The sequence below is a fragment of the Streptomyces sp. 4N509B genome, assembly GCF_052245655.1.
Lineage (GTDB): Bacteria > Actinomycetota > Actinomycetes > Streptomycetales > Streptomycetaceae > Streptomyces.
Genome location: NZ_JBQQBZ010000009.1, coordinates 112,961 through 170,631 on the forward strand (window position 1 = coordinate 112,961; position 57,671 = coordinate 170,631).

At 73.2% G+C, this 57,671-nt stretch carries 44 protein-coding genes, 2 tRNA genes and 1 pseudogene (1 of these 47 cut by a window edge); 36 read left to right on the forward strand and 11 right to left on the reverse strand.

Annotated elements, in window-relative coordinates; all coding sequences use genetic code 11:
- Positions 1-65 precede the first annotated feature (65 nt).
- Positions 66-905 carry a mechanosensitive ion channel family protein gene (locus tag ACTWP5_RS12040; RefSeq protein ID WP_443220853.1) on the forward strand — a complete coding sequence of 280 codons (840 nt, stop codon included), beginning with the start codon at positions 66-68 and terminating at the stop codon, positions 903-905.
- A 75-nt stretch (positions 906-980) separates the two neighbouring features.
- The gene (locus tag ACTWP5_RS12045; protein WP_443220854.1) at positions 981-1,211 is read left to right on the forward strand and encodes a hypothetical protein; all 231 of its coding nucleotides are present in this window, start codon (positions 981-983) and stop codon (positions 1,209-1,211) included.
- Between the two features lie 199 nt (positions 1,212-1,410).
- Here ACTWP5_RS12045 and pepN (ACTWP5_RS12050) read toward each other — a convergent pair whose 3' ends face one another.
- The 4 genes from pepN (ACTWP5_RS12050) to pepN (ACTWP5_RS12065) form a co-directional block, all read right to left on the reverse strand.
- Positions 1,411-4,020 (reverse strand): aminopeptidase N, encoded by a 2,610-nt coding sequence (pepN, locus tag ACTWP5_RS12050; RefSeq protein ID WP_443220855.1) that lies wholly within the window; start codon positions 4,018-4,020, stop codon positions 1,411-1,413.
- Between the two features lie 272 nt (positions 4,021-4,292).
- Positions 4,293-7,592 (reverse strand): S8 family serine peptidase, encoded by a 3,300-nt coding sequence (locus tag ACTWP5_RS12055; RefSeq protein WP_443220856.1) that lies wholly within the window; start codon positions 7,590-7,592, stop codon positions 4,293-4,295.
- A gap of 191 nt (positions 7,593-7,783) precedes the next feature.
- Complete coding sequence (locus tag ACTWP5_RS12060) at positions 7,784-8,851, reverse strand: hypothetical protein (RefSeq protein WP_443220857.1); 1,068 nt, start codon at positions 8,849-8,851, stop codon at positions 7,784-7,786.
- Positions 8,852-9,043: 192 nt separating this feature from the next.
- A complete protein-coding gene (pepN, locus tag ACTWP5_RS12065; RefSeq protein WP_443220858.1) occupies positions 9,044-11,659 on the reverse strand; it encodes an aminopeptidase N in 2,616 nt (871 codons plus the stop codon).
- Positions 11,660-11,805: 146 nt separating this feature from the next.
- On the opposite strand from pepN (ACTWP5_RS12065), the gene ACTWP5_RS12070 reads away from it, so the two are divergent.
- Positions 11,806-12,456, forward strand: a complete 651-nt coding sequence (locus ACTWP5_RS12070) for a mycothiol-dependent nitroreductase Rv2466c family protein (protein ID WP_443220859.1) — start codon at positions 11,806-11,808, stop codon at positions 12,454-12,456.
- Between the two features lie 120 nt (positions 12,457-12,576).
- On the opposite strand, the gene ACTWP5_RS12075 is transcribed toward ACTWP5_RS12070, so the two are convergent.
- On the reverse strand, positions 12,577-13,215 hold the full coding sequence (locus ACTWP5_RS12075; RefSeq protein WP_443220860.1) for a superoxide dismutase: 639 nt from the start codon (positions 13,213-13,215) through the stop codon (positions 12,577-12,579).
- 236 nt (positions 13,216-13,451) lie between these two features.
- Here ACTWP5_RS12075 and ACTWP5_RS12080 point away from each other — a divergent pair, with 236 nt between their 5' ends.
- From ACTWP5_RS12080 to ACTWP5_RS12090, 3 genes are read left to right on the forward strand one after another with little or no spacing between them, the layout of a single operon-like run.
- Complete coding sequence (locus tag ACTWP5_RS12080; protein ID WP_443220861.1) at positions 13,452-14,072, forward strand: biotin transporter BioY; 621 nt, start codon at positions 13,452-13,454, stop codon at positions 14,070-14,072.
- A gap of 36 nt (positions 14,073-14,108) precedes the next feature.
- Positions 14,109-14,588, forward strand: coding sequence for a ribose-5-phosphate isomerase (locus ACTWP5_RS12085; protein ID WP_443220862.1), 480 nt, complete (start codon positions 14,109-14,111; stop codon positions 14,586-14,588).
- 14 nt (positions 14,589-14,602) lie between these two features.
- On the forward strand, positions 14,603-15,463 hold the full coding sequence (locus tag ACTWP5_RS12090; RefSeq protein WP_443220863.1) for an Fpg/Nei family DNA glycosylase: 861 nt from the start codon (positions 14,603-14,605) through the stop codon (positions 15,461-15,463).
- Positions 15,464-15,644: 181 nt separating this feature from the next.
- Here ACTWP5_RS12090 and ACTWP5_RS12095 read toward each other — a convergent pair whose 3' ends face one another.
- Positions 15,645-16,913 carry a GNAT family N-acetyltransferase gene (locus ACTWP5_RS12095; protein WP_443220864.1) on the reverse strand — a complete coding sequence of 423 codons (1,269 nt, stop codon included), beginning with the start codon at positions 16,911-16,913 and terminating at the stop codon, positions 15,645-15,647.
- Positions 16,914-17,049: 136 nt separating this feature from the next.
- Here ACTWP5_RS12095 and ACTWP5_RS12100 point away from each other — a divergent pair, with 136 nt between their 5' ends.
- Entirely contained in the window at positions 17,050-18,201 is a 1,152-nt protein-coding gene (locus tag ACTWP5_RS12100) for a PP2C family protein-serine/threonine phosphatase (protein ID WP_443220865.1), read from the forward strand.
- 176 nt (positions 18,202-18,377) lie between these two features.
- The gene (locus ACTWP5_RS12105) at positions 18,378-19,193 is read left to right on the forward strand and encodes a M23 family metallopeptidase (protein ID WP_443220866.1); all 816 of its coding nucleotides are present in this window, start codon (positions 18,378-18,380) and stop codon (positions 19,191-19,193) included.
- Here the strand turns inward: ACTWP5_RS12105 and ACTWP5_RS12110 are convergent.
- The gene (locus ACTWP5_RS12110) at positions 19,180-20,307 is read right to left on the reverse strand and encodes an acyltransferase family protein (protein ID WP_443220867.1); all 1,128 of its coding nucleotides are present in this window, start codon (positions 20,305-20,307) and stop codon (positions 19,180-19,182) included. The two genes, ACTWP5_RS12105 and ACTWP5_RS12110, sit on opposite strands and share 14 nt — an antisense overlap.
- A 312-nt stretch (positions 20,308-20,619) precedes the next feature.
- On the opposite strand from ACTWP5_RS12110, the gene ACTWP5_RS12115 reads away from it, so the two are divergent.
- Entirely contained in the window at positions 20,620-20,835 is a 216-nt protein-coding gene (locus tag ACTWP5_RS12115) for a hypothetical protein (protein ID WP_443220868.1), read from the forward strand.
- 63 nt (positions 20,836-20,898) lie between these two features.
- Here ACTWP5_RS12115 and ACTWP5_RS12120 read toward each other — a convergent pair.
- Positions 20,899-20,969, reverse strand: a tRNA-Gly gene (locus ACTWP5_RS12120).
- A 146-nt stretch (positions 20,970-21,115) separates the two neighbouring features.
- On the opposite strand from ACTWP5_RS12120, the gene ACTWP5_RS12125 reads away from it, so the two are divergent.
- The 5 genes from ACTWP5_RS12125 to clpX all read left to right on the forward strand — a co-directional run bounded on the left by ACTWP5_RS12125 (position 21,116) and on the right by clpX (position 25,775).
- Positions 21,116-21,192: transfer RNA gene (locus ACTWP5_RS12125), tRNA-Pro, on the forward strand.
- A gap of 97 nt (positions 21,193-21,289) precedes the next feature.
- Positions 21,290-22,771 (forward strand): trigger factor, encoded by a 1,482-nt coding sequence (tig, locus tag ACTWP5_RS12130; RefSeq protein ID WP_443220869.1) that lies wholly within the window; start codon positions 21,290-21,292, stop codon positions 22,769-22,771.
- A gap of 204 nt (positions 22,772-22,975) precedes the next feature.
- Positions 22,976-23,578 (forward strand): ATP-dependent Clp protease proteolytic subunit, encoded by a 603-nt coding sequence (locus ACTWP5_RS12135; protein ID WP_443220915.1) that lies wholly within the window; start codon positions 22,976-22,978, stop codon positions 23,576-23,578.
- A gap of 50 nt (positions 23,579-23,628) precedes the next feature.
- On the forward strand, positions 23,629-24,276 hold the full coding sequence (locus ACTWP5_RS12140) for an ATP-dependent Clp protease proteolytic subunit (RefSeq protein WP_443220870.1): 648 nt from the start codon (positions 23,629-23,631) through the stop codon (positions 24,274-24,276).
- A gap of 191 nt (positions 24,277-24,467) precedes the next feature.
- Positions 24,468-25,775, forward strand: a complete 1,308-nt coding sequence (clpX, locus tag ACTWP5_RS12145) for an ATP-dependent Clp protease ATP-binding subunit ClpX (protein ID WP_443220916.1) — start codon at positions 24,468-24,470, stop codon at positions 25,773-25,775.
- A gap of 138 nt (positions 25,776-25,913) precedes the next feature.
- Here clpX and ACTWP5_RS12150 read toward each other — a convergent pair whose 3' ends face one another.
- The gene (locus tag ACTWP5_RS12150) at positions 25,914-27,107 is read right to left on the reverse strand and encodes a hypothetical protein (RefSeq protein ID WP_443220871.1); all 1,194 of its coding nucleotides are present in this window, start codon (positions 27,105-27,107) and stop codon (positions 25,914-25,916) included.
- Positions 27,108-27,288: 181 nt separating this feature from the next.
- On the opposite strand from ACTWP5_RS12150, the gene ACTWP5_RS12155 reads away from it, so the two are divergent.
- The 11 genes from ACTWP5_RS12155 to ACTWP5_RS12205 all read left to right on the forward strand — a co-directional run bounded on the left by ACTWP5_RS12155 (position 27,289) and on the right by ACTWP5_RS12205 (position 43,026).
- Entirely contained in the window at positions 27,289-29,928 is a 2,640-nt protein-coding gene (locus tag ACTWP5_RS12155; protein ID WP_443220872.1) for a valine--tRNA ligase, read from the forward strand.
- A gap of 123 nt (positions 29,929-30,051) precedes the next feature.
- On the forward strand, positions 30,052-31,656 hold the full coding sequence (gene folC / locus ACTWP5_RS12160) for a bifunctional tetrahydrofolate synthase/dihydrofolate synthase (RefSeq protein ID WP_443220873.1): 1,605 nt from the start codon (positions 30,052-30,054) through the stop codon (positions 31,654-31,656).
- Positions 31,656-31,976: a DUF4233 domain-containing protein gene (locus ACTWP5_RS12165; RefSeq protein ID WP_443220874.1), complete on the forward strand. Its 321-nt coding sequence runs from the start codon at positions 31,656-31,658 to the stop codon at positions 31,974-31,976. The genes folC and ACTWP5_RS12165 overlap by 1 nt, the downstream gene beginning before the upstream one ends.
- A 91-nt stretch (positions 31,977-32,067) precedes the next feature.
- Positions 32,068-32,490, forward strand: coding sequence for a nucleoside-diphosphate kinase (ndk, locus tag ACTWP5_RS12170; RefSeq protein WP_443220875.1), 423 nt, complete (start codon positions 32,068-32,070; stop codon positions 32,488-32,490).
- A gap of 348 nt (positions 32,491-32,838) precedes the next feature.
- Entirely contained in the window at positions 32,839-33,858 is a 1,020-nt protein-coding gene (locus ACTWP5_RS12175; RefSeq protein WP_443220876.1) for a rod shape-determining protein, read from the forward strand.
- Between the two features lie 85 nt (positions 33,859-33,943).
- Positions 33,944-35,104 (forward strand): rod shape-determining protein MreC, encoded by a 1,161-nt coding sequence (gene mreC / locus ACTWP5_RS12180; RefSeq protein WP_443220877.1) that lies wholly within the window; start codon positions 33,944-33,946, stop codon positions 35,102-35,104.
- Between the two features lie 3 nt (positions 35,105-35,107).
- Positions 35,108-35,824: a rod shape-determining protein MreD gene (gene mreD, locus ACTWP5_RS12185; RefSeq protein WP_443220878.1), complete on the forward strand. Its 717-nt coding sequence runs from the start codon at positions 35,108-35,110 to the stop codon at positions 35,822-35,824.
- A 31-nt stretch (positions 35,825-35,855) separates the two neighbouring features.
- Positions 35,856-37,991, forward strand: coding sequence for a penicillin-binding protein 2 (gene mrdA, locus ACTWP5_RS12190; protein WP_443220879.1), 2,136 nt, complete (start codon positions 35,856-35,858; stop codon positions 37,989-37,991).
- Positions 37,992-38,013: 22 nt separating this feature from the next.
- On the forward strand, positions 38,014-39,207 hold the full coding sequence (locus ACTWP5_RS12195; protein ID WP_443220880.1) for an FtsW/RodA/SpoVE family cell cycle protein: 1,194 nt from the start codon (positions 38,014-38,016) through the stop codon (positions 39,205-39,207).
- A 78-nt stretch (positions 39,208-39,285) separates the two neighbouring features.
- Entirely contained in the window at positions 39,286-41,043 is a 1,758-nt protein-coding gene (locus ACTWP5_RS12200) for a CYTH and CHAD domain-containing protein (protein WP_443220881.1), read from the forward strand.
- A gap of 54 nt (positions 41,044-41,097) precedes the next feature.
- The gene (locus ACTWP5_RS12205; protein WP_443220882.1) at positions 41,098-43,026 is read left to right on the forward strand and encodes a TIGR03960 family B12-binding radical SAM protein; all 1,929 of its coding nucleotides are present in this window, start codon (positions 41,098-41,100) and stop codon (positions 43,024-43,026) included.
- Here ACTWP5_RS12205 and ACTWP5_RS12210 read toward each other — a convergent pair.
- A complete protein-coding gene (locus tag ACTWP5_RS12210) occupies positions 43,013-43,474 on the reverse strand; it encodes a winged helix-turn-helix transcriptional regulator (RefSeq protein WP_443220883.1) in 462 nt (153 codons plus the stop codon). The two genes, ACTWP5_RS12205 and ACTWP5_RS12210, sit on opposite strands and share 14 nt — an antisense overlap.
- Before the next feature lie 71 nt (positions 43,475-43,545).
- Here ACTWP5_RS12210 and ACTWP5_RS12215 point away from each other — a divergent pair, with 71 nt between their 5' ends.
- The 8 genes from ACTWP5_RS12215 (at position 43,546) to ACTWP5_RS12250 (ending at position 53,093) form a co-directional block, all read left to right on the forward strand.
- Entirely contained in the window at positions 43,546-44,382 is an 837-nt protein-coding gene (locus ACTWP5_RS12215; protein WP_443220884.1) for an NAD(P)H-binding protein, read from the forward strand.
- A 70-nt stretch (positions 44,383-44,452) separates the two neighbouring features.
- Positions 44,453-45,016 (forward strand): GNAT family N-acetyltransferase, encoded by a 564-nt coding sequence (locus ACTWP5_RS12220; protein WP_443220885.1) that lies wholly within the window; start codon positions 44,453-44,455, stop codon positions 45,014-45,016.
- Between the two features lie 114 nt (positions 45,017-45,130).
- Entirely contained in the window at positions 45,131-45,889 is a 759-nt protein-coding gene (locus ACTWP5_RS12225) for a TIGR03936 family radical SAM-associated protein (protein WP_443220886.1), read from the forward strand.
- Between the two features lie 201 nt (positions 45,890-46,090).
- Complete coding sequence (locus ACTWP5_RS12230; RefSeq protein WP_443220887.1) at positions 46,091-49,888, forward strand: Rne/Rng family ribonuclease; 3,798 nt, start codon at positions 46,091-46,093, stop codon at positions 49,886-49,888.
- Between the two features lie 238 nt (positions 49,889-50,126).
- Complete coding sequence (gene rplU / locus ACTWP5_RS12235; protein ID WP_443220888.1) at positions 50,127-50,450, forward strand: 50S ribosomal protein L21; 324 nt, start codon at positions 50,127-50,129, stop codon at positions 50,448-50,450.
- Between the two features lie 22 nt (positions 50,451-50,472).
- The gene (rpmA, locus tag ACTWP5_RS12240) at positions 50,473-50,733 is read left to right on the forward strand and encodes a 50S ribosomal protein L27 (protein ID WP_443220889.1); all 261 of its coding nucleotides are present in this window, start codon (positions 50,473-50,475) and stop codon (positions 50,731-50,733) included.
- A 79-nt stretch (positions 50,734-50,812) separates the two neighbouring features.
- Positions 50,813-52,270 carry a GTPase ObgE gene (gene obgE / locus ACTWP5_RS12245; RefSeq protein WP_443220890.1) on the forward strand — a complete coding sequence of 486 codons (1,458 nt, stop codon included), beginning with the start codon at positions 50,813-50,815 and terminating at the stop codon, positions 52,268-52,270.
- 148 nt (positions 52,271-52,418) lie between these two features.
- Complete coding sequence (locus tag ACTWP5_RS12250; protein ID WP_443220917.1) at positions 52,419-53,093, forward strand: alpha/beta hydrolase family protein; 675 nt, start codon at positions 52,419-52,421, stop codon at positions 53,091-53,093.
- A gap of 280 nt (positions 53,094-53,373) precedes the next feature.
- Here ACTWP5_RS12250 and ACTWP5_RS12255 read toward each other — a convergent pair whose 3' ends face one another.
- Positions 53,374-55,440, reverse strand: a complete 2,067-nt coding sequence (locus ACTWP5_RS12255) for a hypothetical protein (protein WP_443220891.1) — start codon at positions 55,438-55,440, stop codon at positions 53,374-53,376.
- A 312-nt stretch (positions 55,441-55,752) separates the two neighbouring features.
- Between ACTWP5_RS12255 and proB the strand changes: the two genes are divergently transcribed.
- From proB to ACTWP5_RS12270, 3 genes and pseudogenes are all read left to right on the forward strand, one after another.
- Positions 55,753-56,874, forward strand: a complete 1,122-nt coding sequence (gene proB / locus ACTWP5_RS12260) for a glutamate 5-kinase (protein ID WP_443220892.1) — start codon at positions 55,753-55,755, stop codon at positions 56,872-56,874.
- A gap of 169 nt (positions 56,875-57,043) precedes the next feature.
- On the forward strand, positions 57,044-57,469 hold the full coding sequence (locus tag ACTWP5_RS12265; RefSeq protein ID WP_443220893.1) for a hypothetical protein: 426 nt from the start codon (positions 57,044-57,046) through the stop codon (positions 57,467-57,469).
- Positions 57,470-57,655: 186 nt separating this feature from the next.
- Positions 57,656-57,671: pseudogene (locus ACTWP5_RS12270) on the forward strand (glutamate-5-semialdehyde dehydrogenase); it runs 1,018 nt beyond the window's last position.

The following is a 57,671-nucleotide window of genomic DNA, read 5'->3' on the forward strand; positions in this document are numbered from 1 at the left end:
CAGCCTTCCCGTCCTCCCCACGACACCTCGGCAACCCCACACACCTCGCGGGCTACCGTGGACGCGTGACCACCACCTGGGAGACGGCGCTCACCGCCAGCGGGCGCATCCTGCTGATCCTGGCCATAGCCCTGCTCGTGCGCTTCCTGCTGCGCCGGGCCATCACCAGGCTCGTCACCCGTCTCGGCCGTGAGTCGGAGCGGCGCAGGCAGCGCGCGGAGACGATCGGCTCGGTGCTGCGCAGCGCCTCCTCCGTCGCGCTGCTGGGCACGGCGGGGATGATGGCCCTCTCCGAGGTCGGGGTCCAGCTCGGTCCGCTCGTCGCCAGCGCCGGCATCGTGGGCGTGGCCCTCGGCTTCGGGGCGCGCAACGTCGTGATGGACATCCTCAGCGGCATGTTCATGTTGCTGGAGGACCAGTACGGCGTGGGCGACCGTATCGACGTGGGGGAGGCCACCGGCACGGTCCTGGAGATCGGGATGCGGGTGACCACGCTCCGCGGCGACAACGGCGAGGTGTGGTACGTCCGCAACGGCGAGATCAAGCGCGTCGGGAACCTCAGCCAGGGCTGGGCCACGGCCTCCCTCGACGTGGAGGTCGCGCCCGACACCGACCTCGCCCGGGTGCGGAAGACGATCACGGTGAGCGCGCTGGAGCTCTCCCGGACCTCTCCCTTCGACGAGCTGCTGTGGGAGCCGTTGGAGAGCCCGGTGGAGGTGCTCGGGCTGGACGCCGTGTCCTCGGACGCGATGGTGGTCAAGGTCGTCGCCAAGACCCAGCCGGGCAAGGCGCTCGTCGTCGAGCGCGAGCTGCGGTGGCGCGTGAAGCTGGCGCTGGAGGCCGCGGGGATCGAACCGCCGCTCCCGACCCGGGGCGCCGAGGTGTCCGGACCCGGCGCCCGCTAGGGTGTGGGGCGACGGCTGACCAGCCGGTCGGCCGATGCGCACACCAGAGCGAAGAGCGAAACGCGAGGGCTTGAGATGGGCGAGAAGAACAGGCGGCGGGCGGTGCGCGCGGCGGGCGTCACGGCCGGTGCGGTTCTGGTGACGCTGCTGTCGTCCCCGGCGGCCCACGCGCTGCGCCGTGACGACGGCGACGACCCGGGCAGCGGCCTGAGCATCGCCGAGACGCTCGGCCTGTTCGTGCTGACGCCGCTGCTGCTCTTCGCCGTGATCGCCGGCCTGGTGGTCCTGGCGGACCGCCGCCGCTGACGGCCGTCCCCGCCGCCCGGACGCGCCGCGGGCCCGACGGCGCTCGCGGCCCGGCCCTCTCACGGGCCACCCCACGGGGCCGCTCCGGCTGCTTCCCGACGTCTGACCGGCCTGTGAGCGATCGCTGACCAGCTCCTGGCCGGCCGCTGACCGCCCCCCGACGTGAGGGCGTCGTCGTCCGCCGACGGCGGGAGCCGCGCTACGCGGCGGTGTCCGCCGCCGCGTCCGCCGCCTGGGCCTTGAGGGCCCGCTCGACACCCGCGCGGGACTCCGTGACCAGCCGCCGCAGCGCCGGCGTCGGCTCGGCCGCCGTCAGCCACGCGTCGGTGGCCTCAAGCGTCGCCGCCTCGACCTGCACCACCGGGTAGAGCCCGACCGCGATCTGCTGCGCCATCTCGTGGCTCCGCGCGTCCCACACGCCCTTCAGCACCTCGAAGTACCGCTCGGTGTAGGGGGCGAGCAGCTCGCGCTGGTCGGTCTGGACGAAGCCCGCGATGACCGACTCCTGGACGGCGTTCGGCAGCTCCTCGCCCGGCTTCGGCGCGACGACGGCCTCCCACGCCGCCGCCTTCGCCTCCGGCGTGGGCCGGGCCGCGCGGGCGCTCGCGGCGTGCCGCTCGCCGGCCGCCGTGGGGTCGCGCTCCAGCTCCGCGGCGATGGCCTCCTCGCCGGCCCTGCCCGTGGCGGCCAGGCGGTGCAGCAGCGCCCAGCGCAGCTCCGTGTCGACCGCCAGGCCCTCCAGGGTCTCGCCGCCGTCGAGCAGCCCCGCCAGCAGGTCCAGCTGCGCGTCGGTGCGGGCGGTCGCGGCCAGGGCGCGGGCCCAGGCCAGCTGGTGGTCGCTACCGGGGGCCGCCGAACGGAGGTGCTCCAGGCACGCCTCGGACCACCGGGCCAGGCCCGTCTCGCGCCACGCCGGGTCGGCGTAGAGGTCGAGGGCCAGCTTCACCTGCCGGTGGAGGGACTGCACCACGCCGATGTCGGACTCCCTGCCGATGCCGGAGAGCACCAGCTGGAGGTAGTCGCGGGTGGCCAGCTCGCCGTCGCGGGTCATGTCCCAGGCCGAGGCCCAGCACAGGGCGCGCGGCAGCGACTGCGTGAAGTCGCCCAGGTGACGGGTGACGACGGCCAGGGACTCGGCGTCGAGACGGACCTTGGCGTAGGACAGGTCGTCGTCGTTGAGGAGGATCACCGCGGGGCGGGGCAGGCCCGCGAGCCCCGGCACCTCCGTCAGCTCGCCGTCGACGTCGAGCTCGACGCGCTCGGTGCGGGTCAGCGCGCCGTCCTTGAGCTCGTAGAGGCCGACCGCCACGCGGTGGGGCCGCAGCGTCGGCTCGCCCGTCGCGCCGGCCGGCAGCTCCGGCGCCTCCTGCCGGATCGCGAAGGAGGCGATGGTGCCGTCCTCGGCGGTGGTGATCTCCGGGCGTAGCACGTTGATGCCGGCGGTCTCCAGCCACGCCTGGGACCACGCCTTCAGGTCCCGGCCGCTGGTCTCCTCCAGGGCCGTCAGCAGGTCGGTCAGGCGGGTGTTGCCCCAGGCGTGGCGCTTGAAGTACGCCTGCACGCCGCTGAAGAACGCGTCCTGGCCGACGTACGCCACGAGCTGCTTGAGCACGCTGGCGCCCTTGGCGTAGGTGATGCCGTCGAAGTTGACGAGCACGTCGTCGAGGTCGCGGATCTCCGCCATGATCGGGTGGGTGGAGGGCAGCTGGTCCTGGCGGTACGCCCAGGTCTTCATCTGGTTGGCGAAGCTGGTCCACGCGTGCGGCCAGCGGCTGCCGGGGGAGTGGGCCTGGCAGGCGATGGAGGTGTACGTGGCGAACGACTCGTTCAGCCACAGGTCGTTCCACCACTCCATGGTGACGAGGTCGCCGAACCACATGTGGGCCAGCTCGTGCAGGATCGTCTCCGCCCGCATCTCGTAGGCGGCGTCGGTCACCTTGGAGCGGAAGACGTACTGGTCGCGGATGGTGACCGCGCCCGCGTTCTCCATGGCGCCGGCGTTGAACTCGGGGACGAAGAGCTGGTCGTACTTGGCGAACGGGTACGGGTGGTCGAACTTCTCCTGGAACCAGTCGAAGCCCTGCCGGGTCACCTCGAAGAGGGCGTCGGCGTCGAGGTGCTCCGCGAGCGAGGGCCGGCAGTACAGGCCCAGCGGCACGCTGCGGCCCTCGCCCTCCCAGCTGCTGGTGACCGCGTGGTACGGGCCGACGATCAGGGCCGTGACGTACGTGGACAGCCGCGGCGTCGGCGCGAAGCGCCACACGGCCGCGCCGGCCTCGGCGGCCTCGGCGGCGGGCTCGGGCTCGGGCGTCGGGGAGTTCGAGACGACCGTCCAGCTCTCCGGGGCGGTGACGGTGAACCGGAAGGTGGCCTTCAGGTCCGGCTGCTCGAAGCAGGCGAACACGCGGCGGGCGTCGGGGACCTCGAACTGGGTGTAGAGGTACGCCTGCTGGTCCACCGGGTCGACGAAGCGGTGCAGTCCCTCGCCCGTGGTGGTGTACGCGCAGTCGGCGACGACGCGCAGCTCGTTGGCGCCCTCGGCGAGGCGGGGCAGGGCGATGCGGGAGTCGGCGAAGACCTCGGCGGGGTCCAGGGCCTCCCCGTTGAGCTCCACGCTCCGCACCGTCGGGGCGATCAGGTCGACGAAGCTCTCACCGGCGGCACGGGCGGTGAAGCGCACGGTGGTGTCGGAGCGGAAGGTGCCGCCCGCTTGCGCCCCGGAGAGGTCCAGGGCGATCTCGTACGCGTCCACGCTCAGCAGTAGCGCCCGCTGCCGCGCCTCGTCCCGGGTCAGATTCGTGCCAGGCACCTTGGTGGTCTCCAATCGTCGTGCTCGTTCGTGGCGACGCGCCGGTGGTCGAGATCGTCGCGACCGACGCGCCGTCGTGGGTCGTGGTGGCTTGTTGTGACTCGTGTGGCTCGTTCTGACTCGTATCGGCTCGTCAGAGATCGTGACCCTCCTGGTGCGGCCATCCTCGCACGCCACGCCCGACGTGGCAGGCCCCTCCCTCCGGCGCGGTGACCGGGGGGAGGGGCCTGGGAAGGGAGGCGGTGAGGCGTTCACCGCGACGGCTCAGTCCGTCAGGGCGCGACGCTCCCGATGACCACGGTGGCGCTCCCGGCCGGGCTGCCGGCCGCGTTCAGCAGCCGCACCGAGCCGAGGAACTCCCGGTCCGCGGCGGCCGCGCCGGTGACCGTGACCTCCGCGCCGACCTCGGCGGACTCGCCGTTGCCGAGGGAGACCGGCTCGTCCGAGACGGTGATCGTGCCGAGGTCGGGGCTCAGGTACGCGTCCTGGTAGTCGAACTCGGTCGCGCCCGAGGGCACCTCGTAGCCGTGGATCTCGACGGTGTACGTGCCGGCCTCGGGGTTCGTCACGACGACGAGCTCCTCGGACGTCGGCGTGGTGGAGGCGCCGACCTCCACCATGTCCTCGCCCGTGCCGTAGTACACGAACAGGTCGAGGTCGGCCGACAGGTCGGCGGCGTTGCCGAGGGAGACGGAGAACTCCGTCGCGCCCGCCGGCACCTCGACGGTCCTGGTGGTGTCGTACGCCCCGTCCTCGATGGAGGCGCGCTCCGAGCGGGCCGAGCCGAGCTGCCCGGCCTCCAGCAGGCCGCCCTCGATGGGCGCGAAGTCGTTGGTGACCTCCCAGCTGACGGGGGACGGCGTGCCGGTCTGGGCCTCCTCGATGGTGGCCGTCTCGGGGTCGAAGGTGACGCCGAGGGCGGACGCCGCGACGGTGTACGGGTTGTCCAGCTCGGGCGAGGTGCGCCGCGACTCGACCTCGATCTCCCACACGCCCGGCAGCGGGTCGGAGTAGGTGCGCAGGTCGGGGCGGCACGCGTTGCCCGGGTTGTAGTTCGGGTAGCAGAGGTTGGACGCGGTGTCCTCGGCCGGGACGCCGTAGGGGTCGATCGCGATCCAGCGGGTCTGGCTCTCGCCGGTGAGCCCGCCCATGGCGACCTCCAGCGTCCTCGTGCCCTCCGGCACCCGCACGAAGTACGAGTCGGAGTCGTTGCGCTGCACCTCGCCGGCGTAGTCGCGGGCGAAGGACGGGTCGGCCAGGTCCTCCGCCACGACGACGGTGTTCAGGATCTGGTGGTCGACGCCGGTGGTGCGGCCGTCGTCCAGCGTCAGGATCACGCTGTGGGCGCCGAGCGAGCGGGGCTTGGCCTCCAGGGTGAGCGTCACCGGCTGGTCGAGCGGCAGCGACACGGAGGAGGAGCCGACGAGCCGGAAGGTGCGGTCGTCGTTGTTGACCAGCTCGACGCGGTGCGGGACGCGGCGGTCGGGGCCCGTGGTGCGGGTGACCGTCACCTCGTAGCGCTCGCGCTCGCCGACGGCCGGGGCGCTCTCGCGGTCGTAGACGCCGGGGCCGGCGCCGGGGGTGACCAGCTCCTGGTCGAGGACGTGGTCGACGGGCGCGGAGACGGCGTAGTCGTGGGCGGCCGCGCCGCCCGCCGCCTGGCGGATCAGGCGCCAGGCGCCCTCGGTGTCGAAGCGGCCCGAGCCCTGCTCGTGCGCCTGCACGCCGGGGATCGGGTCGGCGGAGCTGGTCAGCGCGGTCCGCAGCGTGTCGGGGGACAGGTCGATGTCGCGTGCCTTGGCGGCCGACAGCAGCAGGGCGGCGGCGCCGGCGGCCTGCGGGGAGGACATCGAGGTGCCGTTGAACATGGCGTACCCGGGCGGCAGCTCGTAGCCGGCCTCGGGGACCGGGCTGCCGGCCTGCCACGTCGGGGTGGTGCTGATCGCGGAGCCGGGGGCGACGATGTTCGGCTTGAAGCCGCCGTCGTCGCGCGGGCCGTTGGAGGAGAACGGCAGCAGGGCGTAGCGGCGCTCGACGTGCGAGCCGTAGTTGGCGGCCCAGGTCTCGCGGGAGATCGCGGCGCCGACGCTGACGACGCGTTCGGCGGTGGAGGGGGCGCCGATGGTGTTGGTGCCGGGGCCCTCGTTGCCGGCGGAGATGAACATCTGCACGCCGTAGGTGTCGATCAGCTCGTTGTAGAGCAGGTCGCGGGCGCTCTGGCCGTCGTTGAGCGGGGGCAGGCCGCCGATCGACATGTTGACGACGTCCACGCCGCGGTTGGTGACGAGGTCGATCATGCCCTCGGTCAGCGCGGTGGAGGAGCAGCTGGGGAAGGCGCAGGCGCGGGCGGAGACGATCTTCGCGCCGGGGGCGGCGCCGTTCATCTCGCCGCCGAACATGCCGTTGGCCGCGGTGATGCCGGCCACGTGGGTGCCGTGGGCGTCGGCGACGATGCCGATGTTGACGAAGTCACGGACCTGGCCGACCCAGTCGCCGCCGTAGGGGTCCATGGGCACGTCCTCGCGGATCTCCACGACGAACGGCATGTGCTCGGCGACCGCGGTGGCGGGGTCGTCGGTGCCGAAGTATCCGAGGTCGTGGTTCTCGCGGTAGGGCGACATGGCGGGGTCGTTGGTGAAGTCGCCGTCGTCGGCGACGTCGACGCGGACGGTGCCGGCCCCGGCGTCGTAGAGCAGCGCCCAGCTGTCGTTCGTGTCGCCGTCGCGGTTGACGTCGCCGGCCGCCTCGCCGCCGGCGGTGATCTCCTCGCGGAAGACGGCGAGAAGGTGGTCGCCCGCGGGGGCGGTGTACTGGCGGCCGTTGTACTCGAAGGACTCGCCGGAGCGCTCGGTGACCATCGCGCGCCAGGTGCCGTCGCCGTCCCAGATGGGGTCGGTGGCGGTGACCCAGTCGACGATCTTGCGCTCGCCGGTGGTGGTCTCCTGGAGCGCCGGGTGGTCGATGTCGACGCCGGTGTCGATGACGCCGATGGTGATGCCGCGGCCGTCGGCCCGCGGGTTGTCCTCGACGAACTCCACCGCGCCGGTCTCGTCGGTCGGCATGTACGGGTTGTCCGTCGGCGTGTCCTCGCCAGGGCCCGGGTAGGGCTGGGTGACGGTGGCCCGGTCGCCGGCCTCGGAGGCCGGGACGGGGTCGGGTATCTCTATCTCCTCGCCGAGGTCGATGGCGTGGACGGCGTCGATGCCGGTGGCGGCGGCGATGGCCGCCTCGGCCTTGCCGGTGCGCACGGTGGCGCGCACGTAGCCCACGGAGTCCTCGGTGTACGCCACGGAGGAGCCGGCGACGGAGTCCATCCGCTCGGCCACCGCCTCGGTCTCGCCCGGCTCGGTCGCGAGCATGACGGTCACGAACCGGTCGCCGTCCTCGCGGGCCTCGGCGAGGATCTCGACGTCGTGCGCGCCGAGCTTCTCGTTCTCCGCCAGGGGAACGTCCGCGGCCTGTGCCGGCGCGGCGGCGAGGAGGGAGCCGGCGCCGACGGCCGCCGCGGTGACGGCGAGTGAGGCGGCCAGGCCCGCGGCGAGCGCGGCACGTGGTCGTCGTCTGAGTGACATATGCATCCTTTGACAGCAGGATCGACTGGATCGTCAGGGGTGCTGATGGTGGTATGTGCGATGACGGATGAGGATGACCGGTCATCTTACGGAAGTGACCAGTGGTTGAGGTCAGTTGATCAGCTTTTGTCGCATCCCCATCAATAACGATTGGATTACCGAGGGAACCGGCGGAACCGGTGGCTCGCGTGTCAACGGGGCAGAACCGTGACATCCCTCGCGGGTTCGGTCTCGATCGCCCCGAGCAGCGCGGCGCGCACCACCTCGATCTGCTCGTCCATCGCCTCCCGCAGCGCCCGCGAGGTGAGGTGGACGACCGTGACGCCCGCCCGTTCCATCGCGTGCCGGCGGCCCAGCCGGTCGGGCGCGGCCGCCTCGCCGTTGCCGCCGCGCTCGCCGCCCGCCCCGCCGCCTGTCGCGCCGCCCGCCCCGGGCTCGCGCCGGGCGCCCGGCCACGGCCGCTGCCGTGGCACCCACCCGTCGATCTCGACCGCCACCGCGTGGTCGGGCCAGTACGCGTCCACCGCGCCCAGGCTCGTCCCGTCGGCGAGCCACAGCTCCACGTTCCAGCAGGGATCCGGCAGCACCCCGCGCCCCACCAGCTCGATCAGCCGCTCCTCGGCCACCGCCCGCCCCTCGGTCAGCAGCGTCTCCACGGCCCCGGCCACGTGCGGCCTGGCCAGCAGTCGCGCCCGGGCGAACTCGCCCACCACCGCGTGCGGTTCCGCGTGCCCGCCGCGGACCGCCTCGGCCATCAGCCGCCGCACCGCCAGCCCGTCGGCGAGCCCCACCACCGCGTCGGCCAGCGCGCGCGGCACCGGCGCGACGGGCACGTCCGCCAGCCGCACCGGCCGCGGCAGCTGCTGGGTGCGCACGATGCGGGCGTGGCCACACGACCGCAGCCGCCGGGTGCGCGGCACGAGGACGTCGACGCGGTTCAACGCCGCCAGCGGCGGCACGGCCGTGAAGCCGTGCAGCGCCAACGCGGCCAGCCCGCTCACCATCGCCTCGCCCGGCCGGCCGCCGGTGTAGCGCAGCGCGGCGTGGAGCATCTCCTCCGCGGACGGCGGCCCGGGGTGCAGCAGGAACACCCCGGGCAGCGGCATCTGCCACGGTCCGCCCGGCCGGCACCGCTCGTGGGCGGCGGCCGGCGAGACGCCGTGCTGGCGCAGTTCCCGCGTCGTCATCACGCGGCGACGCGCGGCGGCGAGCTCGTGCAGCGGGCGGGGCGTGAGCGGGTTCGTCGAGTGAGGGTTCATGCCCCGCCGATTCCCGCCAACGGCCGCGCCGGCCCCCTTTGTTACACGCCCGTGGCCAAAGTTGGACAACCGCGAACTAAAGTACGCGCGTTCGAATATGCCCGGCTCCGGCCTCGACCCCGCCACCGCCCGCGCCCGGCGGGCCCGCCGCCGCGCCCACCGGGCCCACCGGTCCCCTTCACCGCGCCGCGCTCACCCCGCGTCCGCGGCCTGCGCCCGCAGCGCCCGCGCCAGGTCGTCCCGGGCCTCCAGCACGAGACGGCGCAGCGCGGGCGGCGCCGAGGCGTGCTCCGCCAGCCACCGGTCCGTCGCCGCCAACGTCGCCTCGTCGCCCTGGAGCGCCGGGAACAGGCCGCGCACGATGGCCATCGCGATCTCGATCGTCCGCTCCCGCCAGATCCGTTCCAGCGCCGCGAAGTACCGCTCGGTGAACGGCGCGAGCAGCTCCCGCTGCCCCGGCTGGGTGAAGCCGTCGATCACGGCCTCCACCAGGGCGTTCGACAGGTGGTCCGACTCCACCACCGACTCCCACGCCCGCTCCTTGACCTTCGGGTCCGGGCGGGCCGCGAGGCAGCGCGTGTGGTGACGCTCGCCCGAGGCCGTGTCGTCCCTGGCCCGTTCGGTGTCCACCACGCCCTCGCACGCCGCGCCGCTGGAGACCAGCGGCGTGAGGAACGTCCAGCGCAGCTCCTGGTCGATCACCAGGCCCTCGATCGTGTCCTCTCCCTTCAGCAGCCGCGTCAGCCGGTCCACCTCCGCCCTGGTCTCCGTCAGCGCGGCGACGAAACGGGCCCAGGCCAGCTGGTGGTCGCTGCCGGGCGCCGCCCCCCGCAGTTCGGCGACGGCCGCCTGGAGCAGCGCGGTCCGCTGCGTCGTCCGCCGCTCCGGCGCCACGTAGTGCACCAGCGCGGACTCCGCCCAGGCATGCACCATCTGGAGCACCCCGATCTCGCTCTCCACCCCGGCGAAGCGCCGCACCAGGTCGAGGAAGGAGCTGGCCGGCAGCAGCGCGTCCCGCGTGAGGTTCCACAGCGCCGACCAGCACAGCGCCCGCGCGAGCGGGTCGCTGATCGCGCCCAGGTGCTGGTGGAGCGTGGCGAGGGAGTCGGCGTCGAAGCGGGTCTTGCAGTACGTCAGGTCGTCGTCGTTGACGAGGACCAGCTCGGGCCGCTCCGCCCCGGCGAGCTCGCCGACCACGGTGCGCGGGCCCGCGACGTCCGTCTCGACCCGCGCGAAGCGCGCCAGAGCGCCCGAGGCGTCCCGGCGGTAGAGGCCGATCGCGACCCGGTGCGGGCGCAGCACCGGGTGGCTCTCCGCGGCCTCCTGCGTGACGACGAGCTCGGCGATCCGCCCCTCGGCGTCCAGGCGCAGCTCGGGCGTGAGGGAGTTGACGCCGGCGGTCTGGAGCCAGGACTCGGCCCAGGTGGCCATGTCCTCCCGGCCCGAGGTCTCGGTCAGCACCGCCAGCAGGTCGGCGAGGCGGGTGTTGCCGTAGGCGTGCCGCTGGAAGTACCGGCGGGCGCCCTCCAGGAACGCCTCACGCCCGGCGTACGCCACGAGCTGCTTGAGGACGCTCGCGCCCTTGGCGTACGTGATCCCGTCGAAGTTCAGCTTCGCGTCCTGGAGGTCGCGGATGTCGGCGGTCACCGGGTGCGTCGAGGGCAGCTGGTCGGCGCGGTAGGCCCAGGCCTTGCGGCGGTTGGCGAAGGTGATCCAGCCCTCGCTGAAGCGGGTGGCCTCGACGAGCGAGAACGCGCCCATGAAGTCCGCGAAGGACTCCTTCAGCCACAGCTCGTCCCACCACTCCATCGTGACCAGGTCGCCGAACCACATGTGGGCCATCTCGTGCAGCAGCGTGTTGGCCCGGCCCTGGTAGGCGGCCCGCGTGGTGCGACCGCGGAAGACGTACTCCTCGCGGAACGTCACCAGGCCCGGGTTCTCCATGGCGCCGATGTTGTACTCCGGCACGAACGCCTGGTCGTACTTGCCGAAGGGATAGGGGAAGGCGAAGTGCTCGTGGAAGAAGTCCAGCCCCTGGCGGGTGGTGGTGAACAGCTCCTCCGGGTCGAAGTGCCGCGCCAGGCCCTTGCGGCACAGGAGGCCGAGCGGGATCTCCAGGGTGGAGCCGTCGGGCAGCCGGCGGGAGTAGTGGTCGGTGACGCGGTGGTACGGGCCGGCGACGACGGCGGTGAGGTACGTCGAGATCGGCTTCGTCGTCGCGAACCGCCACGTCGCCGCGGGCGAGCCGTCGGCCAGCCCTTCCGGGTGGGGGAGGCGCTCGCGCTCCTCGCCGTTGCTCAGCACCGTCCAGTGCGCGGGGGCGGTGACGGAGACGTCGAACGGCGCCTTCAGGTCCGGCTGCTCGAAGCAGGTCATGACGCGCCGGGAGTCGGCCGGCTCGTACTGGGTGTAGAGGTAGGTCTCGCCGTCCTCGGGGTCGGTGAAGTGGTGCAGGCCCTCACCGGTGCGGCTGTAGGCGCAGCTGGCGTCCACGACGAGCGTGTTCTCCGCGCGTAGCGCCGGCAGCGCGACGCGGGTGCCGTCGAACACCTCGTCCACGGGGAGCGGGGTGCCGTTGAGCGTGACGGAGTGGACGTGGGGGGCGATCAGGTCCGCGAAGCTGTCGCTCCCCGGGCGGGCGCAGGCGAAGCGGAGGGTGGTTCTGGACCGGAACGTCCCTGGTCGTCCGTCGGCTGTCGCCGGCGGATCGACCGCGGAGCGTACGTCCAGTGCCACCTCGTACCCGTGAACGGTCAGCAGGTCGGCCCTCTCGCGGGCCTCGTCGCGGGTCAGGTTCTCTCCGGGCACGGTCGGCACTCCCTCGCGGTGCGTAACGGTCGTACGGCGCGTGACAGCATCCCACTCCTGGCGACCCCGCGGAATGCGTCCCCGGCCTTTCGGTGTTCTTCCCCGGCAGACACACAGATCCAGCAGCGTCACAGGAGGATGGCCTGATGGCCGAGACGACCGACAAGACCCCCGCGGACTTCTGGTTCGACCCGATCTGTCCGTGGGCGTGGATGACCTCGCGATGGATGCTGGAGGTCGAGAAGCAGCGCCCGGTCACGGTGCGGTGGCACGTGATGAGCCTCGCGGTGCTCAACGAGGCGAAGCTGGACCAGCTGCCGGAGGAGTACGTCGAGATGATGCGCGGCCCCGCCTGGGGCCCGGTGCGCGTCTGCGTGGCGGCGGAGAAGGAGCACGGCGGCGAGGTCCTCGGCCCGCTCTACACGGCGCTCGGCCGGCGCTTCCACAACCAGGGCCGCAAGGACTGGGCCGAGGCCACCGTCGAGGCGCTGGCGGAGGTGGGCCTGCCGGCCGAGCTGGCCGATGCGGCCGGCTCCGACCGGTACGACGCGGAGCTGCGCGCCTCGCACAAGGCCGGGATAGACCTGGTGGGCCAGGAGGTCGGCACGCCGGTCATCGCGGTCCCCGGCTCCGACGGCGAGCAGCTCGCGTTCTTCGGGCCCGTCGTCACCCCGGCGCCGAGGGGCGAGGACGCGGCCCGGCTGTGGGACGGCACGCTGATGGTCGCCTCCATCCCCGGCTTCTTCGAGATCAAGCGCACCCGCGACGTCGGCCCGCGGTTCGACAACCTCGACTAGAGCGACACGGTCCGCGGGCTGCCCCGGCCGACACGCTCACCGGGGCGGCCTCCGTCCTTCCGCGACGACGACGGAGGCCGCCCCTTCCCCCACCTGCCCGGTGACGGTTTGAGAAGACGATCACGCGAGCAGGAGACCGGCGAGCCCGTTCCTGGCCGAGGCGTAGCGCTCCGCGACGTCCTGCCAGTTCACGACGCGCCACATCGCCTCGACGAAGTCCACCTTCTGGTTGCGGTACTGCAGGTAGAACGCGTGCTCCCACGCGTCGAAGACGAGCAGCGGCACCGAGCCCTGGCCCACGTTGCCCTGGTGGTCGTAGACCTGCTCGACGACCAGCCGCCCGCTGACCGGCTCGTACGCCAGCACGCCCCATCCCGATCCCTGGGTGGTGGCCGCGGCCCTCGTCATCTGCGCCCTGAAGCGCGCGAAGGATCCGAAGGACTCGGCGATGGCGTCGGCCAGCTCGCCCGTGCCGTCCTTCTCCAGGGGCTCCCCGCCGCCGTCTCCGGTCATGTTCCGCCAGTAGACGGAGTGCAGGATGTGCCCGGAGAGGTGGAACGCGAGGTTCTTCTCCAGCCCGTTGATCGCTCCCCACTGGTCCTTCTCGCGCGCCTCGGCGAGCTGGTCGAGCGCGTCGTTGGCGCCCTTGACGTAGGCGGCGTGGTGCTTGTCGTGGTGGAGCTCGATGATCTCCCCGCTGATGACCGGCTCCAACGCCGCGTAGTCGTAGGGGAGTTCGGGGAGGGTGTAGGTGGCCATGCTGGTGCCCGTCTCTTCTCTCGACGTCTCTCGGTGCCTCGGTGCTCCGCGAGGACCAGCTTATTGCGAAGAGCTTGCAACAACGACCTTAGCGCATTACTACTCCCCTGAGCCGTGTCGCCGCCCGTGTCGTCCGCCGGCCGCGTTGTAGCCAAGCTCACAAGGAGGACACGAGGGCGGTGGTCTAGCGTCTCCTTCCGTCCCCTTCGCACGACCCGTCACGACGTGGAGTCGACATGAGCACCGTCAGCGCCACCGCGCTCACCGCCGCCGCGGCCCGCCCCCGGGCCGTCCTCGCCGACCTGCTGCCCGCCGCCACCGCCCCACGCGCCCGCGCGCGCGACCTCGCCCTGGTCGTCGGGGGAGCGGCACTCACGGGCGCCGCCGCGCAGTTCTCCGTGCCCGTGCCCGGCTCCCCCGTGCCCGTCACCGGACAGACCTTCGCCGCCCTCCTCGTCGGCGTCTCCCTCGGCCCCGCCCGCGCCCTGCTCTCCCTCCTCCTCTACGCGCTGGCCGGCATGGCCGGGACGCCCTGGTTCGCCGACGGCGAGTCCGGGTACGGCATGCCCTCCTTCGGCTACGTCATCGGCATGACCCTCGCCGCCGCCCTCGTGGGCGCGCTGGCCCGCAGGGGCGGGGACCGCACGGTGCTGCGCACCGTCGGCACCATGGCGGCGGGCACCGCCGTCATCTACGCGGTCGGCGTGCCGTACCTGGCGCTGGCCGCCGACCTGACGGCCGCCCAGGCGGTCGACGCCGGGCTGACCCCGTTCCTCCTCGGCGACGCGCTGAAGGCGGCGCTGGCCATGGGCGCGCTGCCGGTGGCCTGGCGCCTCGTCGGCCGCGAGCGAGGCTGAGACACCGGACGAGCAGGGAATGGGAGACTCGGCGACATGCGCGTCTATCTCGGATCCGACCACGCGGGCTACGACCTGAAGGACCACCTCGTCCACTGGCTGAAGGACCACGGCCACGAGCCCGTGGACTGCGGCCCCCACCTCCTGGACCCGGCCGACGACTACCCGCCGTTCTGCCTGCGGGCCGCCGAGCGCACGGCGGCCGACCCGGAGGCGCTCGGGATCGTGATCGGCGGCTCGGGCAACGGCGAGGCCATCGCCGCCAACAAGGTGCGCGGCGTGCGCTGCGCGCTGGCGTGGAGCGAGGAGACCGCCCGCCTGGGCCGCGAGCACAACGACGCCAACGTCCTCAGCGTCGGCGCCCGCATGCACACCACCGACGAGGCCACCTCCTTCGTCGCGGTCTTCCTCACCACCCCGTACTCCGGGGAGGAACGGCACAGCCGCCGCATCGGGATGCTCAGCGCCTACGAGACGGACGGCACGCTGCCGCCGTTGCCCGACACCGCACGCTGAGGGCGCCGCGCCGGATGCCCGAGGGACACACCCTGCACCGCTTGGCCGCCGGGCTGCGCGAGCGGTTCGGCGGCCGGCGGGTGCGGGCCGACAGCCCGCAGGGGACGTTCGCCGAGGGGGCCGCGCGCCTCGACGGGCGGGTGCTGGTGGCGGCCGAGGCCCACGGCAAGCATCTGCTGGCCGTCTTCCGCGCTCCCGCGGCCGAGCCGTGCGACCTCACGCTCCACGTGCACCTCGGCCTCTACGGCACGCTCCGCTTCGGTGACGGCCCCGCGCCGCCGCCCGCCGGCCAGATCCGGCTGCGGCTGGTCGACGGCGAGGGCCCTGTCGAGGGCCCTGTCGAGCACCACGCCGGGCACCACGCCGAGCTGCGCGGCCCCGCCCGCTGCGCCCTGGTCACCCCCGCCGAACGGGCCGAGCTCCACGCCCGGCTCGGCCCCGACCCGCTGCGCCCCGACCCCGACCCCGAGCCGGCCTGGCGTCGCGTCGCCACCAGCCGCGTCCCGGTCGCCGCGCTGTTGCTGGACCAGAAGGTCGTCGCGGGCGTCGGCAACGTCTACCGCGCCGAGGTCCTCTTCCGGCAGGGCGTCGACCCCTACCGGACCGGCCGCGAGCTGGACCGCGCCACCTGGCAGGCCCTCTGGTCCGACCTGGTGACGCTCATGGCCGAGGGGGTGAGGACCGGGCGGATCGACACGGTGCGCGCCGCGCACACGCCCGAGGCGATGGGCCGCCCGCCCCGCGTGGACGACCACGGCGGCGAGGTCTACGTCTACCGCCGCGCCGGCATGCCCTGCCACGTGTGCGGCGAGCGGGTCCGCACCGCGGAACTGCGCGGGCGCAACCTCTTCTGGTGCCCCGGTTGCCAGCGTTGACACCACGACGCCGGGAGGCCCACCAGCACAGGTGAACGCCCCCCACCGTCAGGGCTGAATGTCAGTGCGTGGCCGTATCGTTGGTGGTCATGGGGCTGGGAGGCCGCGCGGGGCGCCGCGGCGCCCCGCGGCCTCACGTCCGGGGCTGATGCGATGTGAGGGGCGGGTGCGCGTGAGGGCGTTAGAAGCTGTGCGGCAGCCAGGGCGGCACCGTGGCGGAGAACGCGGTGGTGGCCGCGGCCAGCGCCCCGGGGCGCTCCTCCGTCACCTGCCCGGCGGCGGCCAGCGAGGTGAGCGAGGCGCCGCCAAGATAGGCCGCGCCGAGCGCGCCGACGGTCAGCGTCAGCTCGGCCGCGTCGGCCGTCCGCGCGCAGGTGGCCCCCTGGGGCCCGCCGCTCAGCCGCCAGCGTCCCTCGTTCCAGGGACAGAAGGGGTCGGCGACGTCGAGCACCACGTCCACGTCGGTGGCGTAGGACCGTGCCGCGAGCGCCGCCCCGATCTCCACGGGCCGCAGGAAGAGCCGGTCGGACACGTTCACCCGGCACTGCCGCACGTCGGAGACCAGACGCAGCAGCGGGTCGTCCACCGGGCGGTGGCGCAGCTCCACCGCCGTCGTCAGGTCGGTCTCGGCCAGGAAGCGCAGCAGCGCCGCGTAGGCCCCGGGGTCCACGGCGTCGAGGTCCCGCACCAGCACCGCGCCCTGGTGGGCACCGCCGGCGTCCCAGCTCGGCTTCAGCGCGAAGCGCACATAGCCCAGAAGCTCGCCGTCGTCGGCGCGCTCGGCGAGGACACAGCGCAGCGGCGAGGCGCCGTTGCGGTCCCGCTCCGGGTCGAGCAGCCCCACCTTCTCCCAGCTCGGTTTCCGCGCGATCATCCCCGGTCGGTTCGGCACGAGCCGCGCGTAGAGGGCCTCGCAGCGCGCCAGCTCCGCCAGCGGGTCGGCGCTCCGCAGCCGGACGGCGCCGGCGCCCGGCGGCGGCTCGACGCGGGTGCGCGTCGTGTCGATCCGCACGTGGAGGGACTGCGTGGCCATGCCGTACCCGAAGCGTCCGTAGATCGCCGGCTCGGAGGCGACGAGCGCGGCCAACGGCTCGCCGGCCTCCCGCATCTCGTCGAGGCCGCGCCGCATCATGCGCCGCAGCAGCCCCTGCCGCCGATGGGTGCCGGCGACGCTCACCATCGTCACGCCGCCGGTGGGCACGACCGCCCCGCCCGGCACCGCCATCTCGAAGGAGAAGCTGCTGAAGGACCCGACGACCTGCTCCGTCCCGCCGGACACGTCCCAGGCGGCGATCGAGCGGTCCACCTCGGTGAGCTCCCGCCACAGCGCCCGTTCCTCGGGGGACTCCGCCACGCCGCCGAAGGCCCATTCGAGCCCGGCGTACCACTCGTCCCAGGCGTCGGCCACCAGCCGACGCACCTCGACCCCGTTGCTCGCCTCGACCGTCATGCCGTCATCCCTACCAGCACGCGGCGCACGCTGCGACACCTTTTCGACCGCGCGGGTGCCGGGACGACGGGCCCCGGAGTGGCGCGAGTCACGGACGATCGACGCGCCGCCGAGCGGCTGGATAGGGTCCCGGGTCATGGCACGCGGCAGTGACACCGTCCGCCCGCCGGCCCGCGTCCGGGTCCAGCGGGCGCTGCACCGTGCCCGCGTGGGGCTGCGTCGCGCCGCCGTGGACTACTTCCGGGGTGGCGCCTCCGACTGGCTCGCCTTCGCCACGCTGCTGCTCACCGTGCCCCTGCTCGGCTGGGCCACCGTCCTGTGGCCCGAGTGGTGCCCGCCGGAGTCGCTGGTGCTGCCGCTGCTGCTCGGCGGGCTCGTGCTCAGGCCCGCCAGCCTCCTCGGCCTCTACGTCGTCACCGCCACCGCGCTGGTGATGGAGGGCCTGCTGATCGAGGCGCGGCGGGGCCAGCCCGATCCGGTGACCCCCGGCACGATCCTCGTCGTCGCGGGCGTCGCGATGGCCGGGCTTCTGATAGCCCAGTTCCGCAGCCGCGTCGGCGTGCCGTGGCGGCGCGGCAGCACCATGCTGTTCGACCTGCGCGAGCGCATCAGCGCCCAGAGCCGGCTGCCGCGGCTGCCGTCCGGCTGGCACCACGAGATGTCACTGCGCCCGGCGGGCGGTCAGTCGTTCTCCGGGGACTTCGTCGTGGCCGCGAGGACGGGGCCGCAGCGCCGCGTCCTGGAGGTGGTGCTGACGGACGTCTCGGGCAAGGGCATGGACGCCGCCTCCCGGTCGCTGCTGCTCTCCGGCGCCTTCGGCGGGCTGCTCGGCTCGCTGCCTCCCCACGCCTTCCTGCCCGCGGCCAACGGATACCTGCTGCGGCAGGACTGGGACGAGGGCTTCGCCACCTCCATCCACCTCGTGCTCGACCTCGACACGGGCGACTTCGAGCTGATGTCCGCGGGACACCCGCCGGCCCTCCAGCTGAACGCGGGCACCGGCCGCTGGCAGGAGATCGAGGCCGAGGGCCCTCTCCTCGGGGTCTACGACGGCGCCGAGTTCCACCCGGCCAAGGGCACACTGCGCCGGGGGGACGTGCTCATGCTCTTCACCGACGGCCTGGTGGAGCGCTCGGGGCACGACCTCTCCGAGGGAATAGACCGCCTCACGGGCGAGGCCGACCGGTACGTCACCACGGGGTTCCGCGGCGCCGCCTGGCACCTGATCGAGTCGGTCGCCCGGGACGTCAACGACGACAGGGCGCTGGTGCTCATCGAGCGCGAGTAGCCCGACGTCGTGATCACCTTATGGAGCGGTCACGCCGCGAGCGTCTGACGGCGTGACATGCCGGGCTGAGCTGCGTCGACGCGCGGGTCCTCGCCGCGCGGGCTGTCCGCCGAACGGAGGCGGCCCGACCGCCGCGCCGGATGCGACGACCACGGCGCTGGCCTTGGCTCGGGGACATGAGCGACATCACTCTTCGCGTGGCGCGCCGGCTCGCGGTGGGCGCGCTGCTGGGGGCGACGATCGCCTTCGGCCCCGGGACGGTCCCCACCCTCGGCCACGACCTTCCGGACCGGCCCGACGTCCAGCGCCACTACCCGTACCTCTCCGTGAAGCTCGGGGCGGAGGGCCCGCGGGCGGGGCTGCGACGGGGCCCCTCGCGCGGGAGCCCCGCCAGCACCCCGTCCCGCGGGGCCCCCTCCCACGAGGTGCCTGACGGGTCGTTCGGGAACACCTTCGGGCAGGTCTTCGAGGTCGCCCTCGCCGGCGCCCTGGAGAACGCCCGCGAGGGCGCCGCGAACCCGACCCACGGGAACGCCGCGGCCGGGCTGGCCACGCTGCCGTCCTGGGCCGCCCTCGCGGCGCTGGACCGGACCAGTCCGCTCCCCGAGGCCCACCCGGTCAGTGCCGCGTACGGCATCGCCGGCAGCTGGGCCGCCGGCCACCACACCGGGGTGGACTTCGCCACACCCGTCGGCACCCCCGTGCACTCCGTGGGCCCCGGCACGGTGGTGCTGGCCGGCTCGGCGGGTGACTACGGCGAGGCCGCCATGGTCGCGCTGACCGACGGCTACTACGCGCTCTACGCCCACCTGTCCTCGGTCGACGTCGTCGAGGGCGAGCGGGTGCAGACCGGCACCCCGCTCGGCGAGACGGGCAACACCGGCAACAGCACGGGACCGCACCTGCACTTCGAGATCCGCACCGGCGAGACCTACGGCACCGACGTGGACCCCGTGGCCCACCTGGCCCGGCACGGCGTCAGCCTCGACTAGCGTCCCTTCGGCCCGCGCCGTCCCCCGCCGCGGGCCCGGGCGGCCCGGGTGGCCCGGGAGGCTTGAACGCCCAGTTCATCGACGGCTCCACCACGAAGCGGAACGCGCGTCGCACCGGCGCGGTGCACAGCACCGTGACGATCGCGGCGCCCAGCAGCGTCACGAGGACCTGCCCGCCCGGCGTGTGGATCCAGTCGGCCGCGTACCAGTCCCACCAGCGGGACGCCTTGGCGACGAAGCCGTGCAGCAGGTAGCCGTAGATGGTGCCGGCACCCAGTGAGGTGAACCAGGTGTGTCGGGCCGGCACCCACGCCAGGAAACAGGCCGTCAGCAGCAGCCCGCACCCGAAGAGCGCGAGGCTCATCACGACGCCGACGTACCACGGGGCGGCGAGCTCCTGGGCGCTGTCGGAGCGGTAGAACCACGCGTGGTTCATCCGCGGCACGGCCCAGTAGGCCACGGCGACCGCGGCGAGGAGGACCGGCACCGACAGCACCCGGACCTCGGGCCGCCTGACCAGCTCGAAGTGCTCGCGCCGCAGCAGCATCCCGAGGACGAAGAACGGCAGGAACTGCAGCACCCGCTGGATGTTCAGGTCGGCTCCGAGGTGAGGCGACACCGACGCCACCGCCGCCGTCGCGAGCGCGAGCGGCAGCGGCCAGCGCACGATCCGCCACAGGGGGGAGGTGAGCCGCCAGACGAAGAGCGCGAGCAGGAACCAGGTCACGTAGTACGGGTCGAGGATGCTGAACGGGCTGAACGGGTCGCCCGCGTCGGTGCTCAGCCGGCTGAAGAGGATGTAGGCGACCTCGAAGACGAGGTACGGCACCCCGATGCCCGCGATCAGCCGTCTGAGCTGGTCGGGCCGGCCGGTGAAGCTCCGTGAGAAGTATCCGGCGACGAGGATGAACGCCGGCATGTGGAAGGTGTAGACGAACATGTACAGGGCGGACGCCGCCCTGGAGTCGTCGCGCAGGGGGGTCCAGGTGTGCCCGACGGCCACCAGGACGATCGCGAGGTACTTGGCGTTGTCGAAGAACGGATCCCGTGATGTGGCGGCCGGTGCGGGACTCCCAGCGTCCAGCCGCTCTGGTCGGTGACGAACACGCAACATTGGGCGGACCATAGTGCCTGTGGCGGGCCACCGTAAATTCACTGGAGTGTCACTCGGAGGAGTTAAGGAGATTCCGGTCGCATAACGAAACCGGGGTGTGAAACGGTCACGGCGGACGACCGCTATCTGGCGACTTCAGGCGGTTCGTTCAGTGACGCACGCCTCGACCTGAATGCTCCTCGACGCCGTGCACGAGCAGCTACCTCCCTCCCCACGCCCGGTAGTTGATGGCACGATGGATCCAGCGGGGGTGCGCCGGCCGGTCAAGCCCCTGTCGGTGCAGAGGCGAACCTTCCGAAGGTGTGATCAACTGTGGAAATCACGTTCTCGCTGGCCTTGCTGTTCGGCGTGGTCCTGTTCTTCATGATCCGTGGCGGGTCGATGAAGTGGGGGCCCGCGGTCGTGGCCATCCTCTTCGGCTTCACGCTCGCCTCCACCGGTGCCTCCGACGCGATAGAGGATCTCCTTGACTCCGTCACCGGATCGGTCGAGGAGGTCGACAACTCGATCCAGGACGGGACCGACTGAGTCCCGTGACGACGAGGGCCCGGCCTCCGAGGGAGACCGGGCCGCGTCAGGTGAGGCGTCCGGAGCGGGCGACGGGAATCGAACCCGCGTAGCTGGTTTGGAAGACCAGGGCTCTACCATTGAGCTACGCCCGCGAGAGCCGGGTGGGTGACCTCCGGCACGTTCCGCATCGTACCAGCGCACCCCGGCGGGCTTCCCCACCACGGATCTCCGTGGGGAGATCCCGCCGAGAACCGCCGCGAGGCGACCTGTACGCTACGTGTCGCGATGTGAGCCATGACGGGGTGTGGCGCAGCTTGGTAGCGCGTCCGCTTTGGGAGCGGAAGGTCGTCGGTTCGAATCCGGCCACCCCGACCACGTACCATGAAAATCTCGCGTGCCGTCGGCCGCCGCGCGCGGATCCGAGCGGTTCCGCCGGATCCTCCCAGAATGCCACCCCAAGGAGACGTCAACCGTGAAGAGCGCCGTGGAGACCCTGAACCCGACGCGGGTTCGGCTCACTGTCGAGGTGCCCTTCGAGGAGCTCAAGCCCAGCCTCGACGCGGCGTACCGGAAGATCAACCAGCAGGTCCACGTGCCGGGCTTCCGGCGCGGCAAGGTGCCCGCTCGCGTGATCGACCAGCGGTTCGGCCGTGGTGCCGTCCTGGAGCAGGCGGTCAACGACGCCCTTCCGAAGTTCTACTCCGACGCCGTCAGCCAGGGTGAGCTCAGCACGCTGGGCCAGCCCGAGGTGGACATCACCGAGCTGCGGGACAACGAGCTGCTGGCCTTCACCGCCGAGGTGGACGTCCGCCCCGAGATCGAGATCCCCGACTACTCCACCGTCGAGGTCACCGTCGACGCGGTCGAGGTCTCCGACGAGGACGTGGACCAGGCCGTCGAGCGGCTGCGCGAGCGCTTCGCCTCCACCACCGTGGTGGAGCGGGAGGCCGCCGAGGGCGACGTCGTGCGGATCGCGCTGGAGGCCACGGCGGACGGTGAGCCCGTCGCCGGCGTCGTGCCGCCCACCGCGACGTACACGGTCGGCTCCGGCCGGCTCGTCGAGGGCCTGGACGAGGCCGTCACCGGCCTCGCCGCCGAGGGCACCGCCACCTTCACCACCACGATCGGCGGGCCGTCCCCGGCCGAGGCCGACGCGGAGGCCGAGAAGGAGGACGCGGCCGAGGGCGAGACCGAGGCCGGCGAGACCGAGCAGGGCCGCGCGATCGAGATCACCGTCCGTGTCGAGTCCGTCTCCTCCCGCGAGCTGCCCGAGCTCGACGACGACTTCGCCCAGCTGGCGAGCGAGTTCGACACCCTGGAGGAGCTGCGCGGGGACAGCCGCGCGCGCCTGACCGAGCAGCGCCGGTACGAGCAGGCCACCGAGGTCCAGGAGAAGGTGCTCGCCGCCCTCCTGGAACTGGTCGAGGTCCCGATGCCGCAGAAGCTGCTGGAGGACGAGATCGAGAGCCGCCGGCACAACCTGGTCCACCACCAGCTCGGGCAGATCGGCATGGACCTCACCTCGTACCTGAAGATGCGGGGCCAGTCCGTCGAGGAGTTCGACGCCGAGCTGCGTGAGCAGGCCGAGAAGGGCATCCGCACCCAGTTCGTGCTGGACGAGCTCGTCAAGCGGGAGAACGTCAACGTCAGCCAGGAGGAGCTCACCGAGCACCTCGTGCGCCGCGCCCAGTCGGCCGGCATGACCCCCGACGACTTCGTCCGCGCCGTGGTCGAGAGCAACCAGGTCCCGATGCTGGTCGGCGAGGTGAGCCGCGGCAAGGCCCTGGCGGCCGTCGTGGACGCGGTCACGGTGACCGACAGCAACGGCGAGCCGGTCCGGCTGAACGACGAGGCCGAGGCGGAGGCCGACGCCGGGACGACGGAGGCGGCCGCGGACGCCGGCACGGCGGACGACGAGGCCAAGGACGGCGACGAGGCCCGTCAGGCCGACTAGGAGGGCACGGCGGGCCGCGCCCCCGGCCGGTTCCGACGGACCGGGGGCCCGGCTGGCGCCGGACCACGCGGCCAGCCGGCCCACCCTGCGCTCACAGCGAACAACTCCCTGGTCATGACGGGTACGTCGGGACCGCGCGTTAGGGTCCGTAGATACCAACGCAGACGCCACAGAGAATGAGCAGGTGGACACGTGACGGCCATGATGCCCTCCGCGATGGCGGAGCAGAGCAACGGCAGCCTGGGCGACCAGGTCTACAACCGGCTGCTCAACGAGCGGATCATCTTCCTGGGCCAGCCGGTGGACGACGACGTCGCCAACCGGATCACCGCACAGCTGCTGCTGCTCGCGGCCGAGCCGGACCGGGACATCTACCTCTACATCAACAGCCCCGGCGGTTCGATCTCCGCCGGCATGGCGATCTACGACACCATGCAGTACATCAAGAACGACGTGGTGACCATCGCCATGGGTCTCGCGGCCTCGATGGGTCAGTTCCTGCTGACGGCGGGCGCCCCGGGCAAGCGGTACGCGCTGCCCAACGCCGACATCCTGATCCACCAGCCCTCGGCGGGCCTCGCCGGCTCCGCCACCGACATCAAGATCCACGCCGAGCAGCTGCTGCGCACCAAGCGCCGGATGACCAAGCTCTCGGCCCAGCACTCGGGTGTCTCCGAGGAGCAGTGGGAGCGCGACGCCGACCGTGACCGCTGGTTCACGGCGGAGGAGGCCCGCGACTACGGCCTGCTGGACGAGGTCATCACCAGCGCGGCGGACATCGCGGGCGGCGGCGGCACAGCCGCCTGACCCGTCCCGGCCACCGTTCGCAGCCACACATCCAAGGCGGTAGACAACCGATGAACACCATCCCCGGCTCCGGCATCTACGACCGTCTCCCGGCCGAGTCGCGCTACATCGTTCCCCGCTTCATCGAGCGCACCTCCCAGGGCATCCGCGAGTACGACCCGTACGCGAAGCTCTTCGAGGAGCGGGTGATCTTCCTCGGCGTGCAGATCGACGACGCCTCGGCCAACGACGTGATGGCCCAGCTGATCTGCCTGGAGTCCATGGACCCCGACCGGGACATCTCCATGTACATCAACAGCCCCGGCGGCTCCTTCACGGCGCTGACGGCGATCTACGACACCATGGAGTTCGTCAAGCCGGACATCCAGACGGTCTGCATGGGCCAGGCGGCCTCCGCCGCCGCCGTGCTGCTGGCGGCCGGCACCCGCGGCAAGCGCCTCGCGCTGCCCAACGCCCGCGTGCTGATCCACCAGCCGTACACCGAGACCGGCCGCGGTCAGGTCTCCGACCTGGAGATCGCCGCCCGTGAGGTGCAGCGGATGCGCACCCAGCTGGAGGAGCTGCTCGCCAAGCACTCCACCCGCCCGGTCGAGCAGATCCGGGACGACATCGAGCGGGACAAGATCCTCACTGCCGAGGAGGCCGTCGAGTACGGCCTCGTCGACAAGATCATCACGACCCGGTCCTCCACGCTGTGAGGCACCCGGTGTGGGACAGCGCCCCGGCCGCGTGAGAGACCACAACTGGCCACCCCCTGTTGGCGGGACGGCCCCGGCAGGGGGATTCCCGCCAAGGGGGGCCCACACCGCCGGGGCGACAGGGTACCGTCGTGTTCAGCAAGCACCAGGCACCGCTCCCCGGCGGTGCGCAGGCGAAGGGGAAGCACCTCGTGGCACGCATCGGTGATGGTGGCGATCTGCTCAAGTGCTCGTTCTGCGGGAAGAGTCAGAAACAGGTCAAGAAGCTCATCGCGGGCCCGGGGGTCTACATCTGCGACGAGTGCATCGACCTGTGCAACGAGATCATCGAGGAGGAGCTGGCGGACTCGCCGGAGTCCGAGCTCGGCGAGCTCCCGAAGCCTCGTGAGATCTACGACTTCCTCGACTCGTACGTGGTCGGCCAGGAGGACGCCAAGAAGGCCCTCTCCGTCGCGGTCTACAACCACTACAAGCGGGTGCGGGCCAGCGAGGCCGACTCCGGGCAGGCCAGGGACGAGGAGATCGAGCTCTCCAAGTCGAACATCCTGCTGCTCGGCCCCACCGGCTCCGGCAAGACGCTGCTGGCCCAGACCCTCGCGCGGATGCTGAACGTCCCCTTCGCCATCACCGACGCCACCGCACTCACCGAGGCCGGGTACGTCGGCGAGGACGTCGAGAACATCCTGCTCAAGCTCATCCAGGCCGCGGACTACGACATCAAGCGCGCCGAGCAGGGGATCATCTACATCGACGAGATCGACAAGGTGGCCCGCAAGAGCGAGAACCCCTCGATCACCCGGGACGTCTCGGGCGAGGGCGTGCAGCAGGCGCTGCTGAAGATCCTGGAGGGCACCACGGCCGCCGTGCCCCCGCAGGGCGGGCGCAAGCACCCGCACCAGGAGTTCCTCCAGATCGACACCTCCAACGTCCTGTTCATCGTCGGCGGCGCCTTCGCGGGGCTGGACGACATCATCCGCACCAGGTCGGGAGCCCGCGGCATCGGCTTCGGCGCCGACATCCGCTCCAAGCGCGACCGCGACCGCGACTCCTCCGCCCTGCTCGCCGACGCCCTCCCCGAGGACCTGGTGAAGTACGGCATGATCCCGGAGTTCATCGGCCGGCTCCCGGTCATCACCTCCGTGCACAACCTCGACCGCGAGGCGCTGCTGCGCATCCTCGTCGAGCCGCGCAACGCCCTGGTCCGGCAGTACCAGCGGCTCTTCGAGCTCGACGGCGTGGAGCTGGAGTTCGACATGCCGTCGCTGGAGGCCATCGCCGACCAGGCGATCCTGCGCGGCACCGGCGCCAGGGGGCTGCGGGCGATCATGGAGGAGGTGCTGATGTCGGTGATGTACGAGGTGCCCTCCCGGCAGGACGTCGGCCAGGTCGTCATCACCGAGGACGTCGTCCGGTCCAACGTGAACCCCACGCTGGTGCCCCGCTCCCGGCTCGCCCAGCAGCGGGGCCCCGCCGTCCCGCCGCAGGAGAAGACCGCCTGACACGGCGCTGACGCAGCGGCCGGCAGGGACGAAGGGGCCCGGCGCGCCCGTCGGGCGCTGGCCGGACCCCTGTCGCGTGGAGTCTCTCGTGGAGACGGCTCGGGCACGCGGAAGCGCGCGCCCGGCTCCGTCAGGCCGTCAGGGACCGTTCTCGAACTGGTCGAGGTTGTTGTCCGCGCCGGAGGAGCCCTCCTCGCCCGTGTCGCCGGAGCCCTCGCCCCCGCCCTCACGGGGCTGGATCGAGTCCGTCCGCAGCTGCCGCACGTACTCCGCCGCGGCGTCGGTCGACACCGGCTCGGGCGCCTGGAACTCCGGCGCCTCCCCGGCGTTCGGGTCGAAGCCCTCGGGCAGGTCCGGCATCGGCGCGACGTAGACCAGCCCCACCGTGCTGTAGTCCGACCAGACGCAGAGCGTGACCTCCGTCCGGTACCCGAGGTCGGGGTCGGGCTCCATGCCGCGGGCCTGCTGGCACTTGAGCACCGCCTCCGAGTCCGTGTACTCCGACGGGGCGTCGCCGATCAGCTCGAACTCGACGTCCTCCTCCTGCCCGGCCTCCTCGGTCGCGAGGGCGAACAGCGCGTCCACGGCCTGCTCGGGCTCCTGTACCTCGCCCCACAGGCCCACGACGCCGAGCGTCATGGTGCCCGGCTCCCAGACGCCGCCGGCCTCCTCGAAGGCCTGCGGGTCCACCGTGAGGTAGGTGGCCTCCGCGCTCTCCATCTCCTGGAGGCCGGCCTCGGCGAGCTCCTCGTCGGTGGGTCCGCCCCCGTCGCCCGACTCGTGCTGGAAGAACTCACCGCTCTGGTCCGGCAGGGAGATGGTGTAGCGGGTGCCGTCGTCGGCGGCGATGCTGCCGTCGTCCCCGCCGAGCAGGAAGAACGCGCCACCGCCGACCACCGCGAGCGCGGCGACGACCGCGACCCCGATGAGAAGCGTGCGGTTCTTCCTGCCACCACCGCCGGCGCCACCGCCCGGCTGCCCGTACGGGGGCTGGCCCGGAGGCTGGCCGGGGATCTGGCCCGGGATCTGACCCGGCACCTGGCCCGGGTACTGCCCGGGGGGCGGCGCCGGCTGCTGCCCGTAGGGTCCGGGCTGCTGCGGTGTGGGATAGCCGTACCCGGGACCCGGGGGCTGACCCGGGTGGCCGGGCTGGCCGGGCTGGCCGCCCACGGGAGGGGGAGCCCCGGGTGTGCCGCCCGGCCCGTACGGGTTGCCGCCGCCCGGTGGCGGCCCCGGCGGCCCGCCCGGTGGCGGCCCCTGCGGCGGCCCCCCGTACGGGCCGGGTTGGCCGGGGGGCTGTTGACCGTACGGCCCCGGCTGGTTGTAGCTCATGGTGCTTCCCCTCGGAGGAACGTCAGTCGGCTCGCATCGGAAAGCCTGCTTCCGGATGCATGACCCACATCCTGTCTGACGAGATGCCCGGCTGTACATCGAGGACCGGTCCGCGGCCCGGCGGGGGAGCGGGGGCATTCGGATTCGAAGCGGTGCCCCCCATCGCCTTACACTGAGCGCCGTGACCGAGAACACTCAGCCGCCCGCCACCGGGCCCCACAGCACCCCCGCAGCCCTGCCGCCGCAGTACGCGCCGGCCGAGGTCGAGGAGAAGCTGTACGAGCGCTGGGTAGAACGCGGGTACTTCGAGGCGGACGCGGCCAGCGACAAGGAGCCGTACACGATCGTCATCCCGCCGCCGAACGTCTACGGCAGCCTCCACATCGGCCACGCCCTCGAGCACACGCTGATCGACGCCCTCACCCGCCGCAAGCGCATGCAGGGCTACGAGACGCTGTGGCAGCCCGGCATGGACCACGCGGGCATCGCGACGCAGAACGCGGTCGAGCGGCAGCTCGCCAACGAGGGCAAGTCCCGTCACGACCTCGGCCGTGAGGCGTTCGTCGAGCGCGTCTGGCAGTGGAAGGCCACCTCCGGCGGCCAGATCCAGGGGCAGATGCGTCGCCTCGGCGACGGCGTCGCCTGGTCCCGGGACCGCTTCACCATGGACGAGGGCCTCTCCCGCGCCGTCCAGACCATCTTCAAGCGCCTCTACGACGACGAGTTGATCTACCGCGCCGAGCGCATCATCAACTGGTGCCCGCGCTGCCTGACCGCCATCTCCGACATCGAGGTGGAGTACCAGGAGGACGACGGCGAGTTGGTCTCGCTGCGGTACGGGGACGGCGAGGACTCGGTCGTGGTCGCCACGACCCGGGCGGAGACGATGCTCGGCGACACCGCCGTCGCCGTCCACCCCGACGACGAGCGCTACGCGCACCTGATCGGCCGGACGATCTCCCTGCCGCTGACCGACCGCGCCATCCCCGTCGTCGCCGACGAGCACGTCGACCCGGAGTTCGGCACCGGCGCCGTCAAGGTGACCCCGGCGCACGACCCGAACGACTTCGAGATCGGCCGCCGGCACGGCCTGCCGCAGCTGACGATCATGGACGAGCACGCCGTCATCACCGCGCACGGCCCCTTCCAGGGCCTGGACCGGCTGGAGGCGCGCTCCGCCGTCGTCGCCGCGCTGCGCGCCGAGGGCCGCGTCGTCGACGAGAAGCGCCCCTACCGGCACTCCGTCGGCCACTGCTCCCGCTGCGGGACCACCATCGAGCCGCGGCTGTCGATGCAGTGGTGGGTGAGGGTCGCCCCGCTCGCCAAGGCCGCGGGCGACGCCGTCCGCGACGGGCGGGTCGCGATCCACCCCAAGGAGATGGCCTCCCGGTACTTCGAGTGGGTCGACAACATGCACGACTGGTGCATCTCGCGCCAGCTGTGGTGGGGGCACCGCATCCCCGTCTGGTACGGGCCGGGGGGCGAGATCGTCTGCGTCGGCCCCGACGAGGAGCCGCCCGGCGGCGAGGCCGAGGGCTGGCACCAGGACACCGACGTCCTCGACACGTGGTTCTCCTCCGGGCTGTGGCCGTTCTCCACCCTGGGCTGGCCCGAGGAGACGCCGAGCCTGGCGAGGTTCTATCCGAACTCCGTCATGGTCACCGGGTACGACATCCTCTTCTTCTGGGTCGCCCGGATGATGATGTTCGGCCTCTACGCGATGGACGGCGTCCCCCCCTTCCACACCATCGCGCTGCACGGCATGGTCCGGGACCAGTTCGGCAAGAAGATGTCCCGCTCCTTCGGCAACGTCGTGGACCCGCTGGAGTGGATGGACGCCTACGGCGCCGACGCCGTGCGCTTCACGCTCGCCCGCGGCGCCAACCCGGGCGTCGACATCCCGGTCGGCGAGGACTGGGTCCAGGCCTCCAGGAACTTCGCCAACAAGATCTGGAACGCCACCCGCTTCGCGCTGCTCAACGGCGCCACCGTCGCGGGGCCCCTGCCGGAGGCCGGGGAGATGGCGGCGGCCGACCGCTGGATCCTCTCCCGCCTGGGCGCGGTCGTCGCCGAGGCCGACGCGTACTACGAGGACTACCAGTTCGCCAAGGCCAGCGACGCCCTCTTCCACTTCGCGTGGGACGAGGTCTTCGACTGGTACGTCGAGCTGGCCAAGCCGGTCTTCGCCGCGGGCGGGCGGCCGGCCGAGGTCGCCCAGCGCGTGCTCGGCGAGGTCCTCGACACCATGCTCCGCCTGCTCCACCCGCTGATGCCGTTCGTCACCGAGGAGCTGTGGACGACGCTCACGGGCGGCGAGTCGCTCGTCGTCGCCGACTGGCCGGCCGACCCCGGCTTCCGGGACGCGGCGGCCGAGCGGGAGATCGCGCGGGTGCAGGAGCTCGTCACCGAGGTGCGCCGGTTCCGTGCCGACCAGGGGCTCCAGCCGGGCCAGCGGGTCCCCGCCCGCCTCGACCTGGCGGCCCAGGCCGGCATGGCGGCGCACGAGACCGCGATCCGCGCGCTGCTGCGCCTGACCGAGCCGGGGGAGGGCTTCACGGCCACCGCCACGTTGCCGGTCGTCGGCACGACCGTCGCGCTCGACCTCTCCGGCGCCATCGACGTCGAGGCCGAGCGCCGGCGGCTGACGAAGGACCTCGCCGCGGCCGAGAAGGAGCTGGCCCAGACCACGGCCAAGCTGGGCAACGAGAACTTCCTCGCCAAGGCGCCCGAGCAGGTCGTGGAGAAGATCCGCGCCCGGCAGGCCACGGCCGAGTCCGACATCGCGCGCGTCCGCGAGCAGCTGGACCGGCTGCCCGGCTGACGCCGCGTTCCCACCCGGCCCCCGCCAGGGCCCGGGTCGACGGCCCGTCGGGCCTCTGACCTGGGCCCCCTCCGGCCGGGGCGGCGGCGGGACGGCGGCGGGGCGGACCGTAGACTGGGCCGCGTGACCGACCAGGACCGTCCCGACGCGTCGGACCCCTCCGAGCCGCCGGAGCCCGCCGAGCCCTCCGAGTCCGCCGGGCGAGGCGAGCCCGGTGAGCCCGACGCGTTCGAGGAGATCGTCGCCGCCGAGGCGGGCCGCGACCCCGACCTGGCGACGATCGAGGCCGGCAGCCGCACGCTGCGCGCCCGAGCCGGCTCCCCGTCCGCCACCGAGGTCCCCGCCCGCCCCGCCGATCCCGCCACCGACCGTGCCCTCGCCGAGGTCGAGGCCGAGCTCGCCACCCGCTGGGGTGAGACGAAGCTGGAGCCCTCCGTGGTGCGCATCCGCGCCCTGATGGAGGTCCTCGGCGAGCCGCAGCACGCCTTCCCCTCGCTCCACGTCACCGGCACCAACGGAAAGACCAGCACCGCCCGCATGATCGAGGCGCTGCTGACCTCGCTGGAGCTGCGGACCGGGCGGTACGGCAGCCCGCACCTCCAGTCCATCACCGAGCGGATCAGCCTCGACGGCGCCCCCGTCCCCGCCGAGCGCTTCGTCGAGCTGTACCAGGAGGTCCGCCCGTACCTGCAGCTCGTCGACGACCGGGAGCGGCACCGGCTGTCCTTCTTCGAGGTGCTGACCGGCATGGCGTACGCGGCCTTCGCCGACGCGCCGGTGGACGCCGCGGTCGTCGAGGTCGGCATGGGCGGCACCTGGGACGCCACCAACGTCATCGACGCCCGCGTCGCGGTGATCACCCCGATCGACCTCGACCACACCGACCGCCTGGGCACCACCCCGGAGCAGATCGCCACCGAGAAGTCCGGCATCGTCAAGCCGGGCGCCACCGTCGTCCTGGCCCAGCAGCCGGTCGAGGCCGCCGCCGTGGTGCTGCGGCGCGCGGCGGAGGTGGGTGCCGAGGTGGTCCGCGAGGGTCTGGAGTTCGGCGTGCTGGCCCGCGAGGTGGCGGTCGGCGGGCAGCTGCTGACGCTACGCGGCCTCGGCGGCGAGTACGAGGACGTCTTCCTGCCGTTGCACGGCGCGCACATGGCGCACAACGCGGCCGTCGCGCTCGCCGCCGTCGAGGCGTTCCTCGGGATCGGCGCCACGGGGCCCGAGGGCCGGGGCGAGGCGCCGGCCCGGCGGGCGCTCGACGCGGACGTGGTCCGTGAGGCGTTCGCCTCCGTGACCTCCCCCGGGCGCCTGGAGGTGGTGCGCTCCAGCCCCACCGTGATCCTCGACGCGGCGCACAACCCCGCGGGCGCCCGTGCGACCGCCGCCGCCGTCTCCGAGGCGTTCGGGTTCAGCCGACTCGTGGGCGTCGTCGGCACCAGCGCCGACAAGGACGTCGCCGGCCTGCTGGCCGCGTTCGAGCCGCTCTTCTCCGAGGTCGTGGTGACACGGAACGCCACGCACCGCGCGATGGACGTCGACCGGCTCGCCGCCCTGGCCGTCGAGGTCTTCGGGGAGGACCGGGTGCGGGTCGAGCCCCGCCTCGACGACGCGCTGGACGCCGCCATCACCCTGGCCGAGGAGGAGCACGAGTACGCCGGGGCCGGGGTCCTGGTCACCGGCTCCGTTTTCACCGCGGGCGAGGCCCGCCTGCTGTTGGGCGGGAGCCGCTGATGCGCACCCTCTGTATGAGCACGCTGCTCAGCGAGTTCGTCGTCATCGGCCTGGCCGGGCTGGTGGCGGTGCGGCTGTCGGAGGCGTCCCCCACCGCGGTGTGGGCGGTCTGCGGCACGGCGATGGTGCTGTGCGTGGCGCTGTGCGGCCTCGTCAGCCGGCCCGGCGGTGTCCAGCTCGGCTGGGTGCTCCAGATCGGCCTCGTGGCCAGCGGCTTCGTCGTGCCCGCGATGTTCCTGCTCGGTGCCGCCTTCGCCGGGCTGTGGGGTGCCTCCGTCCACGTGGGACGCAAGGTCGACGCTCTGAAGGCCGCCCGGTAGGGTTTTTGAACGATCACCGGCACCGTCCGGCATCCCCCTCCCCAGCCCTCCCGGCTGTCCCAGCCGTCCCGACTCCCAGGAGCCGCCCGACATGACTGAGCGCACTCTCGTCCTTCTCAAGCCGGACGCTGTCAGCCGGGGCCTGACCGGCGAGATCATCGGCCGCGTCGAGCGGAAGGCGGGGTGGGTCATCACCGCGCTGGAGCTGCGCACCCTCGACCGCGACACGCTCGCGACGCACTACGCCGAGCACGTCGGCCGCCCCTTCTACGAGGGGCTGGTCGAGTTCATGTCCTCGGGCCCCAGCGTCGTGCTGGTCGTCGAGGGGGAACGCGTCATCGAGGGAATGCGGGCGCTCGCCGGCCCGACCGATCCGATCGCGGCCCCGCCCGGCACGATTCGCGGCGACTTCGGCACGGTCGTGCGCGAGAACCTCATCCACGCCTCGGATTCCGAGAAGTCCGCGGAGCGGGAGCTGGAGATCTTCTTTCCCGGGCGATACGGTCGCGACTGATCCGGCATCAGCGGGCGCCGGTCAGGAGTGATCACCGGCGGCTGGCCGACCTCTGGCCGTCCTCACCACATCTCTGCGTTTACCGGCGCGTCGCCCGAATGCCGTTGCTCCGTCCCGGTATGTACAGTCGAACGAGGGAACCCTTCACCCGAACACGACGTCACCATGATGGAGGTGGAGCAGGGTTCCACCGACAATGGCGGAAGCGGCGCTCCCGCGCTCCGCGTTCGACCGGCCGTGGATACGATGGCTCAGTCGCCCCAAGCGCGCGATTCATCGCACCCTCGCCGACCTCCCTGCACACTTCGATCCAGCTGGAAGGCCAGATGTATCTCTATGGCGAACAGTATGTCGTTCATCGGCCGTGACATGGCAGTCGACCTCGGGACGGCCAACACGCTGGTCTACGTCAGGGGTCGCGGCATTGTCCTCAACGAACCGTCGGTCGTCGCCATCAACACCAACACCGGCGGCATTCTCGCGGTCGGCGCCGAAGCGAAGAAGATGATCGGCCGGACTCCCGGCAACATCGTCGCCGTGCGCCCGCTCAAGGACGGCGTCATCGCCGACTTCGAGATCACCGAGCGGATGCTCCGGTACTTCATCCTCAAGATCCACAAGCGCCGTTATCTCGCCCGCCCCCGCGTCGTGATCTGTGTGCCCTCCGGCATCACCGGCGTGGAGCGCCGCGCCGTCATCGAGGCGTCGACGCAGGCCGGTGCCCGCCAGGTGCACATCATCGAGGAGCCGATGGCCGCGGCGATCGGCTCGGGGCTCCCGGTCCACGAGGCCACGGGCAACATGGTGGTCGACATCGGCGGCGGCACCACCGAGGTCGCCGTCATCTCGCTGGGTGGCATCGTCACGGCCCAGTCCATCCGGGTGGCGGGCGACGAGCTGGACAACGCGATCATCCAGCACATCAAGAAGGAGTACAGCCTCCTCCTCGGCGAGCGCACCGCCGAGAGCATCAAGATCACCATCGGCTCCGCGTACGAGACGGACACCGACGAGCACACCGAGATCCGCGGCCGTGACCTGGTCAGCGGGCTGCCGAAGACCGTCGTGATCTCCTCGGCCGAGGTGCGCCGGGCCATGGAGGAGCCGGTCAACGCCATCGTCGACGCGGTCAAGACCACGCTGGACAAGTGCCCGCCCGAACTGTCGGGCGACGTGATGGACCGCGGCATCGTCCTGACCGGTGGCGGTGCGCTGCTGCGCGGCCTGGACGAGCGGCTGCGCCGCGAGACCGGCATGCCGATCCACATCGCGGAGGATCCGCTGGACTCCGTGGCCCTGGGCTCGGGCAAGTGCGTCGAGGAGTTCGAGGCCCTCCAGCAGGTCCTCGACGCCCAGCCCAGACGCTGACCCGCTCGTCGCGGACCCCAGCAGACGATCCGACGACCATTCCGGACGCCAGCCCGTTCAACCAGAAAGGCACGGCCAAAGGCACGTGAGGGACACCCGAGAGAGCCGGCTCCTTCTCATCCTGCTGGTCTCCATCGCCTTCGCACTGATCACGGTGGACATGCGCAGCGGCGAGAACTCCCCGCTCGACGGTGCCCGGGAGGCGGCGGCCGCGGTCTTCGGCCCCGTCGAGGAGGGCGTGGCCGCGGGCGTGGACCCCGTCGCCAACGCGCTCAGCGCCGTGCGGGAGTCCGGCGACCGGCACGACCGCATCAGCGCGTTGGAGGAGGAGAACGCCGAGCTGCGCCAGCAGCTGGGCAGCGAGGAGTTCCGCGACTCCCGGATGGAGCAGGTCGAGGAGCTGCTCGGCCTCGCCGGCGCCGGGCAGTACGGGATCGTCGGCGCCCAGGTCATCGCGATCGGCGCCGCCCAGGGCTTCTCGTGGACCGTGACGATAGACGTCGGCAGCGAGGACGGCATCGCCCCCGACATGACGGTGCTCAACGGTGACGGCCTCGTCGGCCGCGTCACGACCGTCGGCCCCAGCATCTCCACGGTGCTGCTGGCCAACGACCCGAACTTCACCGTCGGGACGCGCATGGAGGGCACCGGCGAGATGGGCTTCGCCTCCGGCCGGGGCGGCGACACCCTTCAGGTCCAGCTCACCAACTACCAGGCGAGCGTGGGCGTGGGCGACCGGATGGTGACGCTGGGCTCGCTGGAGAACAGGCCCTTCGTGCCGGGCGTCCCGGTCGGCGAGGTGGTGAACGTCAACCGCGGCGCCGGCGACCTCACCCGCACCGTCGAGGTGAGGCCCTACGTGGAGTTCACCCAGCTCGACATCGTCGGCGTCGTGGTCCAGCCGCCGCGCGACGACCCGCGCGACAGCGTGCTGCCGCCCCGCCCGGAGGAGACGCGCGAGGAGACGCGCGCCGCCGGGCAGGAGGGCGGGCGCGGTGAGGAGGAGCCCGCGGGCGAGACCGACGCGGACGGTCCGGCCGGGTCGGAGGACTCGTCCGACACTCCCGGCCCGGACGCGAGCCCCGGCCCGGACGCGAACCCCAGCGCGGACACCAGTCCCGACGCGGACGCGACCGCGGACGTGGACGACGCCTCCGATCCGGAGGAGACGTCGGACACCGTCGCCGGCGCCGCCGCGTCGGGCGACACCACCCACCAGTCCGCGCCCCCGTCCGCCAGGAGCTGACAGATGCGCCTGTCCCGCACCCTGTTCGCCACGCTCCTGGTGGTCGTGGCGCTGGTCATCCAGGTCACCCTCCTCGCCAGGCTCCAGCTGCCGGGCGCCGTGCCCGACCTGCTGCTGCTGACCGTCCTCGCCCTCGCCCTGGTCTACGGGCACGTCGGCGGCGCGCTGACCGGCTTCGCGGCCGGCCTGCTCGCCGACCTCGCGCCCCCCGCCGACCACGCGGTGGGCCGGTACGCCCTCGTGCTGTGCGTCGTCGGGTACGCGGCCGGCCTGACCAAGCCCGAGACGGGCCAGCACCGTTCCGCCACCGTGCCGATGCTCGTCGTCGCCGCGGGGGCCACCAGCTCCACCCTGCTCTACGCCGGCGTCGGCGCCCTCGTCGGCGACACCGCGGTGCGCGGCTCGGGCCTGACCGAGCTGCTCCTGACCGCCGCCATCTACGACCTGCTGCTCGCGCCGTTCACGGTGCCGTTCATCATGAGCATGGCTCGGCGGCTGGAGAGCGACCCGCTGGCCGGGGAGGCCAGCGGTGCGGGCTCGGCGGCTGGCGAGACGGCCATCGCCTGGCTGACCTCGGGCAGCGGCCTGCGCGCCCGCGGCACCCGCGGCGCCCGCCGCGGCGGGTTCAGGGGCACCGGCTCCGGCGGCCCGCGCACCACGCTCCTCAGCCGCTCGGCCCGCGCCCGCGCCGGGCGCATCAAGGGGGTCAAGCGCCTGTGACGACAGCCTCTGGGACCACCGAGGGGGCCCCGTGACGAACATCCCGGAGACCGGAAGGACGTCCCGGATCACGATCCGGCTCGTCGTCATCCAGATACTGGTCTTCTCCCTCCTGCTCACCCTCGGCGGCCGGCTGTGGTACCTCCAGATCCGGCAGGGCGACGAGTTCGCCGAGGCCGCCGCGGGGAACCACGTGCAGCAGGTGGTCCAGCCCGCCGTGCGCGGCACCATCCTCGACGCCCGCGGCGTGCCGATCGCCGACAACGAGACCCGGCTCGTGGTCTCCGCCGACCGCACCGAGCTGCTGCGCCAGCCCGACGACGGCGAGGCCGTCCTCGCCCGCGTCGCGGAGCTGCTGGGCGTGCCGGTCGAGGAGGTGGCCAACCAGGTCCGGCTGTGTGACGCCGAGACCCCCCAGCCCTGCTGGAACGGCTCCCCCTACCAGCCGATCCCCATCACCGACGACGCCACCCCGCAGCAGGCCCTCCAGATCCGCGAACGCGCCGAGGACTTCCCGGGCATCATCGCCGAGCCCACCGCCGTGCGCCGGTACCCCTCCCCGTACGGCGCCGCCACCTCCCAGGTCCTCGGATACCTCGGCCCCGTCACCGACGAGGAGGTCGCCGCCTCGGAGGACACCGACCAGCCGCTGCTGCGCTCGGACCAGATCGGCCGCTCGGGTCTGGAGAACACCTACGACAGCTTCCTGCGCGGCCAGGCCGGCGTCACGGACTACGCGGTGGACAAGTTCGGCCGGGTCCTCGGCGAGTCCCAGAGCGTCGACGCCCAGGCGGGCTCCCACCTGGTCACCAGCATCGACTCCCGCGTCCAGGCCGTCGTCGAGAACGAGCTGGAGAACGCCATCAGGGAGGCGCGCCGGACGCACGACGACATCACCGGACGGGACTACGAGGCCGACTCGGGCGCCGCCGTGGTCATCGAGAACGACACCGGCCGCATCGTCGCGATGGCCTCCTACCCCGACTACGACCCCAACATCTGGGTGGGCGGCATCTCCACCTCCGACTACGCCCGCCTGACGGACGAGGACGCCAACGACCCCCTCCTCAACCGCGCCATCCAGGGGCAGGGCCCGCCCGGCTCCACGTTCAAGGTGATCTCCTCCACCGCCGCCGTCAACGGCGGCTTCGCCTGGGACGACACCTACAACTGCTCCTCCTCCTACAACGTCGGCGGCCAGAGCTTCCGCAACTTCGAGTCCTCCGCGTACGGGCCCATCACGATCGGCCAGGCGCTGGAGGTCTCCTGCAACACCGTCTTCTACGGCATCGCGCACCAGATGTGGCTCCAGGACGGCGGCATCGACCCGCAGGGCGAACCCGAGGACTGGCTGTTCACCACCGCGCACGAGTTCGGGCTGGGCGCCCCCACGGGAGTCGACCTCCCCGACGAGGCCGCCGGCCGCATCCCGGACCGCGAGTGGAAGCAGGACTACTGGGAGCTCAACGAGGAGGTCTGGTGCGAGATGGCCGACTCCGACCGGGACGACTACGAGGCCCAGATCGCCCGCGAGAACTGCACCGAGGGCATGCGGATGCGCGCGGGCGACATGCTGAACTTCTCCATCGGCCAGGGCGACGTGCTGGTCACCCCGCTCCAGATGGCCAGCATCTACGCCGCCATCGCCAACGGCGGCACGCTGTACCAGCCCACCGTCGGCAAGGCCGTCATCAGCCCCGACGGCCAGCACGTCGAGGAGATCGAACCCACCGTCAACGGCCAGATCCCCGCCGACGACGAGACCGTCCGCAACCTCCAGCAGGCCACCTCGGACGTCGTCACGCGGGGCACCGCCGACTGGCGCTTCCTCGGCTGGCCGCACGACGAGATCCCGCTGCACGCCAAGACCGGCACCGCCGAGGGCTACGGCGACCAGCAGACCGACTCCTGGCTCGCCACCTTCTCCGACGACTACACCGTGGTGATGACGATGTCCCAGGCGGGCACCGGCTCCGGCGCCTCAGGACCATACGTCCGCAACATCTACGAGGCGATCTACGGCGTCGCCGAGGACGGCTCGATCCACGAGAACCGCGCCCTGCTGCCCGAGCCGCAGCGCCAGCTTCCCCAGATCGACGAGAACGGTTCGATCGTCGCCCAGCGCGACCAGGACTTCGACGTCGCCGCCACCTCCGACATCCAGTGAAGCGGGGACGCCCCAGCCAGCCATGAGTGTGCACTCCCTGCCCCCCGACCGGCCGCTGCCCTCCTCCGGCGGCGCCCTGCGCCGCGCCCTGTCCCGCGACTCCCTCGCGCGACGGGTCGACTGGATCCTCCTGCTGGCCGCCGCCGGCCTGTCCGCCATGGGCTGCGTGCTGGTCTGGTCGGCCACGCGCAACCGCGACGACATCACCAACGGCGACCCGCAGTACTTCCTCGTCCGTCAGCTGATCAACCTCGCGGTCGGCGTCGCCCTCGCGGTCGGCGTGATGTGGCTGGGCCACCACAGGCTGCGCAGCGGCGTCCCGCTCTACTACGTCTTCTCCCTCATAGCCATCCTCGCGGTCTTCAGCCCGTTGGGCACCGAGATCAACGGGCAGCGCGCCTGGATCGCCATCGGCAGCTACACCCTCCAGCCCGCCGAGTTCGCGAAGGTCGCCGTCATCCTGGCGATGGCGGTGGTCCTGGCGGCCCAGGTCGACGCGGGTGACCGGGACTTCCCCGGCACCCGCGCGGTGATCCAGTCGCTCGCCCTGGCCGCCGCCCCGCTCGCCATCGTCATCGTCGACGACCTGGGCATGGCGATGGTGCTGAGCGTCATCGTCCTCGGCGTCCTGGTGGCCTCCGGCGCGGCCATAGGCTGGTCGGTCGGGCTGATACTCGCGGGCGCCGGCGGCGCCGTGCTGGTCTGGGCGCTGGGCATCCTCGACCAGTACCAGCTCGACCGCTTCGGCGCCTTCGTCAACCCCTCCCTCGACCCGGCCGGCGCCGGGTACAACACGAACCAGGCCCGCATCGCCATCGGCTCCGGCGGCCTCTACGGCAAGGGGCTCTTCGAGGGCACGCAGACCACGGGGCAGTTCGTGCCCGAACAGCAGACCGACTTCATCTTCACCGTGGCGGGCGAGGAACTCGGCTTCGTCGGCGCGGGCACCATCATCCTGCTGATAGGCGTGGTCCTCTGGCGGGCCCTGCGCATCGCCCGGGGCGCCAGCGACCTGTACAGCACGATCATCGCCGCCGGGGTCGTCGCCTGGTTCGCGTTCCAGAGCTTCGAGAACATCGGGATGACCCTCGGCATCATGCCCGTGGCCGGCGTCCCCCTGCCGTTCCTCTCCTACGGCGGCACCGCCATGTTCGCCTCATGGATAGCCATAGGTCTCCTCCAGTCAGTCCGGATGAAACGCCCTCTTTCCGCCTGAGTGTCCCTGAGTATCCTGCGAGGAGGGGGTGGGGACGCCTCGACGGCCCGCCTCCCGGCGACACCGCGAGGAGGCGTGATGACCGCCGGCACGGAGCTCACCAGCAGCACCGAGACCGAGAGGAAGTACGAGGTCTCCGGTGCCACCGCCCCCGATCCCACGGCCCCCGATCCCACGGCCCTGGCGGCCGCGCTGACCGGCGCGGGCGGCGTCGCCGGCACCAGGGAACGCGACACCGTCCAGCTGACGGCCGTCTACTACGACACGCACGACCAACGCCTCGCCGCCGCCGGCATCACGCTCCGCCGCCGCAGCGGGGGCGACGACGCCGGCTGGCACCTGAAGATCCCCCAGCCCGGCGCCGCGGGCGCGAAGGAGGAGATCCGCGCGCCGCTCGGCAGCCCCACACCCCCCGCCTCGCTGGCCTCGCTGGTGCGCTCCCGCACCCGCCGGGCCGAGCTGCGGCCCGTTCTGCGGCTCCGCACCGAGCGCGCGCGACGTGAGCTGCGCGACGAGGGGGGCGCCGTCCTCGCCGAGCTCGCCGTCGACCAGGTCACCGCCGAGCGTGCCGGGACCGGCCGCACGGTCGCCTGGACCGAGGTGGAGCTCGAACTCGCGCAGGGCGTCGACCCGGCCCTGCTCGACGTCCTGCACCACCGGCTGACCGCGGCCGGTCTCACCCGCTCCGCCGTCTCCTCCAAGCTCCACCGCGCCCTCGCCGAGACCGCCGTCCCCGGGCCGGGGGCGACCGAGCGGGAGACCGGGCCGCACACGGAACGGGGGCAGGAGCGGGCGTGGGAACGGGAGCCCGAGCCCGAGACCGAGCCGGCGGCGGACCCGAAGCCGAACGCGACGAAGCCAAAGGCAAAGGCGAAGGCAAGGCCGGAGCCGGAGCCGGAGCCGAAGTCGACGTCGACGTCGACGTCGACGTCGAAGAAGGCTGCGACGGCGGCGCCGGCCGACGCGGCGGGGGACCACGTGCTGGCCTACGCCCGCCGCCAGCTCGACGCCCTCCTCACCCTCGATCCCGCCGCGCGCCGCGAGCTCCCCGACGCCGTCCACCGGATGCGCGTCGCCGTCCGCCGCCTCCGCAGCTGCCTGGCCACCCACAGAAAGGTCCTCGACCGCGCCGTCACCGCCCCCGTCGACGCAGAGCTCCGCTGGCTGGCCGCCGAGTTGGGCGTCGACCGCGACCGGGAGGTGCTCGCCGAGCGGCTCGCCGCCCGCCTCCGCGAGCTCCCCGTCTCCCTGCGCCGTGGTCCGCTCAGCCGCCGGCTGCGCCTGGCGGCCCGCTCCCACCGTTCCGACAGCCGCAGGCGCCTGCTCGCCGTCCTCGACAGCGAGCGGTACCTCACGCTCCTCGACACCCTCGACGCGGTGCTGCTCACCGCGCCGCCCCTGCGGAAGGTCGCGGCCCGCCCCGCCCGTCCGGTCCTCGACGCCGCGCTCCGCCGCGACCTCGCCCGGCTGACCACCCGCGTCGAGTCCGCGCTGGCCGCGCCGGAGGGCCCGGACCGCGACACCGCCCTCCACAGCGCCCGCAAGGCGGCCAAGCGCGCCCGCTACGCCGCCGAGGCCGCCACGCCGGCCCTCGGCACGCGGGCCAGGACGCACGTCCGCCAGCTCACCCGGGTCCAGCAGCTGCTCGGCGAACACCAGGACAGCGTCCTCGTCCGCGGGGAGCTGCTGCGCCTCGCGGACGTCGCCGAGCGAGCCGGCGAGCCCTCCTTCAGCTACGGCGTCCTCTACCAGCGCGAGGTGGCCCTCGCCGCCGCCAGCGAGAGCGAGCTTGCGCGACTGACGCTGGCGGACGAGCTCGCACCGGCCAGCCGGTAGGCTGGATGGCCGACCCACGTCCGGCACTGCTCGTTCGCTCGAAAGACTCACCTCATGCCTGTCGAATCGGTCTTCCCGCGCCTGGAGGCCCTCCTCCCGCACGTCCAGAAGCCGATCCAGTACGTCGGCGGTGAGCTGAACTCCACCGTCAAGGACTGGGACGCCTGCGACGTCCGCTGGGCGTTGATGTACCCCGACGCCTACGAGGTCGGCCTGCCCAACCAGGGCGTCATGATCCTCTACGAGGTGCTCAACGAGCGCGAGGGCGTGCTGGCCGAGCGGACCTACAGCGTCTGGCCCGACATGGAGCGCCTGATGCGTGAGCACGGCGTCCCACAGTTCACCGTGGACGCCCACCGGCCCGTCGGCGCGTTCGATGTGCTCGGCGTGTCGTTCTCCACCGAGCTCGGGTACACCAACCTCCTCGCCGCGCTCGACCTGGCCGGCATCCCCCTCGCCGCCGCCGACCGCACCGAGGAGCACCCGCTGGTCATCGCCGGCGGCCACGCGGCGTTCAACCCCGAGCCCATCGCCGCCTTCGTCGACTGCGCCGTCATCGGCGACGGCGAGCAGGCGGTGCTGGAGATCACCGAGCTGATCCGCGTCTGGAAGCAGGAGGGCCGCCCCGGGGGCCGCGAGGAGCTGCTGCTGCGTCTCGCGCGCACCGGCGGGGTCTACGTGCCGGGGTTCTACGACGTCGAGTACCTGCCGGACGGCCGGATCTCCCGCGTCGTCCCGAACCGCTCGGGCGTCCCGTGGCGGGTGGCCAAGCACACCGTCATGGACCTCGACGAGTGGCCGTACCCGAAGAAGCCGCTCGTCCCGCTCGCCGAGAGCGTCCACGAGCGGATGTCCGTGGAGATCTTCCGCGGCTGCACCCGCGGCTGCCGCTTCTGCCAGGCCGGCATGATCACCCGCCCGGTCAGGGAGCGCTCCATCACCGGCATCGGCGAGATGGTCGAGCAGGGGCTGAAGGCCACCGGCTTCGAGGAGGTGGGCCTGCTGTCCCTCTCCTCCGCCGACCACAGCGAGATCGCCGAAGTGGCCCGGGGCCTCGCCGACCGGTACGAGGACGACAAGGTCGGCCTCTCCCTGCCCTCCACCCGGGTCGACGCCTTCAACGTCGACCTGGCCAACGAGCTCACCCGCAACGGACGCCGCTCCGGCCTCACCTTCGCCCCCGAGGGCGGCAGCGAGCGCATCCGCAAGGTGATCAACAAGATGGTCTCCGAGGAGGACCTGATCCGCACCGTCGCCACCGCCTACGGCAACGGATGGCGTCAGGTGAAGCTGTACTTCATGTGCGGCCTGCCGACCGAGACCGACGAGGACGTCCTCCAGATCGCCGAGATGGCCACGAAGGTCATCGCCAAGGGCCGCGAGGTCACCGGCTCCAACGACATCCGCTGCACGGTCTCCATCGGCGGCTTCGTTCCCAAGCCGCACACCCCGTTCCAGTGGGCGCCGCAGCTGTCGGCGGAGGAGACCGACGCCCGCCTGGAGAAGCTCCGCGACGCGATCCGCGCCGACAGGCGGTACGGCCGATCCATCGGCTTCCGGTACCACGACGGCAAGCCCGGCATCGTCGAGGGCCTGCTCTCGCGCGGTGACCGGCGCGTCGGCGACGTGGTCCGCGCGGTGTACGAGGCGGGCGGCCGCTTCGACGGGTGGCGGGAGTTCTTCTCCTACAAGCAGTGGATGGAGTGCGCCGAGCACGCCCTCGCGGCCCACGGCGTCGACGTCGACTGGTACACCACGCGCGAGCGCGGCCACGAGGAGGTGCTCCCCTGGGACCACCTCGACTCCGGCCTCGACAAGGACTGGCTGTGGGAGGACTGGCAGGACGCCCTCGACGAGCAGGAGGTCGAGGACTGCCGGTGGAACCCGTGCTTCGACTGCGGCGTGTGCCCGGCGATGGACACGGAGATCCAGATCGGCCCGACGGGCAGGAAGCTGCTGCCCTTGGCGGTCAGGAAGTCCTAGCGCCCCGCCCGGGTGGGTCGGGGTGCCGCCGCGCGTCGTCGGCGGCGGCGTCCCAGGCCTCGCGGGCGGCGGCGATGGCCGGCCGGTGAGCGGTCGACCAGTCCGCCAGCGCCCTCACCAGGTGGGTGAAGCTGTGGCCCGTCTCCGTCAGCTCGTACTCGACCCGGGGCGGCACGGTCGGGTACACGGTCCGCCTGACCAGGCCGTCGCGCTCCAGGCGGCGGACGGTGAGGGTGAGCATGCGCTGCGAGATGTCGCCGGGGATGGCGCGTTGCAGCTCCTTGAAGCGCCGTAGCCCGGCGGAGAGTTCGACGATCACGTACACCGACCACCGGTCGCCGAGCCGGTCCAGCACGTCGCGGACCGCGCACTCCTCGCGCGGGGTCGAGCAGTCGACCACGGGCGTGCCCCGCGCCGGGGTGGTTACGGCGGTGTGCCCTGCTGACATCAGAGTGCCTCCTTACGCGGACCGCTTCCGCTCCCGAGGATGTGAACACACAGTTCTCGGAGGGTGTTTCCATGATTCTCGTCAGCGGTGCCGGTGGGGCGCTCGGACAGCTCGTCGCGGCCGAACTGGCCGGCCGTGAGGACGTCGTGCTGGGCACGCGCGCGCCCCGTTCCCCGGCCGAGCGGCGCGTTGACTTCGACGACCCGTCCTCCCTCGACCTCACGGGCGTCGACACGCTGCTGCTCATCTCCGCCGGATACGCCGAGGACGACGTCGTCGTCGCACGGCACGAGGCGGCGATCGCGGCGGCCGAGCGCGCCGGCGTCGCGCACGTCGTGTACACGAGCCTCAGCGGCGACGGCGACCACCTGCCCTACGCGCTCGCCCATCGCTGGACCGAACGCCGCCTGGCCCGCGCCGGGCTCGCGTGGACGGTGCTGCGCAACGGGCTCTACGCCGAGTTCCTCGCCGCCATCGCCGCGCCCACCCCCGACGGCACGATCACGGCCCCGCTGGGGCAGGGCTCCCTGGCGGCGGTCGCCCGCGGGGACCTCGCCGCCGTGGCGGCGCGCGTGGTGGCCGCGCCCGAGCGGCACGCGGGGCGGACGTACGAGCTCGTCGGCGAGCGGGCCCTGTCGGGCGCCGAGCTCGCGGCGGCGATCGCGGGCCGGTACGAGCCGGGCTCGCTCGCCGCGACCCGCGAGGCGGTCATCCTGGCCGGCGAGGCGCTGCCGTTCCAGGTGCCGATGCTGCTCGGCACGTACTCGGCGATCGCCGGAGGCTTCCTGGACGGCGGCGGGATCGGTGAGAACGCGCTGCCCGCGCTTCTGGGGCGCGAGCCGCGACCGGCGCTCGACGTGTACCTCGACGCGCACCGGGCCACGGTCGACGCGGCACACGGGAGGTGAGGAGGGCGTCGGTCACCGTGGGCGACGTACCGGCTGAGCGCCGCCGTGCGGCGTGGCCGATAATGGGGGGATGCCCGAGCTGGTCGAGCCCACCACCGCCGTACACGCCTCGTTCCTCCAGGCGGTGAAGGAGTACGAGGCCGAGGGCCGCGGCGGCCCGGGGGACGACTCCATGCAGGGCCACGACATGCGGCGCTACGGCGACAGCTGGCAGGACCCGGCGGTCTTCGCCACGTACGTCGAGCGGTGCCGGGCGGACGCCCGCGAGGACACCGAGCGCCCCGCGGGCTTCGTCCCGACCACGATCCTGTGGTGGGTCGACCACGGCGAGGACGGCGCGTCCGCGACCTACCTCGGGCGGCTGAACATCCGCCACCGCCTCACCCCGCGCCTGCTGGACCACGGCGGCCTCATCGGCTACGACGTGCGTCCCTCCGCCCGCCGCCGTGGCCACGCCACGGCCATGCTGCGCGCCGCCCTTCCCCTCGCGTACCGGCTCGGCCTCGACCCCGTGCTGCTCACCTGTGACGTCGACAACGTCGCCTCCCGCAAGGTCATCGAGGCCTGCGGTGGTGTCTACGAGGACCAGCGCGGAGTGAAGCTGAGGTACTGGATCCCGACGGGACCCACGTAACCTGGAGGCAGAGCAACGGTCCGCCCGACGGACCGGGGACGTCCGAGACCATCCGTACGAGGGACGAAGACACTGGGCAAGCGACAGCCCGTAGGCCCACCGCCCGCGCCGGCGGTGCAGCGCATCCGCCTGCGTTACGCCAGGCGTGGCCGCCTGCGGTTCACCAGCCACCGTGACGTGCAGCGCGCCCTGGAGCGGGCGCTGCGGCGGGCCGAGGTGCCGATGGCGTACTCCGCGGGATTCACCCCCCACCCCAAGGTCTCCTATGCCGGCGCCGCCCCGACCGGGGCCGCCAGCGAGGCCGAGTACCTGGAGCTCGCCCTGAGCGCGCCGCGTGACCCCGCCGAGCTGCGTGCCCGGCTCGACGAGTCGCTGCCGGACGGCATCGACATCGTCGACGCGGTCGAGGCCCGCACCACGGACTTCGCGGCGCAGCTGCAGGCATCCTGCTGGCAGCTGCGGCTGGACGGCGTGGAGCCGGAGGCGGCCCAGCGGGCCGTCACCGCCTTCCTCGCCGCCGAGTCCGTGGAGGTGCGGCGGCAGACGAAGAAGGGGATGCGCGCCTTCGACGCCAGGGCCGCTGTGGTACGACTCACCGTCGAGCCGGCCACGACGGGCGGGTCCGATGGGCCTGCCCCGCGCTCCTGTGCGATACTGCGCCTGGTAGTACGGCATCTCACACCTGCCGTGCGACCCGACGACGTCCTGTCCGGCCTCCGCGCTACGGCCGACCTGGCGCCGCCGGTCCCCGCAGCGGTGACCAGGCTGGCGCAGGGGCCGCTCGATGAGGAGACCGGCACGGTGACCGACCCGTTCGCGCCTGACCGCGACGCTGCCCAGCGGACCGCGGCGGTGCCGGAGATCGCCGTCTAGCGATGCCGTTGCTGCGCCACCGAACCGCCCGGTGCCCCAGAGCCACTCGGGTCCGGCCGTTCCGGTCGGCGCGCCGACCAGAAGACTTTCGCCGAAGCCGGACCACGGGGGTCCGGAACCGGTGAGTGACACGAACAGCTCCCGAGCGGCGCCCGCCGTCGCAGGCGAGGCACCCGGGAGCGTGACGGGAGAACCGCCCGCATGCACGAGCCCAACCAGTCGTCCGCGACAGCGGACGGCGACAACACCACACGCAACGACATCATGAGCGGGACGCCGACCACGATCCCGCACGACACCCCCAGCGACACCCTTCCCCCGCGCCGTCGTCGGTCGGCCCGCCGCGCGGCGGGCCCGCCGGTCGCGGTCGGCGCGGCCGCTGCCGGCGCCGAGACGACGCCGGACATCTCCAGCTACGAGCCGAGCCACGAGCCCGGCCAGGAGTCCGGCCACGAGTCCGGCAAGGAGGCGCTCGCGGCGGCGGTGGCGGCCGTGGCGTCGCCCGCCGACCCGCCGCCCGCCGACCCGGAGCCCGCGCCCGCCCGTCGGCGTCGTCGGGTGACGCGGGAGGTGGCCGCGCCCGCGGCCGAGGCCCCGACCGAGCTGGTGGAGCCGGCCCCGGCCGAGCCGAGCCAGCCGGAGGCGGCCCAGGCCGTCGAGGCGAACGAGCAGCCGAACGAGCAGCCGGCGGAGCCCGAGCCCCCGCGCCGCCGCCGCAGGGCTACGCGCGCAGCGTCCACACCCGCCGCCGAGGCCGCGGCGGCGGCCGCCCCCGAGCCCGACGTGCCCGCCGAGCCGGAGCCCGCGCCCGCCGAGCCGGCGGCCGAGGCACCCGCGGCACCCGCCGAGGAGGCCAAGCCGACGCGCCGGCGGCGGCGCGTGAGCCGCGCCACGGCCGAGCCGGAGGCCACGCCCGAGCCGGCGCCCGAGCCGACGCCCGCCGTCCGGCAGGTCGTGGCCGCCGAGGTGACGCCGGACGAGTCGCCCTCGCCGGCTCCGGCCGAGCCGACGGCACCGGTCGTGGCCACGCCCCCGCCCGTCGCGCCCACCGTCGTCTTCCAGGCGCCGGTCTTCCAGGCGCCCATGTTCCAGACCCCGGAGCGCGCCGCGGCCGAGGCCAGCTTCGCCGACGAGGAGACCGAGGACGACCTCGACGAGCTCCAGGGCTACGACGAGGCCGACGAGAACGACGAGGCGGACGAGGACGGCGGCGAGCGGGAGACCGACGGCGCCGACCTCGACCAGGAGTCGGACGAGCAGGCCGACGACGAGCAGCAGACCTCCGAGCGCTCCTCCAGGCGCCGCCGCAGGGGCGGCCGGCGCCGCCGCCGCGGCGAGACCGCGGAGAAGGCCGCCGAGGCCGTCGGTCAGGGCGAGAGCGAGGCCGACGGCGACGAGGAGGCGGACGAGGACGGCGAGCCCGCCGAGTCCGAGCGCGCCACCGCCGAGGAGAGCGACACCGACGCGGCGGAGGCGGTGGAGGCGGCCGCCGCGGCGGCGGGCGCCACCGGCTCCTCCCGGCGGCGTCGCCGCCGTCGTCGCCGCAGCGGCGACGCGCCCGAGGCGGGCACCGGCCCCGACGACCCGGAGCGCACGGTCGTCAAGGTGCGCGAGCCGCGCCGGAAGCGGGACCGCGACCGCGACCGCGACGAGTCGACGGAGAGCTCGGACGGCGTGCAGTCCATCAAGGGCTCCACCCGTCTGGAGGCGAAGAAGCAGCGCCGCCGCGAGGGCCGCGAGCAGGGCCGTCGCCGCGTGCCGATCATCACCGAGGCCGAGTTCCTGGCGCGCCGCGAGTCCGTCGAGCGGGTCATGGTGGTCCGCCAGAGCGGCGAGCGCACCCAGATCGGCGTGCTGGAGGACGGCGTCCTCGTCGAGCACTTCGTCAACCGCGAGCAGTCCACCTCCTACGTGGGCAACGTCTACCTCGGCAAGGTGCAGAACGTCCTGCCCTCGATGGAGGCGGCCTTCGTCGACGTCGGCAAGGGCCGCAACGCCGTGCTCTACGCGGGCGAGGTCAACTTCGAGGCCCTCGGCCTCGGCAGCGGCCCGCGCCGCATCGAGACCGCCCTGAAGTCGGGCCAGCCGGTGCTCGTCCAGGTCACCAAGGACCCCATCGGCCACAAGGGCGCCCGCCTGACCAGCCAGATCTCCCTTCCCGGCCGGTACCTGGTGTACGTCCCCGAGGGTTCGATGACGGGCATCAGCCGCAAGCTGCCCGACACCGAGCGGGCCCGGCTGAAGCAGATCCTCAAGCAGATCGTTCCCGACGACGCGGGCGTCATCGTGCGCACCGCCGCGGAGGGCGCGAGCGAGGAGGAGCTGACCCGCGACGTCGAGCGCCTGCGCGCCCAGTGGGAGGAGATCCAGCGGAAGGCGAAGAAGGGTAACGCCCCCGCCCTGCTGTACGGCGAGCCGGACATGACCGTCCGTGTCGTGCGCGACATCTTCAACGAGGACTTCTCCAAGGTCATCGTGAGCGGTGACGAGGCCTGGCAGACCATCCACGGATACGTCGACCACGTGGCGCCCGACCTGGCGGAGCGGCTGGAGAAGTGGACCTCCGAGGTCGACGTCTTCGCCACCTACCGGATCGACGAGCAGTTGATGAAGGCGCTGGACCGCAAGGTGTGGCTGCCGAGCGGTGGCTCGCTGGTGATCGACCGGACCGAGGCGATGATCGTCATCGACGTGAACACCGGCCGCTTCACCGGCCAGGGCGGGAACCTGGAGGAGACGGTCACCCGCAACAACCTGGAGGCGGCCGAGGAGATCGTCCGCCAGCTGCGGCTGCGGGACCTCGGCGGCATCATCGTGATCGACTTCATCGACATGGTGCTGGAGTCCAACCGGGAGCTGGTGCTGCGGCGGCTGCTGGAGTGCCTGGGCCGGGACCGCACCAAGCACCAGGTGGCCGAGGTCACCTCGCTGGGCCTGGTGCAGATGACCCGCAAGCGGGTCGGCCAGGGGCTGCTGGAGTCCTTCTCCGAGCCGTGCGTCCACTGCAACGGGCGCGGCGTGATCGTGCACATGGACCACACGCACCTCACCGGCGGCGCGGCTGCCGGCGGCGGGGGCGGGAAGCGCGCGCGGAAGAAGGGGAAGGCCGCGCAGGCCGAGGAGCGGCCCGCCGTGGTCGAGCCGGCGCAGCCCGTCGTGATCGAGCCGGAGGCGGCACCCGCACCCGAGCCGGTCGCGGAGCCCGTGCCGGAGGCGGTGCCCGAGCCCGCGGCCGAAGCCGAGCCCGAGCCGGAAGCCGAGGCCCGCCCGCGGCGGCGCCGGCGGGTCACCCGCGCGGTCGCCACGCCGACGGCCGACGTCGAGCCCGAGGCAGCGCCGCCGGCGCGGCCCGAGCCCGAGGCAGCGGTCCAGCCCGCCGTCGAGCCGGTGCAGGAGGCGGCTGAGCCCCAGGAGGCCCAGGAGGTCCAGGAGGCGCGGGAGACGACGACGCCCGCGCGGCGTCGGCGCGGCAGCCGCAAGGCCAGCGCCCCGGCCGGCTCGCCGAAGGCGGCCGAGGAGGCCGCGGTGCTGGTGATCCCCGCCGGCGAGGAGCAGCAGCCCGCCGCCCAGGAGGCCGGCGAGACCACGCAGGCAGGGCAGGCCGGGGAGGCCGGGCAGGCGGAGGAGACTCCGGCGCCCGAGGCCGTGTCCGCCGAGGCACAGGCCCTTCAGGCCGCTCCCGAGGCGCCGCCCGCGCCGCCGCGGCGCCGCCGCGTCTCCGCCCCCGCGGGCCCGCCCGAGGGAGCCGCTGCCGCCGAGGAGGCCGTCGTGACGGTGGTCGCGCCGGCACCCACCACGAAGGCGGCGGCGAAGAAGAGCACCAAGAAGGCAGCCGCGACCAAGGCGCCGGCCAAGAAGACGGCGGCGAAGAAGGCCGCCAAGAAGACGGCCGCGAAGAAGACCGCCAAGAAGAGCGCCACGGCGAAGAAGGCCACGAAGGCGACGGCGGCCGCGGAGCAGCAGCCGGCGCCCAGCGTGTCCGCGTCGGCCGAGGAGTAGGAGCCGGAGGACCGGCCGCCCTGTGGGGGCGGCCGGCTCGGTCGAGGGGCCGGTCGTCAATTTGACCGGCTTCTCGGCGCCTCCGTATTGTTGACCGTCGGCGTGCGTGTGCCCTGGGCACGGGAAGCACGCCAGCCCCCGAGCATCGTGCCTCCCCGCGAGGGAGAGGCCGGGCCGTCCTCACGGGCCGGGCCCGGCTGGCGTCTGGGGCTTCGTAGCGAGCGAGGGAGAGTTCCGCGTGTACGCGATCGTGCGCACCGGCGGCCGTCAGCAGAAGGTCGCTGTCGGTGACGTCATTGAGGTTGACCGGATGGCCAAGAGCGAGGTCGGCGACACCGTCGAGCTCTCGACCCTGCTCGTCGTGGACGGTGACACCGTCACCAGCGACCCGTGGGTGCTGGCCGGCGTGAAGGTCAGGGCCGAGGTCCTCGACCACCACAAGGGCGAGAAGATCCGGATCCAGAAGTTCAAGAACAAGACGGGTTACCGTCGGCGGATGGGTCACCGCCAGCTGCACACCCAGCTGAAGGTCACCGAGATCCCCGCCCCCGCCGCCAAGTAAGACACGTGAGGACTGCTTCGACATGGCACACAAGAAGGGCGCCTCGTCCACTCGGAACGGGCGCGACTCCAACCCCCAGTACCTGGGCGTGAAGCGTTTCGGCGGCCAGCTGGTGAACGCGGGCGAGATCATCGTCCGGCAGCGCGGCACCCACTTCCACCCGGGCAACGGCGTGGGCCGCGGCGGTGACGACACCCTGTTCGCGCTCCGCGCGGGCACGGTGCAGTTCGGCCGCTTCCGCGACCGCAAGGTCGTGAACGTGGTTCCGGCCGCCGCCGAGTAGGACCGTACGGAGGACCAGGGCGGGCCGCCTTCCCGGGTGGGGAGGCGGCCCGCCCTGACTGATCAGGAAGGCGAAGCCCATGACCACCTTCGTGGACCGCGTCGAGTTGCACGTCGCCGCGGGCAACGGAGGCCACGGCTGCGCCTCCGTGCACCGCGAGAAGTTCAAGCCGCTCGGCGGCCCCGACGGCGGGGACGGCGGGCGCGGCGGCGACGTCGTGCTGGTCGTCGACCGCGACGTCACCACGTTGCTGGAGTACCACCACAGCCCCCACCGGCGCGCCACCAACGGCCGCCCCGGCGCCGGCGGCAACCGCACCGGCGCCGACGGGGCGGACCTGGTGCTGCCGGTGCCCGACGGCACCGTGGTGATGGACCGCCGCGGCACCGTCCTGGCCGACCTGGTCGGCCAGGGCACCACCTTCGTCGCCGGCCAGGGCGGACGCGGCGGCCTGGGCAACGCGGCCCTGGCGTCGGCCCGCAGGAAGGCCCCCGGCTTCGCCCTCCTCGGCGAGCCGGGCGAGAGCCGGGACCTGGTGCTGGAGCTGAAGAGCGTCGCCGACGTCGGCCTGATCGGGTACCCGAGCGCCGGCAAGTCCTCCCTCATCTCCGTCCTCTCCGCCGCCCGCCCCAAGATCGCCGACTACCCGTTCACCACCCTCGTCCCGAACCTCGGCGTGGTCTCGGCCGGCTCCACCGTCTACACGGTCGCCGACGTGCCGGGCCTCATCCCCGGCGCCAGCCAGGGCAAGGGCCTGGGCCTCACGTTCCTGCGACACGTGGAGCGGTGCGCCGTCCTGGTGCACGTGCTGGACTGCGCCACACTGGAGTCCGACCGGGACCCGCTCTCCGATCTCGACGCCATCGAGGCTGAGCTGTCGCAGTACGGCGGCCTGGCGGACCGGCCCCGGCTCGTCGCGCTCAACAAGACCGACATCCCCGAGGGCCAGGACCTCGCCGACATCGTGCGACCCGAGCTCGCCGCGCGCGGCCTGCGGGTCTTCGAGGTGTCCGCGGTCTCCCGCAAGGGCCTGAAGGAGCTGTCGTACGCCCTGGCCGAGATCGTCGCCCAGGCGCGTGCCGCCCGCCCCGAGCAGGCCCCCACCCGCATCGTCATCCGCCCGCAGGCCGTCAACGACCAGGGCTTCACGGTGCGCCGCGAGGCCGTGGGCGACGGCGAGCCGCTCTTCCGGGTCCGCGGCGAGAAGCCGGAGCGCTGGGTGCGGCAGACGGACTTCTCCAACGACGAGGCCGTGGGGTACCTCGCCGACCGGCTCGCCCGCCTCGGCGTCGAGGAGGCGCTGGTGAAGGCCGGTGCCCGTGAGGGCGACGGCGTGGCCATCGGCCCCGAGGACAACGCCGTGATCTTCGACTGGGAGCCGTCGGTCAGCGTCGGCGCGGAGATGCTCGGCCGGCGCGGCGAGGACCACCGGCTCAACGAGACGCGGCCGGCCGTGCAGCGTCGGCGCGAGCGGGAGGCCAAGCGCCACGACGCGGCGCAGCGCGAGTACGACGCGTTCGACCCGTTCGAGGAGTAGGTCGGCTCCGGGGGCCCGGCTGCGGCACCCTGGAGGAGTGACAGCGACCCACGGGACCCGACGGACCTCCGGCACCGCCCGAAGCGGCACCGCCCGAAGCGGCGGCGCCGACGCCGGCACGAGCGCCGAGACCAGCACGAGCAGCGAGATCGTCGCCACCCCGCGCGGCGACGCCCGCGTCACCTGGTACCACGCCCGCCCCCACGGCCGCGGCGGTGGGAGGCCGCGCGCCGTCCTCGCCCTCGGGCACGGCGCGGGCGGCGGCGTCGAGGCGCGGGACCTGCGGGCCCTCGCCGACGCGCTGCCCGCCCACGCGATCACCGTCGCCCTCGTGGAGCAGCCCTGGCGCGTCGCCGGCAAGCGCGTCGCCCCCGCGCCCAAGACGCTCGACGCGGCGTGGACGGCCCTGTGGCCGGCGCTGGAACGCCCGGGCGTGCCCGTCGTCGCGGGCGGCCGGAGCGCGGGCGCGCGGGTGGCCTGCCGCACCGCCCGCGACCTCGGGGCCCGCGCCGTGCTGGCCCTGGCCTTCCCGCTCCACGCTCCCCGCCGCGCCACGGGCGCCACCGGCTCGGCCGGCGCCGGCTCGCGCGGTGCCTCCCGCGCCGCGGAGCTGGGCGACGCGGGGCTCCCGCTGCTCGTGATCCAGGGCACCCGCGACCCGTTCGGGGTACCGGAGGAGTTCCCCAGGGGCACCCGCCTGGCCGCGATCCCCGACGCAGACCACGGCTTCGCCGTGCCGAAGACGGCCACCAGCACGCAGGAGGCCGCCCTGGCGGCCGTCACCGAGGCGGCCACCGAGTGGCTGACGGGCCTGGAGCTCTGACGTCCGACGCCCGCCCCGGCCGGCCCACACGTCGAGGGCCGGCCGGGACAGCGTTCAAAGGCTGTCCCGCAGTCCCTGGCGGACTCGCGACGCCCTGCGACGTCCTCCCCCAGACCCCTCCGGGGTCCGGGCGGTGCCCCCAGCCGCGTTGTCGTCGGTCGCCAGCCCGCGAGGCTGACTCCCTCCCCGCCTTGCTGGGGGCACCCCGCGCCGCGGAGCGGCGTGGGGGAGAAGCCACAGGACGCCGCTCCCTGACCCACCAGGGACTGCGGAACAGCCTTCAGCGCGCCGCGCCCGCGCGGGTGGTGAGGGAGGCGGTGTCGGCGGCGTCGGGCGCTCCGGCGGTCTGGCGGGCCGCCCTGGCCTCGGCCTTGGCGCGCAGCGCCCGGGTCGCCGCCCGGAAGCGGACCAGCGACGGCGGCTCGGCCGGCCCCAGCAGGTACTCCTTGAGCTCGGCGCGCTCGTCGGCGAGCCGGTCGAGCGCCGGGTCCACCACCGCGTCCAGCAGCGCCGACACGCCCGTCGCGTCGGGGGTGAGGATCGTCGCCGCCCGCACCGTCGGGTTCGCGGCCCTGAACTCCGCCTCCGGCAGCCCACTGGTGTTGGCCACGGCGTACGGCTTCGCGCTCGCCAGGAAGTCGGAGACGACGCTGGAGACGTCCGAGATCAGCAGGTCGGCCTGGTTGAAGCAGCTGTAGATGTCCGGCCGGGGCCCGTCGAGCACCATGTGGGCGCGGGCCGGCCGCGCCGCCCAGAACGCCGTCCGCCACGCCTCGGTCGCCGCCGCGACCGCCTGGGCGCGGCCCGGTTCGGGCGCGCCCTGGAGGCCCATGCGCTCCATCTCGTCGGAGGACCGGCGGAACGCCGTCGACGTCAGCTCGTCCAGCTCGACGGTGCGCCGTGCCAGCTGCCGCTCGCGGGCGGCGAGCTCGGCCGCCTCGGTCCCCTCGCCGGCCGCGGGCGACGCCGACGCGTTCGCTTCAGCGATGATGGCGCGGATGGCGCGGTCCGCGGCTCCGGCCCGGGGGTCCACCGAGCCGGTCATCGGGTGTGGCTTGTACAGCAGCCGCACCCGGGGGTCGGCCAGCAGGGCGCGCACGATGTTCTCGCCCGCGAGGATCAGCGAGGTGTTGCCCGGGTCGTTGGTCCAGCCCTCCCAGGTGGGGGCGTAGAGGACGGTGACGGGTCCCTCGGCCGGGGGCGGCCCGGCGGCCGGGCGGATCGGCGCGAGCTGCGGCCGCCCGACCTCCACCACGTCCCTGTCGTCGACGCCGACGTCCGCGAGCGCGTAGCGCCGCCGCGCCGCGGGGCCCGCCACCCACACCTCGTCGTAGACCTTGGCGTAGGGGTTGCAGCTGGAAAGCTTGTCGCTCTCGCCGTGGTTGGTGAAGGCGTGCTTGATCGTCGGGATGCGCAGCACCTGGGAGGTCTTGGGCGCGTTGGCCGGGTGGAGGAGGACGCTCAGCGTCGAGTGCTCCAGCATCATGAGGTGGGCCACCCTCGGCAGGCACACGATCGGCACGTCGGTGGCCGCGATCAGCTGCATCATGCCGCGCTCGCGCAGCACGATCAGGGGCCGGCCCTCCAGCGCCGCGAGGGTCGTGAGCCACATGTTCGCCTGGTAGGCGGTGGTCGAGCCGCCCGAGAAGTACAGGCCGACGTCGGGGCGGTACTCGGCGAGCCACCGCTCGAACCACTGTTCCACCCGGGCCTCGCTCGGCGGGCGCTTGCCGGGCAGCAGCCACGTCGCAAGGTAGACCGCGGCGCCCAGGAAGAGCGCGAGCGAGACGCCGACGCCCACCAGCCCCCACACCGCGCGGTCGGTGGCGACCGTGGTGAGCATGCCGGCCGTGGCGGGCGCGGAGAAGAGCAGCATCCGCTGCCCCGACTTTATGACCAGCGGCGGCGGCGCCGCGGAGAGCGACAGCGCGGAGGTGTCGATGTTCCGGGTCAACAGCGGCAGGGTGCGGGTGCGCCGCACCAGCACGGCCAGCCCGCGGATCACGAAGTGCGTGGCGTAGCAGGCCAGCAGCCCGGCGACGAGCAGCACCCCGGCGGCGCCGTCCACGTCGGCCACCTGCACCGTGGCCGCGACGGTCAGCAGGTCACGCGTCAGCTGTCTGACGATCTCGTCGCACCGCAGGCGCGCCAGCGTGCTCAGCGGGGCGGTGTGCCACTTCCGCAACGCCAGGTCGAGCGCGAGGCCGCACGCCGTGGCGGCGATCAGCAGTCCGGTGTTCGGCAGCTGTGCGCCGAGGAGCTGTACGACGAAACAGCCCAGCAGCGCGACGAGGGAGATCAGGTAGGCGACGCGGCGGCGCGACGCTCCAGCAGCTAGCACAGTCATGGCTCCGATGACGGTGACGGTGACCGGTGTCAGGGGTGAATGTCGGGTGAACGGTGGAGGGGATGTGGGTGGGGTCGTCGGGACGGGTGGGATGTGGGGGTGAGGCCGGGATGTGGTTGTGGGGGTCGGGCGCCGGGCGGCCGCGCGACGCATTGGCATAGATTACGGACGGCGGTCCCGCCAGGCGAACGGGGTGACGCGGAAGCCCTCCGTCACCGACGGCGGGCCCTCCGGTCCACCACCGGTACACCACCAGGACACCACGAGCGCCGGCGAGCGCGCGAGGAGCACGACAGCAGGCGAGGGAGCGCAGTGACAGCGGCACGGCAGGACGTCCGCGACGCCCGGAGGATCGTCGTCAAGATCGGCTCGTCCTCGCTGACCACCGCGGCCGGGGGACTGGACGCCGACCGGGTCGACGCCCTCGTCGACGTGCTGGTCAAACACGAGGAGCGGCAGATCGTCCTCGTCTCCTCCGGGGCCATCGCCGCGGGCCTGGCGCCGCTGGGCCTCGCCCGCCGTCCCAGGGACCTGGCCAGGCAGCAGGCCGCCGCCAGCGTCGGCCAGGGCCTGCTGCTGGCCCGCTACACCGCGTCGTTCGCCCGCTACGGCCGCCGCGTCGGCCAGGTGCTGCTCACCGAGGACGACACCAGCCGCCGCGCCCACTACCGCAACGCCTACCGGACGCTGGAGCAGCTGCTCACCATGGGCGTGGTGCCCGTGGTCAACGAGAACGACACCGTCGCCACCGAGGAGATCCGCTTCGGCGACAACGACCGGCTCGCCGCCCTCGTCGCGCACCTGATCAGGGCCGACCTGCTGGTGCTCCTCTCCGACGTCGACGCGCTCTACGACGGCGACCCCGCCCGGCCGGGAGCCACCCGCGTCACCGAGGTCACGGGCCCCGAGGACCTGGCCGGCGTCGAGCTCGGGCGCGCGGGCCGGGCCGGGGTCGGCACCGGGGGCATGGTGACCAAGGTGGAGGCCGCCGCCATCGCCACGGAGGCCGGCATCCCCGTGGTGCTCACCTCCGCCAGCCGCGCCGGGGAGGCCCTGGCCGGGGCCGACGTCGGCACCCACTTCCGCGCCACCGGGCGCCGCGCCGCCGGCCGGCTGCTGTGGCTGGCGCACGCCTCCACGCCGCGCGGCGCCGTCACGCTCGACGACGGAGCGGTGCGGGCCGTCACCGAGCGCCGCACCTCGCTGCTGCCCGCCGGCATCACCGGCGTCGAGGGCAGCTTCATCGCCGGCGACCCGATCGAGCTGCGGGACGCCTCGGGCCGGGCCGTCGCCCGGGGCCTGGTCAACTTCGACGCCGGCGAGATCCCCCGCCTGATCGGCCGCTCCACCCGCGAACTGGCGCGCGAACTCGGCCCCGCCTACGAGCGGGAGGTCGTGCACCGCGACGACCTCGTGCTGGTCAGGGACCGCTGAGGTGGTCGGTCGCGGCGCGTGGCGCCGGGAGCGTCCGGGCCGGGCCGTGTGAAGGAGCCGAAGCTTTTCCAGGAGTTTTCCGCAACCGGCCCCACCGCCCAGGGCAAAGATGCTCCACTGTCGGTGTCAGCCACGTCAGCCTCGTCAGCCACGTCACAGGAGGTCTCCGGTGAGACGACTGGCCAGCGTCCCCGCCCAGGGGACGGACCCCGACCGGCGGTGGCAGGCCGGCCAGGCGCAGACCGGGACCCCGGAGCGCCGTCTGTGGCACGTCACCCTCAGCGCAGCCGGCCCGGCGGCCCCGCTCGGCGACGTGCGGCGCGCGCTGGAGCGGCTCGCCCACGACCATCCGTTCCTGCTGACGGGCCGGTACGCCGAGGACCACGCGGAGATCAGGTACTGGGAGGAGGCGCGGGACCTGCGCGACGCGGCGGCGCTGGCGTTGCGGCTGTGGGGGGAGCACCGCAGGACCGCGCAGCTGCCGCCGTGGGAGATCGTCGGGCTGGAGGTCATCTGCCGCGACACCTTCCGCCAGCGCCTCGCCGAGGGCTACGGCCTGCCGCCGGCGACACCGGTGGGCGTCCACCCCTTCTGACGCGCGCGCCTCCGCACGTTCCGGCCCTCGCACCGCCTCGTCGCCTCGCCGTGGCGGCGCCGGGCGCCGGGCGGCGCCCCCGGGCGCGCCGGTGCCCCCTCCGCCAGCGACTACGCTTCCCGCCATGAGTGGTGCAGCCCTTCCCTCGTCCGCCGACGCCGCCGCGCCAGGGACGCCGCCGCCGAGCTGGCGCCGCTGCCGC

Coding starts and splice junctions, on each gene's coding strand:
- ACTWP5_RS12045 (WP_443220854.1), top strand. CDS start 981: ATGGGCGAGAAGAACAGGCGGCGGGCGGTGCGCGCGGCGGGCGTCACG.
- ACTWP5_RS12055 (WP_443220856.1), bottom strand. CDS start 7,592: ATGTCACTCAGACGACGACCACGTGCCGCGCTCGCCGCGGGCCTGGCC.
- ACTWP5_RS12060 (WP_443220857.1), bottom strand. CDS start 8,851: ATGAACCCTCACTCGACGAACCCGCTCACGCCCCGCCCGCTGCACGAG.
- ACTWP5_RS12070 (WP_443220859.1), top strand. CDS start 11,806: ATGGCCGAGACGACCGACAAGACCCCCGCGGACTTCTGGTTCGACCCG.
- ACTWP5_RS12075 (WP_443220860.1), bottom strand. CDS start 13,215: ATGGCCACCTACACCCTCCCCGAACTCCCCTACGACTACGCGGCGTTG.
- ACTWP5_RS12080 (WP_443220861.1), top strand. CDS start 13,452: ATGAGCACCGTCAGCGCCACCGCGCTCACCGCCGCCGCGGCCCGCCCC.
- ACTWP5_RS12085 (WP_443220862.1), top strand. CDS start 14,109: ATGCGCGTCTATCTCGGATCCGACCACGCGGGCTACGACCTGAAGGAC.
- ACTWP5_RS12090 (WP_443220863.1), top strand. CDS start 14,603: ATGCCCGAGGGACACACCCTGCACCGCTTGGCCGCCGGGCTGCGCGAG.
- ACTWP5_RS12095 (WP_443220864.1), bottom strand. CDS start 16,913: ATGACGGTCGAGGCGAGCAACGGGGTCGAGGTGCGTCGGCTGGTGGCC.
- ACTWP5_RS12100 (WP_443220865.1), top strand. CDS start 17,050: ATGGCACGCGGCAGTGACACCGTCCGCCCGCCGGCCCGCGTCCGGGTC.
- ACTWP5_RS12105 (WP_443220866.1), top strand. CDS start 18,378: ATGAGCGACATCACTCTTCGCGTGGCGCGCCGGCTCGCGGTGGGCGCG.
- ACTWP5_RS12110 (WP_443220867.1), bottom strand. CDS start 20,307: ATGTTGCGTGTTCGTCACCGACCAGAGCGGCTGGACGCTGGGAGTCCC.
- ACTWP5_RS12135 (WP_443220915.1), top strand. CDS start 22,976: ATGCCCTCCGCGATGGCGGAGCAGAGCAACGGCAGCCTGGGCGACCAG.
- ACTWP5_RS12140 (WP_443220870.1), top strand. CDS start 23,629: ATGAACACCATCCCCGGCTCCGGCATCTACGACCGTCTCCCGGCCGAG.
- ACTWP5_RS12150 (WP_443220871.1), bottom strand. CDS start 27,107: ATGAGCTACAACCAGCCGGGGCCGTACGGTCAACAGCCCCCCGGCCAA.
- ACTWP5_RS12165 (WP_443220874.1), top strand. CDS start 31,656: ATGCGCACCCTCTGTATGAGCACGCTGCTCAGCGAGTTCGTCGTCATC.
- ndk (WP_443220875.1), top strand. CDS start 32,068: ATGACTGAGCGCACTCTCGTCCTTCTCAAGCCGGACGCTGTCAGCCGG.
- ACTWP5_RS12175 (WP_443220876.1), top strand. CDS start 32,839: ATGTCGTTCATCGGCCGTGACATGGCAGTCGACCTCGGGACGGCCAAC.
- mreD (WP_443220878.1), top strand. CDS start 35,108: ATGCGCCTGTCCCGCACCCTGTTCGCCACGCTCCTGGTGGTCGTGGCG.
- ACTWP5_RS12195 (WP_443220880.1), top strand. CDS start 38,014: ATGAGTGTGCACTCCCTGCCCCCCGACCGGCCGCTGCCCTCCTCCGGC.
- ACTWP5_RS12200 (WP_443220881.1), top strand. CDS start 39,286: ATGACCGCCGGCACGGAGCTCACCAGCAGCACCGAGACCGAGAGGAAG.
- ACTWP5_RS12205 (WP_443220882.1), top strand. CDS start 41,098: ATGCCTGTCGAATCGGTCTTCCCGCGCCTGGAGGCCCTCCTCCCGCAC.
- ACTWP5_RS12210 (WP_443220883.1), bottom strand. CDS start 43,474: ATGTCAGCAGGGCACACCGCCGTAACCACCCCGGCGCGGGGCACGCCC.
- ACTWP5_RS12215 (WP_443220884.1), top strand. CDS start 43,546: ATGATTCTCGTCAGCGGTGCCGGTGGGGCGCTCGGACAGCTCGTCGCG.
- ACTWP5_RS12220 (WP_443220885.1), top strand. CDS start 44,453: ATGCCCGAGCTGGTCGAGCCCACCACCGCCGTACACGCCTCGTTCCTC.
- ACTWP5_RS12230 (WP_443220887.1), top strand. CDS start 46,091: ATGCACGAGCCCAACCAGTCGTCCGCGACAGCGGACGGCGACAACACC.
- rpmA (WP_443220889.1), top strand. CDS start 50,473: ATGGCACACAAGAAGGGCGCCTCGTCCACTCGGAACGGGCGCGACTCC.
- obgE (WP_443220890.1), top strand. CDS start 50,813: ATGACCACCTTCGTGGACCGCGTCGAGTTGCACGTCGCCGCGGGCAAC.
- ACTWP5_RS12255 (WP_443220891.1), bottom strand. CDS start 55,440: ATGACTGTGCTAGCTGCTGGAGCGTCGCGCCGCCGCGTCGCCTACCTG.